Source organism: Paraburkholderia sp. Tr-20389 (assembly GCF_017104565.1).
GTDB lineage: Bacteria > Pseudomonadota > Gammaproteobacteria > Burkholderiales > Burkholderiaceae > Paraburkholderia.
This window is the reverse complement of the sequence record NZ_JAAGPD010000048.1, coordinates 1-56729: the sequence shown is the minus strand read 5'-3', so window position 1 is coordinate 56729 and position 56729 is coordinate 1. Positions and strand designations below refer to the sequence as shown.

General features: G+C 64.0%; 53 protein-coding genes, 1 tRNA gene and 1 pseudogene (1 of these 55 running past the window's edge). 32 read left to right on the top strand and 23 right to left on the bottom strand.

Annotation, left to right across the window (positions count from 1 at the left end):
• Nucleotides 1–881: the 3' end of an EAL domain-containing protein gene (locus G3N95_RS33290; RefSeq protein ID WP_205974344.1), read on the top strand. It extends 1495 nt beyond the left edge of the window; 881 of the gene's 2376 nt are visible here — the last part of the coding sequence; its start codon lies beyond the left edge, outside the window; it ends in the stop codon at nt 879–881.
• Nucleotides 882–1065: 184 nt separating this feature from the next.
• Nucleotides 1066–2283, top strand: a complete 1218-nt coding sequence (locus G3N95_RS33285; protein WP_205974374.1) for a chromate transporter — start codon at nt 1066–1068, stop codon at nt 2281–2283.
• An 87-nt stretch (nt 2284–2370) separates the two neighbouring features.
• Here G3N95_RS33285 and G3N95_RS33280 read toward each other — a convergent pair whose 3' ends face one another.
• The 3 genes from G3N95_RS33280 to G3N95_RS33270 all read right to left on the bottom strand — a co-directional run bounded on the left by G3N95_RS33280 (nt 2371) and on the right by G3N95_RS33270 (nt 7371).
• Nucleotides 2371–2829, bottom strand: coding sequence for a CopD family protein (locus G3N95_RS33280; protein ID WP_205974343.1), 459 nt, complete (start codon nt 2827–2829; stop codon nt 2371–2373).
• Between the two features lie 180 nt (nt 2830–3009).
• Nucleotides 3010–5331: a DNA topoisomerase IV subunit A gene (gene parC / locus G3N95_RS33275; RefSeq protein WP_205974342.1), complete on the bottom strand. Its 2322-nt coding sequence runs from the start codon at nt 5329–5331 to the stop codon at nt 3010–3012.
• Nucleotides 5332–5385: 54 nt separating this feature from the next.
• Nucleotides 5386–7371, bottom strand: a complete 1986-nt coding sequence (locus G3N95_RS33270; RefSeq protein WP_205974341.1) for a DNA topoisomerase IV subunit B — start codon at nt 7369–7371, stop codon at nt 5386–5388.
• Between the two features lie 359 nt (nt 7372–7730).
• Here G3N95_RS33270 and G3N95_RS33265 point away from each other — a divergent pair, with 359 nt between their 5' ends.
• Nucleotides 7731–8021: a nucleotidyltransferase family protein gene (locus G3N95_RS33265; protein ID WP_205974340.1), complete on the top strand. Its 291-nt coding sequence runs from the start codon at nt 7731–7733 to the stop codon at nt 8019–8021.
• Nucleotides 8018–8377 carry a DUF86 domain-containing protein gene (locus tag G3N95_RS33260; RefSeq protein WP_346778433.1) on the top strand — a complete coding sequence of 120 codons (360 nt, stop codon included), beginning with the start codon at nt 8018–8020 and terminating at the stop codon, nt 8375–8377. The genes G3N95_RS33265 and G3N95_RS33260 overlap by 4 nt, the downstream gene beginning before the upstream one ends.
• A gap of 20 nt (nt 8378–8397) precedes the next feature.
• On the opposite strand, the gene G3N95_RS33255 is transcribed toward G3N95_RS33260, so the two are convergent.
• Nucleotides 8398–10323 (bottom strand): ATP-binding cassette domain-containing protein, encoded by a 1926-nt coding sequence (locus G3N95_RS33255; RefSeq protein WP_205974339.1) that lies wholly within the window; start codon nt 10321–10323, stop codon nt 8398–8400.
• Between the two features lie 230 nt (nt 10324–10553).
• Nucleotides 10554–10955, bottom strand: coding sequence for a DUF4399 domain-containing protein (locus tag G3N95_RS33250; protein ID WP_205974338.1), 402 nt, complete (start codon nt 10953–10955; stop codon nt 10554–10556).
• Nucleotides 10956–11226: 271 nt separating this feature from the next.
• Between G3N95_RS33250 and G3N95_RS33245 the strand changes: the two genes are divergently transcribed.
• Nucleotides 11227–11412 (top strand): rubredoxin, encoded by a 186-nt coding sequence (locus G3N95_RS33245; protein WP_109478478.1) that lies wholly within the window; start codon nt 11227–11229, stop codon nt 11410–11412.
• Nucleotides 11413–11507: 95 nt separating this feature from the next.
• Here the strand turns inward: G3N95_RS33245 and G3N95_RS33240 are convergent, their stop codons facing one another.
• The gene (locus G3N95_RS33240; RefSeq protein WP_205974337.1) at nt 11508–12248 is read right to left on the bottom strand and encodes a class I SAM-dependent methyltransferase; all 741 of its coding nucleotides are present in this window, start codon (nt 12246–12248) and stop codon (nt 11508–11510) included.
• A 124-nt stretch (nt 12249–12372) separates the two neighbouring features.
• Between G3N95_RS33240 and G3N95_RS33235 the strand changes: the two genes are divergently transcribed.
• The 9 genes from G3N95_RS33235 to G3N95_RS33195 all read left to right on the top strand — a co-directional run bounded on the left by G3N95_RS33235 (nt 12373) and on the right by G3N95_RS33195 (nt 19023).
• Nucleotides 12373–12447, top strand: a tRNA-Arg gene (locus tag G3N95_RS33235).
• Between the two features lie 22 nt (nt 12448–12469).
• Nucleotides 12470–12742, top strand: coding sequence for a hypothetical protein (locus G3N95_RS33230; RefSeq protein ID WP_205974336.1), 273 nt, complete (start codon nt 12470–12472; stop codon nt 12740–12742).
• Between the two features lie 204 nt (nt 12743–12946).
• Nucleotides 12947–13216 carry a hypothetical protein gene (locus G3N95_RS33225; RefSeq protein WP_205974335.1) on the top strand — a complete coding sequence of 90 codons (270 nt, stop codon included), beginning with the start codon at nt 12947–12949 and terminating at the stop codon, nt 13214–13216.
• Between the two features lie 426 nt (nt 13217–13642).
• Complete coding sequence (locus G3N95_RS33220) at nt 13643–13966, top strand: hypothetical protein (protein WP_205974334.1); 324 nt, start codon at nt 13643–13645, stop codon at nt 13964–13966.
• A 305-nt stretch (nt 13967–14271) separates the two neighbouring features.
• Nucleotides 14272–15582 carry a DNA (cytosine-5-)-methyltransferase gene (dcm, locus tag G3N95_RS33215; protein ID WP_205974333.1) on the top strand — a complete coding sequence of 437 codons (1311 nt, stop codon included), beginning with the start codon at nt 14272–14274 and terminating at the stop codon, nt 15580–15582.
• Nucleotides 15582–16028, top strand: coding sequence for a very short patch repair endonuclease (locus tag G3N95_RS33210; RefSeq protein WP_205974332.1), 447 nt, complete (start codon nt 15582–15584; stop codon nt 16026–16028). Before dcm ends, G3N95_RS33210 begins: the two co-directional genes overlap by 1 nt.
• Nucleotides 16029–16201: 173 nt before the next feature.
• Nucleotides 16202–16711, top strand: coding sequence for a YbhB/YbcL family Raf kinase inhibitor-like protein (locus tag G3N95_RS33205; protein ID WP_205974331.1), 510 nt, complete (start codon nt 16202–16204; stop codon nt 16709–16711).
• Nucleotides 16712–16844: 133 nt separating this feature from the next.
• Nucleotides 16845–18287: an MFS transporter gene (locus tag G3N95_RS33200; protein ID WP_205974330.1), complete on the top strand. Its 1443-nt coding sequence runs from the start codon at nt 16845–16847 to the stop codon at nt 18285–18287.
• Nucleotides 18288–18432: 145 nt separating this feature from the next.
• Nucleotides 18433–19023 carry a hypothetical protein gene (locus G3N95_RS33195; protein WP_205974329.1) on the top strand — a complete coding sequence of 197 codons (591 nt, stop codon included), beginning with the start codon at nt 18433–18435 and terminating at the stop codon, nt 19021–19023.
• A gap of 87 nt (nt 19024–19110) precedes the next feature.
• On the opposite strand, the gene otsA is transcribed toward G3N95_RS33195, so the two are convergent.
• The 6 genes from otsA to G3N95_RS33165 form a co-directional block, all read right to left on the bottom strand.
• Nucleotides 19111–20532 (bottom strand): alpha,alpha-trehalose-phosphate synthase (UDP-forming), encoded by a 1422-nt coding sequence (gene otsA, locus G3N95_RS33190; protein ID WP_205974328.1) that lies wholly within the window; start codon nt 20530–20532, stop codon nt 19111–19113.
• 201 nt (nt 20533–20733) lie between these two features.
• Nucleotides 20734–20946, bottom strand: a complete 213-nt coding sequence (locus G3N95_RS33185; RefSeq protein WP_205974327.1) for a hypothetical protein — start codon at nt 20944–20946, stop codon at nt 20734–20736.
• 197 nt (nt 20947–21143) lie between these two features.
• The gene (locus G3N95_RS33180) at nt 21144–21371 is read right to left on the bottom strand and encodes a hypothetical protein (protein ID WP_205974326.1); all 228 of its coding nucleotides are present in this window, start codon (nt 21369–21371) and stop codon (nt 21144–21146) included.
• A 141-nt stretch (nt 21372–21512) separates the two neighbouring features.
• Complete coding sequence (locus tag G3N95_RS33175; protein ID WP_205974325.1) at nt 21513–22919, bottom strand: sigma-54 dependent transcriptional regulator; 1407 nt, start codon at nt 22917–22919, stop codon at nt 21513–21515.
• A gap of 301 nt (nt 22920–23220) precedes the next feature.
• Entirely contained in the window at nt 23221–23472 is a 252-nt protein-coding gene (locus G3N95_RS33170; RefSeq protein ID WP_205974324.1) for a hypothetical protein, read from the bottom strand.
• 68 nt (nt 23473–23540) lie between these two features.
• Nucleotides 23541–23858: a DUF883 family protein gene (locus G3N95_RS33165; RefSeq protein ID WP_205974323.1), complete on the bottom strand. Its 318-nt coding sequence runs from the start codon at nt 23856–23858 to the stop codon at nt 23541–23543.
• 461 nt (nt 23859–24319) lie between these two features.
• On the opposite strand from G3N95_RS33165, the gene G3N95_RS33160 reads away from it, so the two are divergent.
• The 3 genes from G3N95_RS33160 to G3N95_RS33150 all read left to right on the top strand — a co-directional run bounded on the left by G3N95_RS33160 (nt 24320) and on the right by G3N95_RS33150 (nt 26861).
• The gene (locus G3N95_RS33160; protein ID WP_205974322.1) at nt 24320–25375 is read left to right on the top strand and encodes a sigma-54 dependent transcriptional regulator; all 1056 of its coding nucleotides are present in this window, start codon (nt 24320–24322) and stop codon (nt 25373–25375) included.
• A 422-nt stretch (nt 25376–25797) separates the two neighbouring features.
• Nucleotides 25798–26310, top strand: a complete 513-nt coding sequence (locus G3N95_RS33155) for a hypothetical protein (RefSeq protein ID WP_241019092.1) — start codon at nt 25798–25800, stop codon at nt 26308–26310.
• On the top strand, nt 26307–26861 hold the full coding sequence (locus tag G3N95_RS33150) for a hypothetical protein (RefSeq protein ID WP_205974321.1): 555 nt from the start codon (nt 26307–26309) through the stop codon (nt 26859–26861). Before G3N95_RS33155 ends, G3N95_RS33150 begins: the two co-directional genes overlap by 4 nt.
• A gap of 97 nt (nt 26862–26958) precedes the next feature.
• On the opposite strand, the gene G3N95_RS33145 is transcribed toward G3N95_RS33150, so the two are convergent.
• Both G3N95_RS33145 and G3N95_RS33140 read right to left on the bottom strand, forming a co-directional pair.
• Nucleotides 26959–28305 carry a nitrate/sulfonate/bicarbonate ABC transporter ATP-binding protein gene (locus G3N95_RS33145; protein ID WP_201660866.1) on the bottom strand — a complete coding sequence of 449 codons (1347 nt, stop codon included), beginning with the start codon at nt 28303–28305 and terminating at the stop codon, nt 26959–26961.
• A 22-nt stretch (nt 28306–28327) separates the two neighbouring features.
• Nucleotides 28328–30082, bottom strand: a complete 1755-nt coding sequence (locus G3N95_RS33140) for an ABC transporter permease subunit (RefSeq protein ID WP_205974320.1) — start codon at nt 30080–30082, stop codon at nt 28328–28330.
• A gap of 719 nt (nt 30083–30801) precedes the next feature.
• Between G3N95_RS33140 and G3N95_RS33135 the strand changes: the two genes are divergently transcribed.
• Both G3N95_RS33135 and G3N95_RS33130 read left to right on the top strand, forming a co-directional pair.
• Nucleotides 30802–32481, top strand: coding sequence for a sensor domain-containing diguanylate cyclase (locus tag G3N95_RS33135; RefSeq protein WP_205974319.1), 1680 nt, complete (start codon nt 30802–30804; stop codon nt 32479–32481).
• Nucleotides 32482–32643: 162 nt separating this feature from the next.
• Nucleotides 32644–32910, top strand: coding sequence for a hypothetical protein (locus G3N95_RS33130; RefSeq protein ID WP_012401539.1), 267 nt, complete (start codon nt 32644–32646; stop codon nt 32908–32910).
• A 118-nt stretch (nt 32911–33028) separates the two neighbouring features.
• Here the strand turns inward: G3N95_RS33130 and G3N95_RS33125 are convergent, their stop codons facing one another.
• Together G3N95_RS33125 and G3N95_RS33120 are read right to left on the bottom strand one after the other, a co-directional pair.
• Complete coding sequence (locus G3N95_RS33125) at nt 33029–34369, bottom strand: ATP-binding protein (protein ID WP_205974318.1); 1341 nt, start codon at nt 34367–34369, stop codon at nt 33029–33031.
• Nucleotides 34353–35078, bottom strand: coding sequence for a response regulator (locus G3N95_RS33120; RefSeq protein ID WP_205974317.1), 726 nt, complete (start codon nt 35076–35078; stop codon nt 34353–34355). Before G3N95_RS33120 ends, G3N95_RS33125 begins: the two co-directional genes overlap by 17 nt.
• Before the next feature lie 223 nt (nt 35079–35301).
• Between G3N95_RS33120 and G3N95_RS33115 the strand changes: the two genes are divergently transcribed.
• Nucleotides 35302–35850 (top strand): periplasmic heavy metal sensor, encoded by a 549-nt coding sequence (locus G3N95_RS33115; RefSeq protein WP_205974316.1) that lies wholly within the window; start codon nt 35302–35304, stop codon nt 35848–35850.
• Nucleotides 35851–35947: 97 nt separating this feature from the next.
• On the opposite strand, the gene G3N95_RS33110 is transcribed toward G3N95_RS33115, so the two are convergent.
• Nucleotides 35948–36655, bottom strand: coding sequence for a pirin family protein (locus G3N95_RS33110; protein WP_205974315.1), 708 nt, complete (start codon nt 36653–36655; stop codon nt 35948–35950).
• 439 nt (nt 36656–37094) lie between these two features.
• Between G3N95_RS33110 and G3N95_RS33105 the strand changes: the two genes are divergently transcribed.
• The 5 genes from G3N95_RS33105 to G3N95_RS33085 all read left to right on the top strand — a co-directional run bounded on the left by G3N95_RS33105 (nt 37095) and on the right by G3N95_RS33085 (nt 42109).
• Entirely contained in the window at nt 37095–37871 is a 777-nt protein-coding gene (locus G3N95_RS33105) for an ABC transporter substrate-binding protein (RefSeq protein ID WP_205974314.1), read from the top strand.
• 327 nt (nt 37872–38198) lie between these two features.
• Nucleotides 38199–38888 carry a histidine ABC transporter permease HisQ gene (gene hisQ, locus G3N95_RS33100; protein WP_205974313.1) on the top strand — a complete coding sequence of 230 codons (690 nt, stop codon included), beginning with the start codon at nt 38199–38201 and terminating at the stop codon, nt 38886–38888.
• A complete protein-coding gene (locus tag G3N95_RS33095) occupies nt 38885–39598 on the top strand; it encodes an ABC transporter permease (protein WP_205974312.1) in 714 nt (237 codons plus the stop codon). The genes hisQ and G3N95_RS33095 overlap by 4 nt, the downstream gene beginning before the upstream one ends.
• Nucleotides 39599–39628: 30 nt before the next feature.
• The gene (locus G3N95_RS33090; protein WP_277398054.1) at nt 39629–40414 is read left to right on the top strand and encodes an ATP-binding cassette domain-containing protein; all 786 of its coding nucleotides are present in this window, start codon (nt 39629–39631) and stop codon (nt 40412–40414) included.
• Nucleotides 40415–40999: 585 nt separating this feature from the next.
• Entirely contained in the window at nt 41000–42109 is a 1110-nt protein-coding gene (locus G3N95_RS33085) for a porin (RefSeq protein ID WP_205974311.1), read from the top strand.
• Between the two features lie 234 nt (nt 42110–42343).
• On the opposite strand, the gene glnK is transcribed toward G3N95_RS33085, so the two are convergent.
• Together glnK and G3N95_RS33075 are read right to left on the bottom strand one after the other, a co-directional pair.
• Entirely contained in the window at nt 42344–42682 is a 339-nt protein-coding gene (gene glnK / locus G3N95_RS33080; protein WP_201660895.1) for a P-II family nitrogen regulator, read from the bottom strand.
• Between the two features lie 131 nt (nt 42683–42813).
• Nucleotides 42814–44871, bottom strand: coding sequence for an NAD(+) synthase (locus tag G3N95_RS33075; protein ID WP_205974310.1), 2058 nt, complete (start codon nt 44869–44871; stop codon nt 42814–42816).
• A gap of 313 nt (nt 44872–45184) precedes the next feature.
• Between G3N95_RS33075 and G3N95_RS33070 the strand changes: the two genes are divergently transcribed.
• The 4 genes from G3N95_RS33070 to G3N95_RS33055 all read left to right on the top strand — a co-directional run bounded on the left by G3N95_RS33070 (nt 45185) and on the right by G3N95_RS33055 (nt 47806).
• Nucleotides 45185–46357, top strand: coding sequence for a GNAT family N-acetyltransferase (locus tag G3N95_RS33070; RefSeq protein WP_205974371.1), 1173 nt, complete (start codon nt 45185–45187; stop codon nt 46355–46357).
• An 18-nt stretch (nt 46358–46375) separates the two neighbouring features.
• Nucleotides 46376–46684, top strand: a complete 309-nt coding sequence (locus tag G3N95_RS33065; protein WP_205974309.1) for a GIY-YIG nuclease family protein — start codon at nt 46376–46378, stop codon at nt 46682–46684.
• Nucleotides 46685–46838: 154 nt separating this feature from the next.
• Nucleotides 46839–47165, top strand: a complete 327-nt coding sequence (locus G3N95_RS33060; protein WP_205974308.1) for an H-NS family nucleoid-associated regulatory protein — start codon at nt 46839–46841, stop codon at nt 47163–47165.
• A 17-nt stretch (nt 47166–47182) separates the two neighbouring features.
• Nucleotides 47183–47806, top strand: coding sequence for a hypothetical protein (locus G3N95_RS33055; RefSeq protein ID WP_205974307.1), 624 nt, complete (start codon nt 47183–47185; stop codon nt 47804–47806).
• A gap of 61 nt (nt 47807–47867) precedes the next feature.
• Here the strand turns inward: G3N95_RS33055 and ppa are convergent, their stop codons facing one another.
• Nucleotides 47868–48395, bottom strand: coding sequence for an inorganic diphosphatase (gene ppa, locus G3N95_RS33050; protein WP_205974306.1), 528 nt, complete (start codon nt 48393–48395; stop codon nt 47868–47870).
• Between the two features lie 290 nt (nt 48396–48685).
• On the opposite strand from ppa, the gene G3N95_RS33045 reads away from it, so the two are divergent.
• From G3N95_RS33045 to G3N95_RS33035, 3 genes are all read left to right on the top strand, one after another.
• Nucleotides 48686–50125 (top strand): aldehyde dehydrogenase family protein, encoded by a 1440-nt coding sequence (locus tag G3N95_RS33045; protein ID WP_205974305.1) that lies wholly within the window; start codon nt 48686–48688, stop codon nt 50123–50125.
• 66 nt (nt 50126–50191) lie between these two features.
• Nucleotides 50192–50950 carry an SDR family oxidoreductase gene (locus tag G3N95_RS33040; protein WP_205974304.1) on the top strand — a complete coding sequence of 253 codons (759 nt, stop codon included), beginning with the start codon at nt 50192–50194 and terminating at the stop codon, nt 50948–50950.
• Between the two features lie 230 nt (nt 50951–51180).
• The gene (locus G3N95_RS33035; RefSeq protein ID WP_205974303.1) at nt 51181–52500 is read left to right on the top strand and encodes an MFS transporter; all 1320 of its coding nucleotides are present in this window, start codon (nt 51181–51183) and stop codon (nt 52498–52500) included.
• Between the two features lie 787 nt (nt 52501–53287).
• Here G3N95_RS33035 and G3N95_RS33030 read toward each other — a convergent pair.
• From G3N95_RS33030 to G3N95_RS33020, 3 genes and pseudogenes are all read right to left on the bottom strand, one after another.
• Entirely contained in the window at nt 53288–54478 is a 1191-nt protein-coding gene (locus G3N95_RS33030; protein ID WP_205974302.1) for a heme biosynthesis protein HemY, read from the bottom strand.
• A gap of 2 nt (nt 54479–54480) precedes the next feature.
• Nucleotides 54481–56541, bottom strand: coding sequence for a fused uroporphyrinogen-III synthase HemD/membrane protein HemX (gene hemDX / locus G3N95_RS33025; protein WP_241019093.1), 2061 nt, complete (start codon nt 56539–56541; stop codon nt 54481–54483).
• Nucleotides 56541–56729: pseudogene (locus G3N95_RS33020) on the bottom strand (hydroxymethylbilane synthase); the annotation flags it as partial. The gene hemDX and the pseudogene G3N95_RS33020, both read right to left, overlap by 1 nt.

The window sequence follows — 56729 nt, the reverse complement described above, 5'->3', positions numbered from 1 at the left end:
TGTCGCATCGCGCGGACCATCTGATGAAGTGGGAGCAGCAGTTGCGCGTCGCACTCGCCGACCAGCAGCTCTTCCTCGCCTATCAGCCGAAGATCGACCTCGCGCGCCGCTGCATCACCGGCTTCGAGGCGCTCGTGCGCTGGAATCATCCGCAGCACGGCCTGATTCCCGCGAACGAGTTCATCCCTGTGGCGGAATCGACGGGCCTGATCGTGCCCATCGGCGATTTCGTGATCCGCACCGCGTGCCGGCAGCTCGCGCAGTGGCAGCAACAGGGTTACGACACGCTGTCACTCGCCGTGAATATTTCGGCGGTACAGTTCTGGCGCGGCGACCTGTACGAAACGATCTCGCACGCGATCGAGGAAACGGGCATCTCCGCGCGCCGCCTCGAACTCGAAATCACCGAGACGGCGATGATGGAGTATCCCGATCTCGTCTCCGAAAAAATCTTCGCGCTGAAGCGGCTCGGCGTGCGTATCGCGCTCGACGACTTCGGCACCGGCTATTCGTCGCTGTCGTATCTGAACCGCTTCTCGGTCGATACACTGAAGGTCGACCGCTCGTTCGTGCAGGCCATTCCCGGCGACCGCAGCGTCTGCGTGATGGTCACGGCCATCGTCAATCTCGCGCGCTCGCTGGGACTGACGGTCGTGGTCGAAGGCACGGAGACGGAAGAACAGATCGCGTGGCTCGCCGCACTCGGCCATATCGAGGCGCAAGGTTTCCTGTTTTCGCGGCCCGTGCCCGCCGAGGGTATTCCGGCGCTGCTCGAACGCTTTGGCGTGTGCGGCACGCACGGCGCGCATCTCACGCACCGCGGCGACACCGTCAGCATCGGCGACGCCGCGAGCACCAGCACGAGCAACGAATCGGTCTGAGCGCAGCACGCGGGCATCATTCGACGCGGGCGACGCGTCGGCCAGAAGCATGAACGGTAGCAACGCAATTCGGGCGTATCCGCTCGAGCGCGCACGACCTCAGCGCGCGCCGTCGTGGCCATCGACGGCGCGCGCCGCATAAGAATCTAGCCCAACAGGTGTTCGCATGCGGCCAGCCCGGCATATGACGGCGCTTCACGCGCCGGCAGCAGACGAAGTCACGCGATGCAACGAGCGCGAGCCGCTCTGGACGCTGTTTCGCGTCGTATTTGGATTGTCCGCGCTCTCCTGGGGCGGACTGGCGCTGATGGCGCAACTCGAGAACCACTACGTCGAACGCGAGGAGCGCCTGACGCGCCTCGCCTTCTCCGACATCGTCGCACTGGCGTGGATGGTGCCGGGGCCCGTCGGCTGCAACGTCGCGGTGCAGCTCGGTCATGTGCTGCGCGGCCGCGCGGGCGCATGGATCGCGGGCCTCGCGAGCGTGCTCCCCTTCTTCATGCTGATGACGGCGTTCGCGGTCTTCTACCGCACGCCGCTCGTGCGCGAAGTTGCGTCGCAGACCTTGCTCAATCATTTCAGCGTCGTGCTCGCGACACTGATCGGCGTCACCTGGTACAAGCAGACGCGCTCGCTCGTGCGCGGCCGGCTCGAATGGGCGGCGGCCGTGCTCGGCAGCATTGCGCTGATCGGCGCGCATACACCCGCGGCCTATATCGGCATTCTCGGCGCGGCGTTCATGTCGGGCTGGGTGCGCAGCAACGCACGCGGCGCACGTCTGTCGACCACACTGAGTGCCGGCGACTGGCGGCTCCTGATCGGCCTGTGCGTGCTGCTGCTGATCTTTGCGCTGCCGTTGCCGCATCGCTATGAACTCGCGCTGTTGTGGCCGCGCCTCGCGGGCGCGGGACTGACGCTGTTCGGCGGCGGCTTCTCCGCGCTGCCTGTATTGAAGACGCTGTTCGTCGCGCCCGCTATCGGCGTGACCGACAACGAGTTCACGCTGGCGTTTTCGCTGTCGCCTCTGTCGCCGGGGCCGCTGCTGAACGTCGTGCCGTTCTTCGGCTATCTCGTCGACGGATGGCGCGGCGCGGTGATCGCGACGATCGCCCTCTTCGTGCCGTCGGGCTGCCTCGTCGTGCTTGCGCAGCGACACCTGCATCAGCTGAAGACGAATCCGCGTTTCGAGCACGGCATGCGCGTGCTGCGCGCGGTGACGACGGCATTTCTCGCCGTTGCCGTGCTGAGGATCGTGCGCAATGTGCCGTTCGAGCCGGCCTATCTCGTGACGGCGCTGTTTGCCGGCGTGTGTTTCGCGAAGCTGAAGCTGCCGGTGTACGCGGTGTATGGGACGGTCGCTGTCGCGTGCGGCGTGTGGTTGTACTTCGGGCACGTCGGGTGACGTGGCGTTGCCCACGAGACCACCAATAGGAAAGCGCCGCATTTGCGGCGCTTCTTGTTTGAAACTCGGTGTGCGTTGCGACGGCGCTCAGAATCCGCGCGACATCACCGCCACGCCTATCGTCACGATGCCCAGCACGAGATTGACGACGACAAGACGCCGCACCGTCGCCACGGCACGCGCGCCATCGGGCCACTTCTGCGCCTGCACCGCGCGACGGATGCGCGGGAAGACCGCGAAGCGGATGTGCCCGAAGATAAGCATCATGATGATGCCGATGCCCGCCATCGCGTGAAGCTGCCACGTTGCATGACCGCCGCCGAATTGCATCAGGAGGAAGCCGCCCGTCAGCAGAATGACGAGCACGGAGACGCCGACCCAGTTGAAGAAGCGGCCGAACACCGACTCCCACAGCGGCAGCCGCAATTGCGGCGAGAGGTCTTCGAGTGCCGGACGCAGACAGAAATGCGCGAATATCATGCCGCCGATCCACACGGCGACACCCAGCAGATGCAGAAAGAGCGCGACTTCAATCGCCTTGTTCATAGTTGTTTTCCATTCCCGATGTAGCGCGCTGTCGTGACGTCCTGTCGAAAAGCGCGGCACTGACATGTGCCAATGACCGCGTTCGACTCGCGACATTATGCGCAGTTCATTCGCTGCGCTGTTTTCTTTTATGGGGATGTGTTGCGCCGTGAGAGACCCCGCTCACGGCGCTTGACATTGTCAGCCCGGCAACACCGGACGCAGCGACGCCACCTCTTTCAGCTTCGTATCCGGCGTACGGCCCTTGCGCGCGCGCTTGCCGACATTCGGTTCGAGCGCCTTGCCGGACAGCTCTTCTTCCGTCGGCTTGTTGCGGTACACGCCCTGCAGCACGACACCCGCCTTGCTGATCGCCAGCGCCTGCGTGAGTGCTTCGTTCGGATCGAGCGCCATCAGGATCACGCCGCGCCCTCCGCCCGACAGGGTCTTCATCTCGTCGAGGCCGAACACCAGCAGACGTCCGCCACCCGACAGACACGCGACTTGCGTCGCATCGGGCAGCATCGGCATCGGCGCGAGCGGCGTCGCGCCCTCGTCGATCGTCATGAATGCCTTGCCGGCCTTCACGCGGCTCACCATGTCGCCGACCTTCGCGATAAAGCCGAAGCCGTTCGACGACGCCAGCAGCAGCGCCTGCTCCGCCGATGCCGCGAAGTAATGCATCAGATGCGTACCCGATTCGAGCTCGATCAACGACGTGACGGGAACGCCGTCGCCGCGTCCGCCCGGCAACTGCGACACCGCGACGGAATACACGCGGCCCTTGCTGCCCCAAGCGATCAGCATATCGGGGGTGCGGCACTGGAACGCCGCGTAGAGACCGTCGCCCGCCTTGAACGTGAAGCCTGCCGGATCGAGCCCGTGGCCCTTCAGCGCACGCACCCAGCCCTTCTGCGACACGACGACGGTCACGGGTTCGTCGACCACGCGCGCTTCGAACGTTGCGCGCTTTTCCTGCTGGATCAGCGTGCGGCGGTCGTCGCCGTATTGCTTCGCGTCGGCTTCGATTTCCTTGATGAGCAGCCGCTTCATCGCCGGCTCGCTGCCGAGCAGTTCTTCGAGCCTGGCCTTCTCGTCGCGCAGTTCGGACAGTTCCTTCTCGATCTTGATGGCTTCCAGACGCGCCAACTGACGCAGCCGGATTTCAAGAATGTCTTCGGCCTGACGATCGGACAGCTTGAACGCTTCGATCAGCGCGGCCTTCGGCTCGTCCGATTCGCGGATGATGCGGATGACTTCGTCGATATTCAAAAAGACGATCATCCGGCCTTCGAGGATGTGAATCCGGTCGTTGACCTTGTTCAGACGATGCTGTGTGCGGCGCGTGACCGTCGTGAAGCGGAAGCCGATCCACTCGTGCAGGATCTCGCCGATGCCTTTCTGACGCGGACGTCCATCCGCGCCGACCATCACGAGGTTCAGCGTCGCGTTCGATTCGAGGCTCGTATGCGCGAGCAGCGTGGTGACGAACTCGGTTTGATCGATACGGGTCGACTTCGGCTCGAACACCAGACGCACGGGCGCATCCTTGCCCGACTCGTCGCGCACGGCGTCGAGCAAACCGAGCAGCGTCTGTTTCGTCTGCAATTGTTCCGGCGTCAGCGACTTCTTGCCGAGCTTGATCTTCGGATTCGTCTGCTCCTCGATCTCTTCGAGCACCTTCTGACCGGAGGTATTCGGCGGCAATTCGGTAATGACGAGTTGCCACTGGCCGCGTGCGAGGTCTTCGATCTTCCAGCGCGCACGGACCTTCAGACTGCCGCGGCCCGTTTCATACGCCTGCGAGATTTCCGCTTCGCTCGAAATGATCTGGCCGCCGCCCGGGAAGTCCGGCCCCGGCACGAGCTGCATCAGTTCGGCGTGCGTGATCTTCGGATGGCGGATCATCGCGACGGCGGCCGCCGCGACTTCGCGCAGATTGTGCGACGGGATTTCCGTTGCAAGACCGACCGCGATGCCCGAGGCGCCGTTCAGCAGCACGAACGGCAGGCGCGCGGGCAACAGCTTCGGCTCTTCGAACGAGCCGTCGTAGTTCGGCATGAAATCGACCGTGCCCTGGTCGATTTCGTCGAGCAGCAGCTTCGCGATCGGTGTGAGGCGCGCTTCCGTGTAACGCATCGCCGCTGCGCCGTCGCCGTCGCGCGAGCCGAAGTTGCCCTGGCCGTCGATCAACGGGTAGCGCATCGAGAAGTCTTGCGCGAGACGCACGAGCGCGTCGTACGCCGACTGGTCGCCGTGCGGGTGATACTTGCCCAGCACGTCGCCGACCACGCGCGCCGACTTCACCGGCTTCGCGTTGTCGCCGAGACCCATCTCGTTCATCGCGTACAGGATGCGGCGCTGCACGGGCTTCTGGCCGTCGCAGACGTCGGGCAGCGCGCGGCCCTTCACCACGCTCACCGCGTAGTCGAGATATGCGCGTTCCGCGTAGTTGCCGAGCGTCAGCACATCGCCTTCGGGCGCTGCCGGCTCGGTAAACAGATCGGGAGTGTTGTCGTCCATCTAGATTCCGTGTCCTTGTTGGGCGCGCGTGCATCGCACGATGCACGCCCGCGCTCAGATATCCGCTTCGACCTGGTTGCCCTTCTCTTCGAGCCAACTGCGGCGCGACGCCGCTTCGCCCTTGCCCATCAGCATCGTCATCCGTGCGACGGTCGCGTCGAAGTCGAGTTCGCCGAGCGCAACGGGCGACAGGCGCCGCGTGTCCGGGTTCATCGTCGTGTCCCACAGCTGCTCGGCGCTCATTTCGCCGAGACCCTTGAAGCGGCTGATCGACCATTGCGATTCGCGCACGCCGTCCTTGCGCAGCTTGTCGAGAATCGCTTCGAGCTCGCCTTCGTCGAGCGCGTACAGTTTCTGCGCGGGCTTCTTGCCGCGCGCGGGCGCATCGACGCGGAACAGCGGCGGACGCGCGACATGCACGTGACCGCGCTCGATCAGTTGCGGGAAGTGCTTGAAGAACAGCGTCAGCAACAGCACCTGGATATGCGAACCATCGACGTCGGCATCGGACAAGATACAGATCTTGCCGTAGCGCAGATTGGACAGATCGACGGTGTCGTCGGGGTTGTGCGGATCGACGCCGATCGCCACGGAAATGTCGTGCACTTCGTTGTTGGCGAACAGACGATCACGCTCGGTTTCCCAGGTGTTCAGCACCTTGCCGCGCAGCGGCAGGATGGCCTGATATTCCTTGTCGCGGCCCATCTTCGCGGAACCGCCCGCCGAATCGCCCTCGACGAGGAACAGTTCGTTGCGGCCGATTTCCGTCGATTCGCAATCCGTCAGCTTGCCCGGCAGAACGGCAACGCCCGAGCTCTTGCGCTTCTCGACCTTCTGGCCGGCGCGCGTACGCGCCTGCGCCTGCTTGATGACGAGGTCGGCGAGTTTCTTGCCGTGCTCGACGTGCTGGTTGAGCCACAGTTCGAGCGCGGGCCGTGCGAACGACGACACCAGCTTCACGGCATCGCGGCTATTCAGACGCTCCTTGATTTGCCCCTGGAACTGCGGATCGAGCACCTTCGCGGAGAGCACAAACGAGACGCGCGCGAACACGTCTTCCGCGAGCAGCTTCACGCCCTTCGGCTGCAGGTTGTGCAATTCGACGAAGCTCTTCACGGCCTGAAAAAGGCCGTCGCGCAGACCTGCTTCATGCGTGCCGCCCGCGGGCGTCGGAATGAGGTTGACGTAGGATTCGCGCGTGAGCGGCCCTTCTTCGCTCCACGCGACGACCCACGCCGCGCCTTCGCCTTCTGCGAAGGTTTCTTCGTTCGAGCGCGAGCTTTCCGCGTAGCGTTCGCCTTCGAACAGCGGTATCAGCAGCTCGCTGCCCGCCATGCCTTCCATCAGATAGCCGCGCAGGCCGTCTTCGTATTTCCAGCTTTGACGCTCGCCCGTTTTTTCGTTCACGAGGACGACTTCGACGCCCGGCAGCAGCACGGCTTTCGAGCGCAGCAGGCGTTGCAATTCGCCGAGCGGCAGATTCGGCGAATCGAAATATTTCGGATCGGCCCACGCGGTGACGCGCGTACCCGACTTCTTGTCGGCCTTGGCCGCGGCGCGAACCTGCAGCGGCTTGATGACGTCGCCGTGCGAGAAGCTCAGCTCGGCGACCTTGCCGTCGCGCCAGACGGTCACGTCGAGGCGCGTGGACAGCGCGTTCGTCACCGACACGCCGACGCCATGCAGGCCGCCCGAGAACGTGTAGGCGCCGCCCGCGGCCTTGTCGAACTTGCCGCCGGCGTGCAGGCGCGTGAAAACGATTTCGACGACGGGGACGCCCTCTTCAGGGTGCATGCCGAACGGAATACCGCGGCCGTCGTCTTCGACTGAAACGGAATGATCGGCGTGCAGCGTGACGGTGATCTGACGGCCGTAGCCGCCGAGCGCTTCGTCGGATGCGTTGTCGATGACTTCCTGAATGATGTGCAGCGGATTTTCGGTGCGCGTATACATGCCGGGCCGCTGCTTGACCGGCTCCAGGCCCTTGAGCACCTTGATCGATGCTTCGCTATACGCGGCGTTTGGCTTTTTCGTTGACATGGCTTGCTCGGGTCCGTCGGTTCATCGTTGTCCACATGTCGTGTGGACAGGTGCGTGGACAATGCGTCGAGTTTTCAAAAAAAGCGAAACGAAACAACGGAGTGTGTAGGCTGCACGACTTGCGTGCAGCGGTTTTCGGTTTGCCCTGTCTGCTTTCCAAGGTTTCCGGCAGGCCCGTTTGCGGGCGGTGCGCTGGAACGACCGTGGGAAGCAGGTCCGCGGGTATTTTACTGATTTCGATGCGCGGGGCAATTTAGATGAGGGGTGTAGGACAATTGACGGGGAATCTGTGTCATTAGGCACACGGACACCATATTGGGTATATTCGTGCCAGCAAACCACCTTCACGGGATGTCGAAGTGAAACCTTCAGAAGCCATGCGCGAGCATCGCGCCGAGATTCGAAGCATCGTCGCGGACCATCACGCCCGCAATGCACGCGTGTTCGGCTCGGCTGCCACGGGCGAAGACAGCGAAGATAGCGACCTGGATCTGCTCGTCGATCCGACGCCTGAGACGACGCTGCTCGACATCGCTCAAATCCAGCTTCGACTCGAAGACCTACTGGGCGTCGCGGTCGATGTCCTCACGCCATTGGCGCTACCGGAATCATTTCGTGCGGACGTGATCAATGAGGCGGTACCTGTGTGAAAAAGAGCGAACTGCGAATTCAGGACTATCTGGATCACATGCTGGAAGCGATCACGTGGATCGAGCGTTATACGCAAGGCATGTCTGAAGAGCGCTTCCGCGACGATCGTCTGGTGTTGGACGCCGCGATCCGCAATCTAGAGGTTATCGGGGAATCCGCGCACAACATCGAATGCAATCACGCAGATTTCGCAGCCCGGCATGCAGGCATTCCGTGGCGAGCGATGTATGCGATGCGCAACCGCATTTCTCACGGATATTTCTCGGTCGATCCTGGCGTGATCTGGCAAACGATTACCCGTAGTCTTCCTGATCTGAAAAAGAAAATCGCGGAAATTCGCGAGCAGACGCCATAACGTCTGCTCACACGCCGCGCTTACTTCTTCTTGCTCTCCAACTCATCCCACCGCTCGATCGCCACGAGCAATTCATCGTCGATGGCCGCATAGCGCTCGGTCAGCCGGGCACCTTCCTGCGCGTCCTTGACGAAGATCGAGCCCTCCTCGATCTGCGCGCCGATCGCCTTCTGCTCCGCTTCGAGCGCCGCGATCCGCTCGGGCAGCGCCTCCAGTTCGCGCTGCTCCTTGAACGACAGCTTCACCGTGCGCTGCGCATTGCGACCCGCCGCGCTTTCCTTCGGAGCGGCTTCCTTCGTCGGCTCTTTCGGCGCGTCCTGTTGCGCGATCTGCTCCGAACGTTCGCGCTGGATCTGCCAGTCCGTAAAGCCGCCGACATATTCACGCCACTTGCCCGCGCCTTCCGACGCGATCACCGACGTCACCACGTTGTCCAGGAACGCGCGGTCGTGACTCACCAGCAGCACCGTGCCGTCGTAGTCCGTCAGCAGTTCTTCGAGCAGTTCGAGCGTCGGAATGTCGAGGTCGTTGGTCGGTTCGTCGAGCACCAGCACGTTGGCCGGCCGGGCAAAAAGACGCGCCAGCAACAAGCGGTTGCGCTCGCCGCCCGACAGCGACTTGACAGGCGAACGCGCGCGCTCGGGCGCGAACAGGAAGTCGCCGAGATAGCTCATCACGTGCTTCTTCTGGCCATTGATCTCGACCCAGTCGCTGCCGGGGCTGATCGTGTCGGCGAGGCTCTTTTCCAGATCGAGCTGCGCGCGCATCTGGTCGAAGTAAGCGACCTGGAGGTTAGTGCCGACGCGCACCTTGCCGTCGTCCGGCTGCAGTTCGCCGAGAATCAGCTTGAGCAGCGTCGTCTTGCCCGCGCCGTTCGGACCGACGAAACCGATCTTGTCTCCGCGCATGACCGTCGTCGAGAAACGGTCGACCACGGTGCGCTCGCCGTAGCGCTTCGTCACGTCCGTGAGTTCGGCGACGATCTTGCCGGACTTTTCGCCCTGCCCGACGTCGAGCTTCACGTTGCCCTGCACGTTGCGCCGTTCTTCGCGCTCGTGGCGCATCTGCACGAGCCGTGCGATGCGGCCGACGCTGCGCGTGCGGCGCGCCTCGACGCCCTTGCGGATCCACACTTCTTCCTGCGCGAGCAGCTTGTCGAACTTCTCGTTCTCGACGCGTTCCACTTCGAGCTGCTGCGCCTTGCGCGTCTGATACGCGGAGAAATTGCCCGGATACGACAGCAGACGCCCGCGATCCAGCTCGACGATGCGCGTCGCGACACGATCGAGAAACGCGCGGTCGTGGGTGATGAACAGCAGGCCGGCGCGCTGGGAGACCAGCAGCTCTTCCAGCCAGCGGATGCCGTCGAAGTCCAGATGGTTGGTCGGTTCGTCGAGCAGCAGCACGTCCGGCTGCACGACGAGCGCGCGCGCCAGCGCGACGCGCTTTTGCATGCCGCCCGACAGCGAGCCCACCAACGCGTCGCCGTCGAGACCGATCTGCGCGAGCGTCGTGGCAACACGGGTGCGCCAGTTCCAGGCATCCGTCGCGTCGAGCGACGATTGCAGCGTGTTCATGCGCGCGAGCAACGCGTCGTGCTGCGCGCCCTCCGGCGTTTCCGCCAGTTCGTGCGCGACCGTGTTGTATTCGTCGAGCAGCGCGCTCGCGCGCGTGAGACCTGCGGCGACCGTATCGAAGACGGTTACGTCGCCGTCGAATTCGGGTTCCTGCGGCACGTACACGGTGACGAGATCCTGCTGACGCGTGATCAGCCCGTCGTCCGGCCTGGCCAGCTCGGCGACGATTTTCAGCAGCGACGACTTGCCCGCGCCGTTACGGCCGATCAACCCGACGCGCTCGCCGGCTTCGAGTGAGAAATCCGCGTGATCGAGCAGCGCGACGTGGCCGAACGCCAGTTGCGCGCCCGTAATGGTGTAAAGCGACATGGGGAAAGTGAAGAAACCAGCGATGAGTCGGAAGCGCTCATTGTACCGGTCGGCAGCATGGACGCTGACGGGATGCGGGCCCGTAGGACGGCATAGGACGAATGACGCGGCACGCATGCCTTCGACTGCGAACCCTAACGGCGTCGAATGCGCCCGCCCATTCGCGACCGGGCGTGCGCGGCAGCAGCAGATAGCTGCCGCGCAGGCTTCGCGCCCGAACGCGCCTCAGATCATTTCACGTGAATCGTGATCGTCTTGCTCATTTCCGGACCATACGAGCGATGCGCGCCGTCGCCGAAATCGAGCGTCAGGGTGTGATCGCCCGGCGGCAGCGTGAGTTCGGTTTCCGTCTGCCCTTTGCCGAAATGCAGCGACTTGTCGTTGGCCGGGATCACCTCGCCCTTCGGCAGCGGCTGCCCGTCGATGATCAGATGATGATGCCCCGCGCCTTCCGTCATCGTGCCCGCGGGCGCGATCTTCATGCCTTCGACGGCAAATTTCACATGGATGGGATTGCTCACGGTCGCGCCGTCCTTCGGCTCGACGAAGGAGACGCCCGCAGCATGCGCCACGCCCGACACGACCAGCATGCCCGCGCACGCTGCACCGGCCCACCATTTCTTGTTCAGCATCGTTTTCTCCTTGGCTAAAGCGGCTCGACGGGCACGGCACGCGTCAGCGTTGCGCACGGCGACACCGGACTGAAAGGATACACGCTGGACCCGCGCCCGCCGGCAAGCGCATCGCCCGACTACACGCCGCTTCGCGCAGGCCTGGAACTGTTAACGGACCGAAAGGCGTCGGCCTTCCAGCGAATTCCGGTAATATTGCGGGTCGCCGCCGGATGCACAATAAAGGGGCAGATTGGCGGATTTTGCACTGAATCAATGAAGAGCGTGTGTCGTGAGTGAAGTGATCGTCGAATACAAGAGCTGGGTCTGCCTGATTTGCGGCTGGATCTACAACGAAGAGGAAGGTCTGCCCGAGGAAGGCATCGCGGCGGGTACGCGTTTCGCCGATATCCCGGAGGACTGGCGCTGCCCGCTGTGCGACGTGGGCAAGGCGGAATTTGCTGTCGTCGAGTTCTGATCGGCGCTTCGGTTCAGAAGCGCCTGCTGTTGTCGAGCGGTCCGTGGGTCGTCTGCCCACGGACCGCTTCGTTTTTGGCGGTGCGCCGAGCCGCATCAGCCGCGTGTGGCGACCACGATCAACTCGCGACTCGTCTCATCGACGGGCGAGCGGGACCAGTCGCCGAACCATTCCATTTCACTGAAACCCGCTTTGCGCAGTGCTTCGCTGAGTTCGGTCTGAGTGCGGAAGCGCAGTTCGCTGGTTGACACGACCGTGTCGTCACAAGCGGTGAACCGATAGACGGTGTCGAACCGGACGCGGCCCGCCTGCACGTCGACCAGTTGCTGCCAGATTTCGACGGCGCCATGCTGCGTGTCATCGATGACGCGGCGCGACTGTTGCGGCGTCCATGTAGTCCACGGTGAAACAACGGGATTGCGGCTCTCGAAAGCGAGCTTTCCACCGCGACGCAATGCTGCATGCGCGGCAACCAACGTGGCAACGAAGCCGGCGTCATCGAGAAAAACCTGCGCGACGTGCCCCGTCATCACGGCCAGATCGGCGTCCAGCGCGCCAAGTCGCGTGGCGTCGCCTTCGATCCATGCCACCTGTCCGGCGCCCGGTCTTCTGCGCGCGACGTCGAGCATCGCGCGCGACGGGTCCACTGCCGTCACGGCGTGGCCTTGCTGGGCCAGTTCGCATGCAAGCAGCCCCGTGCCGCAGCCGATATCGACGACATGCGCCGCTTGCGTGCTGGCGGCAAGATCCAGATAGAAGCGGGTATCGGCGGCGAAGGGGTTGAGCGCGTCGTAGAGTGCGACGAGGCGGGGGGCGGTGTAATGGGGATCGGTCATGCCGCCGATGGTAGCCGCGCCACGCGTGACGCGCCACGCGGCGCGCCTGCCGCGATGCAGACGCACGCCGAAAGCCGCTTTGGCAAGCGGGCGATTTGCTATACTCTGCGCTCGTCGGCGGCCCCTCCCCGTAGTTCAATGGATAGAACGAGTGCCTCCTAAGCGCTAGATACAGGTTCGATTCCTGTCGGGGGGACCACATCGGCAACGGACGACGCCAAATGAAAAACCCGCAACAGCTCGCGCTTTGCGGGTTTTTTGTTTGCTACAGAGCTTGCTATTGCGGCAGCGTCACGGACAAACCACCTCACGTCTCGGCATCTCCAGCAAAAACAGCGAAAAGCCGATCATCGACGGCGCACTACCTGAACCTTGGCGAATTGCTGGTCGCGCTGATCGAAGAATCGGGCGAGCGCAAACAGCGACGCGGCGGCAAACGGCCAGAGCACAAAGAAGGTAGCGAGCATGATCGACTCCAGAGCGGAAACATTTGAATCGAGTGTACCGGGTCGCTCTGCAAAGAAAACTAGCGGAATCGCCAAAACACCGTTCACTTTTTTGATAGTCAAAGGCGAACGGGCCCGTGTGGTGCGGTTGGACGGCGGGTTCGCACGCCGTCCGTGTCGCATCGATGCCGCACGGCCGTGACAAAATTACGCATTTCGCGCACCACCAGTCTGAACAACGAAGGACATCCCATGGACATCAACAAGCAACTCGCCGCCCTCACCACTTCCGAGCTGCAAACGGCGGGCGCCAGCCAGGCGACGGCCATCGCCGTCAGCGTACTGCTGCGCCACATCAACTCGCCGGAACTGTCGAAGCTGCTCAACACCGCGTTCGAAAACCATCAAGCCGTCATGCTTCAAACACCATGGCCGGATCAGATGCTGCAATCCTTCGAGGCGACGCGCCGCTTTCTCGAAGGCGCTGCGCAGCCGGGCGCGAATCCCGACAAGCCGGCCTGAGCGGCGCAACAGAAGCCTGCGGTGGCGCGGCAGCGGCGCCGCGCCACGACGCGAAAAAGCCACACGACCAGGCGCCCGGCATGCGCCCAAAGCCCGCCCCACAAGGCTTCCGCTCGTTCGCCGCGACCCAGTGTGCGCTCTCCCACCTAGTACGACATTTGTCTGAGGACGGGCACGCGGCATCCTCCTATCATTGCGTCACTCCCTGGATACGTCAGGTTGGACCGATGCCCTACCCCTACAATCTCGCAGTCGCCGCCGGTCTGATGATCGTCGTGCTGACCTGCAGCCTCGCCCTCGCGCTGACATGAGTTGACCACTTACGGCCGCCCGTTGCCGTGCAATTCCTCCGGACCAGGCGCAAACGGCGCAAAAATATTTTCGGACTGACCCTAAAGTTTTTCCAAGACCCGCCGTAGTGCGGGCATGGACCTTTACCTCACTTCGTCGGCGGGATCGTTCAAATCGACTCTGATCGATCAGGACATCGCGCACATAGCCCGCGTCATGCGGCCTTCGATGCATGGCGACCTGGGTGGGGCGATTCTCCCCGCCGACTACTGGCGCCGGCGCCTCTTCGAGTTGCTCGAAGCCGAACATCTGACCAACTCCCAGCTTTGCGCGATCGACGACCTGCTGCTGCAACTCGACGATCTGTGCACGAAGGAGCTGGCGCCGCTGCCCGTGCCGACCGCGCGTCCCGCGGCCTCGCGCGACGCGAATCGCCATCGCGTGCGTCGACAACGCTGAGCCGGCAGAGACTGAACTGCAGCGGCACCACGCTCTGCCGCCGTCCCGGCGCGCCACGCGCATTTAACATTCGTTGACCCGCCGCGCGTCCTTCCACGATGCTGCTGCCAGCAGCGCGAACACCCGGCGACATAGCGACAGCCTCAGCTGGCGCGTCGCCGGGGCTGCCTTCTCTCTTTCCTCTTCCTGACGCGTTCTCCCGAGCCCACCCTCACGGGAAAATTTGCCCCCATAACACCAGACGGTCGCAAATTGGGGACATTCATAGGTCATAATGTCCGCAAAAATACCCAGCAAGGACTCCTGTGACTCAGGCTTCACCGCTTGAACTGCTGAAGCAGGCGCGCACCCGCTTCACACAAAAAGAAATCGCCGCGCATGTCGGCAAGGACATCAAGACGGTGCGCCGCTGGGAAAAGGGCGACACGCCGTGTCCCGCGATGCTCGAACCAGCGCTGCACGCGCTGCTGCACGCGGCGACGGCGCGCAGCGCCGGCCGGCAAGCAGACGACGGATCGCGCGTGCACTTCATCGACCTGTTCGCCGGCATCGGCGGCATCCGCATGGGCTTCGAGGCCCACGGCGGCCAATGCGTGTTCACCAGCGAGTGGAACGATTTCTCGCAGAAGACCTATCGGGAAAACTTCGGCGAAAACTCCGGCGACGCCGCGCCCCAGCACACGCTGATCGGCGACATCGTCACGTTTCCCGCCGAGGCCGTCCCCGAGCATGACATCCTGCTCGGCGGCTTTCCGTGTCAACCGTTTTCGATCGCGGGCGTCAGCAAGAAAAATGCGCTCGGCCGGCCGCACGGGTTCGAATGCGCGACGCAAGGCACGCTCTTCTTCGATGTCGCGCGCATCATCGCCACGCGTCGTCCTGCTGCGTTTCTGCTAGAGAACGTAAAAAACCTGCTGTCGCACGATAAAGGCCGCACCTTCGACGTGATCCTGCAGACGCTTCGCGACGAACTCGGCTATGAGGTGCACTACCGCGTGATCGACGGCGCGCATTTCACGCCGCAGCATCGGGAGCGGATCATCATCGTTGGCTTTCGCGGCAAGACGTCCTTTACGTGGGACGACCTGCGCCTGCCCGAAGAAGGTCCGCGGCTCGCGTCGATCCTGCATCGGACGGACGGCACGGAACCCGCGCTGCCGTGGGACGGCGACCGCTTCTTCGATCACGCCGCACGCCACGTGCAGCCGAAATACACGCTGACGCCCAAGCTGTGGACCTATCTGCAGAACTACGCCGACAAGCATCGCGCGGCGGGCAACGGCTTCGGCTACGGAATGGCATATCCGCAAAGCGTGACGCGCACGCTCTCGGCGCGTTATCACAAGGACGGCAGCGAGATTCTCGTGTATCAGGGCGAGAAGCTGCGCCCGCGCCGCCTGACGCCGCGCGAGTGTGCGCGGCTGATGGGCTTTCCCGACACGTATCGCATCCCCGTCAGCGACACCCAGGCGTACCGCCAGTTCGGCAACAGTGTGGTGGTGCCCGTGATGCGCGAAGTCGCGCGCATCATGCTGCCGCATGTGCTCGCGCTGACGCGCGCCGGGCGCGACGCGAAGACGGCGAAGACGGCGAAGACGGCAGAGCTGGCGGCCTGATGGTCGACGTCGTCGACGCAGCCACGCGCAGCCGGATGATGTCCGGCATTCGCGGACGCAATACCAAGCCCGAAATCCTGATCCGCAGCCTGCTGCACAGGCGCGGCTTCCGTTTCCGGCTTGATGCACGCGATCTGCCCGGCCGCCCCGACATCGTGTTGCCGCGCTATCGCGCCGTCATCTTCGTACACGGCTGTTTCTGGCACGGTCACGACTGTCATCTCTTCAAATGGCCGCAGACGCGGCCGGAATTCTGGCGCGACAAGATCGGCCGCAATCGCGCGAACGACGCGAAAGCGCAGGCCGCGCTGCTCGATAGCGGCTGGCGCGTCGCGACGGTGTGGGAATGCGCCTTGCGCGGAGCGAACCGGGACATCGACGGCGTGCTGCGACGGCTGGTCGACTGGCTGCACGGCGACGCGCCGCTGCACGAAGAACGCGCCTGACATTGCGCCACGCGACCGTGAACGGAAAGCCCGTCAGCGCTTTCCGCGCGGCGAACATTGCACGGCGCCGGTGCTACACTCGATTGGCTCACTGGAGCTTCGAACGCAGTCTCTTATGCGGTCTCACAGCGGCTCCCGTCCATCCTGGAACCACCCACTGAAGGAGGCGCACGATGGCTGATTTCCGGATCTGGTCCGACGACTTTCCTGCCAACGGCTTTATGTCGAAGGCGCAGGAGATGAACGACAAATCGTTCGGCGTCGCGGGCGACGGCGAGAACGTTTCACCCGCGCTCCAATGGGACGCGCCGCCAGCCGATACGCAAAGTCTCGCGCTCACCGTCTACGATCCCGACGCGCCCACGGGCAGCGGTTTCTGGCACTGGGTCGTCGTCAACCTCCCTGCCGACGCGCGCTCGCTGCCGCGCAACGCGGGCAAGGCGGACGGCAGCCTGTTGCCGTCCGGCGCGCTGCAGTTTCGCAATGACTACGGCTCGGTCGGCTTCGGCGGCGCAGCGCCGACGCGCGGCGACAAGCCTCATCGCTTCATCTTCCGCATTCATGCGCTGAAGGTGACGAACCTGCCCCTCGCCGCCGACACGACGAACGCCGTCGCCCGCTATATGACGCATCTGAACGAAATCGATTCGGCCACGTACACAGGCCTGTACGAACTCAAGTAGCGGCACCTTATCGCCAGGATCCGCACTGCCGGGCATGCGCCGCGCGCTGCACGCCCGGCCGACGCGATCGGCCTGCGTCACAGCGCGACGACCGCCCGGACCCGATCGCCCCGCCGCTCATCACAACAACACAATGCAAGCATCTTCGTCGACGGACAACCGCGCTGCATCGGGCGCCTCGCAATTTGCGGGCACCTCCGCCGCGGCCGCGCCGGAAGCCGAACCGGGGCTCCCTCTCCCCCAGCGTTACTGGGCGATTCTCGTCGTCGCGCTCGGCATCACACTTGCCGTCCTCGATAGCGCGATTGCCAACGTCGCGCTGCCGACCATCGCGCGCAACCTGAACGCGAGCGCCGCAAGCTCGATCTGGGTCGTCAACGCGTACCAACTGTCGGTGACGATCTCGCTGCTGCCGCTGTCGTCGCTGGGCGACCGTATCGGCTACCGACGCGTCTATCTGAGCGGCCTGGTGCTGTTCACAGTCGCGTCGCTCGGCTGCGCGCTCGCCACGTCGCTGCCGACACTCGCGCTCGCTCGCGTGATTCAGGGCTTCGGCGCGGCGGGCATCATGAGCGTCAATACGGCGCTGGTGCGCATGATCTATCCGAAGTCGCGGCTTGGGCGCGGCATCGCGATCAACGCGATGGTCGTGGCGATTTCGTCGGCCGTCGGACCGACGGTCGCGTCGGGTGTCCTCGCCGTCGCGACCTGGCCGTGGCTGTTCGCGATCAACGTGCCGATCGGCGTCGCGGCCGTCGCGGTGGGCCTGCGCGCGCTGCCGCGCAACGAACCGCATCCGTCGCCATACGACTATCCCAGCGCGGTGATGAACGCGTTCGTGTTCGGCCTCCTGATCTTCGCCGTCGACGGTCTCGGGCACGGCGAGCGTTACGGCTATGTCGCCGTCGAACTGATCGGCGCAGTCGTGATCGGCTATTTCTTCGTGCGGCGGCAGGTGACGCAGTCCGCGCCGCTGTTGCCCGTCGATCTGTTGCGCATTCCCATCTTCGCGCTGTCCGTGGGCACCTCCGTGTGCTCGTTCTGCGCGCAGATGCTCGCGTTCGTATCGCTGCCGTTCCTGCTGCAGAACAATCTCAGCATGTCTCAGGTCGAAACGGGCCTGCTGATGACGCCGTGGCCGCTGGTGATCGTCGGCGCGGCGCCGCTGTCGGGTGTGCTGTCCGACCGGCTCTCGGCGGGCTGGCTGGGCGGCCTCGGGCTCGCCGCGCTCGCGGCCGGCCTGCTGCTGCTCGCGACGCTCGGCGCGCATCCGTCGCCGTTCGACATCGTGTGGCGCATGGCGCTGTGCGGCCTCGGGTTCGGCATCTTCCAGTCGCCGAACAACCGCACGATGCTGTCCGCCGCGCCGCGTCATCGCAGCGGCGGCGCGAGCGGCATGCTCGGCACTGCGCGCCTGACCGGGCAGACGCTCGGCTCGGCGCTGGTCGCGCTGATTTTCGGCATCGCGCCGCAGCATGGCCCCGTGATCGCGCTGTACGTGGCAGCCTGCTTTGCGGGCGCGGGCGCCTGCGTCAGCATGCTGCGCGTCGCGCATAGCACACCCGCGGGCGCGTGACGCGCAACTTCCGCCCGCGCACTTTCCGCCTATCCTTGTAGACGAAGCCTTCGACGGCCGCCGTCCATCGCGGTATCCGGCGAAGGTTTCGCTCTGTCTTCGAACATCCGTTTTTTGCACCGCTTGTTGCACGATAGGGGGCGCCATGTCACTCATCGTCGCTGGACGATTCACCACCTTCCCCGCCGCCGAGGACGCCGCGCAAGCGCTCTTCGACAAGGGCTTCCTCGGGGAAGACGTCACGCTGTTTTTCGTCAATCCGCGCGGCCAGCACGCGCGCCATTCGCTCGACGAACACGCAGCCGCACCCACCACGATCTCATCCGCGCCGCCGCCTGCGCTGCATCGCCATCACCACGCGATGACGATCGGCGCCGTCGCGGGCGCCGTGATCGGCGTCGCGGTGTTCGCGGCGTTTGCAGCATCGACGCCAGTCGTCGTGATCGCTGCGGGCGTCGGTGCGTATCTGGGCCTGCTCGTGGGCAAGATGGCCTCCGCGCGCAACCAGCCGCACGAACATCACGACGTCGTGCATCACGAGTTGCGCAACTCGGGGGTACTGGTCGCCGTGCATGTGAGCCCGGAGAATCAGATGGACGCGGCGCGCATCCTTCGCGAAGCGGGCGGCGCCGACATCGAACGCGCGACGGGCCGCTGGCAGCGCGGCAAGTGGGCGGATTTCGATCCGCGTCAGACGCCCGTGCCGCTCGCCGAGTTGAGCCAGCAGCAGGCCTGAAGCCTTCGCCTGGGCGGACTGGAAACGAAAACGGCAGCCTCGATGGGCTGCCGTCGGGAAATACGCGCGCTTTTCAGACGCGCTACGTCACGCTGTCACGTCCGCGCGCTTGACGGCCTTCTCGGTCACCGATGAAGCCGTCGCGACATGGCGCAAGTCGGCGAGGAACGTATCGCGCCACACCGACAGATTGTTCACGCGCAGCGGCGCCATCATGTCCGCGTGCCGCGCCTGGCGCTCGGCGAGCGGCATCGACAGCGCGCGCTCCAGCGCCTCGGCCATCTGCGACAGATCGAACGGATTCACGACCAGCGCGCCGGGCAACTGCTCGGCGGCGCCCGCGAACTGCGAGAGCACCAGCACGCCGGGATCCGCGGGATCCTGCGACGCGACGTATTCCTTCGCGACGAGGTTCATCCCGTCACGCAGCGGCGTTACATAGCCGACCTGCGAGTGACGGAACAGCGCCATCAGCAGATTGCGCTCGTATTTGCGGTTCAGATACTGGATCGGCGTCCAGTCGAGCTGCGCGAAGCGGCCGTTGATCCGCCCCGCTTCGCCTTCGAGGTTCTGACGGATGCGCTGGTACGTCTGCACGTCGGCGCGCGTCGGTGGAGCAATCTGCACGAGCGACACGCGGCCATGCCAGCCTGGTGCGTTCTGCAGCAGGCGCTCGAACGCCTGGAAACGCTCGACGAGACCCTTCGAATAGTCGAGCCGATCGACGCTCATGATCAGCTTGCGGCCGCGCATCGCGTCGCGCATGCTGCGCACCTGCTTGCGGTCGGTGAACTGCTCGGCGGCTTTCGCGATCGCATCGGGATAGATGCCGATCGGATACGCGGCAACCTTCAAAAAGCGGCCGTACGCGTGAATCATGTTCTCGTCGCTCGACGTGCCGTGGTGGCCGCGCTCGATGTAGTCGACGAACGACTGCCGGTCCGCGTCTGTCTGGAAGCCGACCACGTCATAGCTGCACATGCACTTCACGAGTTCTTCGTGCGGCGGCACCGTGCGCATCACTTCCGGCACGGGAAACGGGATATGCAGGAAAAAGCCGATCGGATTCTTCACGCCGAGATCGCGCAGGCAGCGCGCGAACGGCAGCAAGTGATAGTCGTGCACCCAGATGATGTCGTCGGGCTTGATCAGTTCCTTGAGCTGCTTCGCGAGCGTCACGTTCACCCGCAGATAACCCGCGTATTCCTGCCGGTCGTAGCGCGACAGGTCGTTGCGATAGTGGAAGGTCGGCCACAGCGTCGCATTCGAAAAGCCGCGGTAGTACTGGTCGTAGTCGCGCTTGGTGAGTCCCACGGTGGCGTAGGTCACGTTGCCCTGCTTCTCGATGACGGGCGTCGACGGCTCGGCGGCGATCTCGCCACTCCATCCAAACCACACACCTCCCGTTTCCTTCAGGGCATCCAGCACTCCGATCGCGAGACCGCCCGCTGCGGGGCGTCCTTCCTGAGTCGGCGCGACGCGGTTTGATACGACGATCAATCTGCTCATTGCGGCTCCACCTCATTTCAGTTGACTGTACATGCGGTGATACTTTGCTTACGGCACGCAAGACCTATGCCGTTTTGTCGAAAGTCGCAGAATAAAAATGTATGCAAATGTGACAGACGAGCAAAAACACGCTGTCAACAAGCATGCGCGCAGCAGATTTTTCGCTCGACGAACCGGTCCGAACGGGCCGGAAAAATGACTTCAGGCGTCCTGTTCGGAGCCCAGGTCGCGCTGGTAATCCAGCCCTTCCTGGCGGGTGCCGCCCTGGTTGTGATCCCCGTCTGGCGGGGCGTCGGGCGCGGCGCGGTTCTCGTGCGCCGGATCCGGGGCGCTCGGCGGATTGCCCGTGCCGCTGGCTGGGCGCTGGTCGCGCTTCGAATGGCGCGCGGAGCGCCGCAATGCGGGATGTCTCATGATGGACGCCTCCAGGGGAAGGCCTGTGCCCGGACGGGGGGTCGCCCGGGCCGCATCACCTAAGTCTAGGCCGACGATCGTAATTTGCCGGTAAAAAGTTCGGCGGTTTTGTAACGGGTACAGGTTTCAGGCGCGCGATTTGCGCCGGCGTCGCCCTGAATGTGGCCCGCGCGACCGCCCTTCGAAAGAACGGCGCGTCACAGGTCGGGAAGCAGCGTCATGCCGCCATTCGTATGCGGTGTTTGCGACGGTTGCGGCGGCGGATCGCCGATGGCCGGCGTATCGGGGTCGACGGGTTCGCGCGTCGGATCGGGCACCGTGTCGGGCTGACCCGGCTGCTCCGGCCCCGGCTCGGGCGGCGACTCAGGAATGGTGGGCTCGGGGCGGTGCGCGTAGATATCGAAGACGGCGTCGTGATCCGGCATGATGGGCTCCCTGTTTTCGTTCGCTGTCGTCGTCGCCTGGGCGCTTTCGACTGCTCGAACTCAAATCAGCAAGGCATGTGCCGTTTTGACGCCGTCCGTCGGGACGGGCGGCGCCAATACCACGCGATTCGTTCCACGCGCTCAGGCGTCGGCTTTGCCGAGCGCTTGCGGCTCGTCGCTGACGTCGTCGCCTTCGGCGCGGCCCGCATCGTTGCCGTACTCGACGAGCCGGTTGTAGAGCGTCTTCAGGCTGATGCCGAGAATCTCCGCGGCGCGCGTCTTGACGCCGCCACATTGCTCGAGCGTCGCCAGAATCAGCTGACGGTCGGCTTCGGCGAGCGAGGTGCCGAACGGAATCGTGATCGCCGTACCCGCCGTCGGCTTCGACAGCGAAATCTGCAGCGGCACCGTGGCCGTGCTGTCCGAATCCGTGCCGGACATGATGTGCGCGCGCTGCACGTAGTTCTTCAGCTCGCGCACGTTACCCGGCCACGGGTAGGACAGCAGCATCTCCCGCACGGCGGGCGGAAAGTGCTTCTTCGTACCGTGCTGCTCGTTCAGTTCGTCGAGGAACGACTGCGCGAGCAGTTCGACATCCTTGCCCCGTTCGCGCAGCGGCGGCAGGCTAATCGGGAACACGTTCAGGCGGTGATACAGGTCGAGACGCAGCTTGCCTTCCAGCACGGCCTGCTCGGGATCGCGGTTGGTCGCGGCGATCAGGCGCACGTCCGTCTCGATCTCCTTCGTCGTGCCGACGCGCATGAACATGCCCGTCTCCAGCACGCGCAGCAGTTTCACCTGCAGCTCGATCGGCATTTCGGTGATTTCGTCGAGGAACAGCGTGCCGCCGTTCGCGCGCTCGAAATAGCCCTTGTGCTGACGGTCCGCGCCCGTGAACGCGCCACGCTCGTGGCCGAACATTTCCGATTCGATCAGGTTCGGCGAGATTGCCCCGCAGTTAACGGCGAGGAACGCGTGCTTGCGGCGCAGGCTCAACTGATGCAGCGTCTGCGCAGCGACTTCCTTGCCCGTGCCCGATTCGCCGACCAGCATCACCGACGCGGCCGTGGGCGCAACGCGGCTGATCTGGTCGTACACCTGCTGCATCACGGCCGAGTTGCCGAGCATCAGCCCGAAGCGGCCCATGCGCCGAAGCTCGCCGCGCAGCGTGCCGATTTCGGCCTTCAGGTCGCCCGCACGCGGCAGACGCGCGAGGATCGCCTTCACGCGCTGCATGTTGATCGGCTTCACGAGGTAGTCGGCGGCGCCCATCTTGAGCGCGCTCACGGCGGATTCCACCGTGGCGTGTCCTGTGATCACGACGAACTCGACGCCCGAACGCGGATCGAGATCTTCGAACAGGTCGACGCCCGTGCCGTCGGGCAGCTTCAGATCGGTAAACACGACGTCCGGCATCTGCCGCACGAGCTGGATGCGTGCTTCGCGCAGGTCGCCTGCCGTCGCCGTCGTCAGCCCGTCTTCCGCGATGATCGCCGCAAGCGCTTCGCGGGTGCTCGAATCGTCATCGACAATCAATACATGTGGCATCGCGTATGGAAAGCTCGTAAGTGCTGAAAGTAAACACGCGCGGCGTGCGTTCCGCCGGCAAGTCGCAACGGCAAAAGCGTCCGCGCGCCGCGAATCCAAGCATACGCCTGCCTCGCGTCGGCGGACGCCTCACCGGAAAGACTTTCCGAATTAACGCATCCACGCAACAATTGACGTAATTTTTTCTAGTGGTGGCACGTATTGTTGTGGTTTTTGCTCATTATACGGCCTCATATCGAAAAAACATCAACTTCGCATAGAGCGCGGCGCACGAACGTCCGCCGCGCCGCGGACGGGAGGCTCAGCTTCGCGGAAACGGCCAGGCATCGCCGTGATCGGCCCCGTTGCCGTTACGCAGATGCGTCGCCGGCGCCATCTCGGAGCCCGGCGCCGGTTGCGCGGGATCCGTCACCGAGCCGCCCTCGCCTTCCCAACGTGTCAGATCGCGCGCGAGCGGCTGCTGCCCAGCGCGCTGTTTTTGCACCCAGCGCCATGCCAATACGCCGCCCACGGCGAACAGAGCGCCGAATACGCCGATTTTGGGTCGTGCCATCTTGAACTCCTGGTTGTCGTGAATGGGATAGGCGCTGCGCACCGAACCGCACCGCGCGTCGGCGCAGTTCAGCGCGCAGCGAGCATGCCGAGCAAGAAGCCGATTCCAGCCGCAACGCCCAGCGATTGCCACGGGTTCTGGCGCACGTAGCGCTCCGTCTGGACGGTCGCGCTGCGGTAGCGCCGCTGCGCGGAGGTCTGCGCATCGGCGAGCGCGTGCTGCACGGAATCGACATGCGTGCGAAGCCGCCCGCGCAATGCCTCGATACCTTCACCCGGCACGGCCGCCGCAAGCCGCAGCATTTCTTCCGAATCGGTCAACAGCACGCTGAGATCCTGGACAATTTTTTGTCGGCCCAAGGCGAGCTGTTCAGTGGTTTCCGTCATCGCAATCTCCTTTTTGGCGCGGGGACCGGATTTGTCCTGTTTCGACGGGGGTCGGTTCCGGCGTCATGTGGCAGCCCTCGTACCCTGAAGGCAGCCTTCGTGCCTTGAACGTACTTCGCAACGGTCGTTCCCGGCGCCCTGATGCGATCCATGCGCGCCGGCCGAGTTCCGCGCCACAGCGGCGCCGATCCACAGTGCAAAGGACTTTGAAAGGCGGACAAACTTGCCGATGCTTTTCGCATCGATGCAAGTTTTGCCGGCATCGCGTGTCGATCGTACGCCAACGTTTGCGAATTGCCAGCGAACGCCCAAACTTGCATGCGCCTTGCCGGAAATGGCGCGCCAGTGGTTAAATTGCCTTTTATGAGATAGTGGACCACTCTACAAGGCAATCCACGCACTCGATACTGGCCTGCGCCATTCACGACACCTATCCGAAATTGCACAGGACACCCTTCGCTATGTCGTCAACCGATCTGGACTCGCCCGCCACCGAAGCCGAAGGCGGCGGTGCATCGCAGGCGAGGCAACGCGCGGTCGACAACGTCCCGGGACTGAAGTCTTACGGCACGCTGTTCGGCTCGTCGCCCGTCATGCTGGATCTCTACGAACAGATCGACCGCGTGGCCGCGACAGACGCGACCGCGCTCATCATCGGCGAATCGGGCACGGGCAAGGAGTTGATCGCCCGCACGATTCACGAGCACAGCGCACGCAAGGGCGGCGCATTCGTCGCCGTCAATTGCGGCGCGATTCCCGACGAACTGATCGAGGCCGAACTGTTCGGCCATGAAAAAGGCAGTTTCACGGGCGCGGTCCAAGGCCGCATCGGCTATTTCGAGCACGCAAACGGCGGCACGCTGTTTCTCGACGAAATCACCGAAATGGCGCCCGTGCGCCAGGTGAAACTGCTGCGCGCGCTGGAAACGGGCACCTTCTATCGCGTCGGCGGCACCGAGCTGATTCGCGGCGACGTGCGCGTGATCGCCGCGACCAATCGCGACCCGGCAATCGCCGTCAAGGAAAACGGACTGCGCGAAGACCTGATGTACCGGCTCGCCGTGTTTCCGCTGCGCGCGCCGCCGTTGCGCGAACGCGAAGGCGACCGCGAACTGCTTGCGCTGCATTTTCTCGACGAGCTGAATCGCCAGGAAGGCACGAACAAGGTCTTCAGCAAGCGCTCGATGGAAACGCTGCGCACCTGGTCCTGGCCGGGCAACGTACGCGAGCTGAAGAACGCGGTGTATCGCGCGTTCATTCTGGCTGAGAAGGCAGTGGAATTGCCGCATCCGCATCTGATGTCGCGCGTGAAGAAGCCCGTCACCGTCGGCGACTCGATGAGCGTGTGGATCGGCACGCCGCTGGCCGATGCGCAGAAGCAGATCATCCTCGGCACGCTCAAGTACTGCGGCGGCGACAAGCGGCGCGCCGCCAAAGCGCTCGGCGTCAGTCTCAAGACGCTGTACAACCGGCTCAGCACGTACGGCGACGAAGAGTCGAATCCCGACGACAATTGATCTTGCACCGGCGCGCACATCGCACCGATGTGCGCGCTCGTAGCGCGTTTCCTGCGCCGCGCCGCTCTTCGCCGCCTCCGTGAGCGGCTTCGATTCAAGTTGCCTCCCTCCTCCGTCTGAACGCCGCGCGCACGACCTCGCGCGCCTCGTTCAGGCATGCGAACTGCTCGCTGCCCAACCAGAAAGACCACGGCCTCGCAGCATCTTTTGCAATTGCTTGCATTTTCCCTATGCCAATTACAAAACGCATCCTGCACAATGCCGCAGCGAAAAATCAGATGTAGCCCTGCCTTCGCGCCGGCGCGCTCCTGGCGCCCGAAGGCACGAGCAGGAGCAATGACGAACACATGCAAAAAGCAACGCATCGCGACAAACACTCCACACAGCCCGTAACCCGTCGGCCTTCTCACCTGCCGGGCGTCATGCCGTTCGCAGTACTGGCTGTCGCCCTCGCCTCGGCACTGAGCGGCTGCAGTTCGCTCTACACGGAAGGCGCCACGGCGGGCGCCGGTATCGCCGGCGCGGCCATTGCCGCGAAGGTCACCAACAATGCCGCTGTCGCGACGGGTATCGGCCTTGGTGCAGTCGCAGCAGCGCGCGCGGGCGTGCAGTACTCGGAACGCGTGATCCATCGCAACACTCAGGACAGCATCGCCGTGGCAGCCGGCCCGCTCGCGGTCGGCGCGATCGCGCCGTGGAGCATCACGCATTCGGTGCCGCTCGAAGACGACGAGCATGGCCGCGTGACCGTCAGCCGCACGATCAGCGCGGGCGAACTCGACTGCAAGGAGATCGTGTTCTCCGTCGACAAGACCGCGACGAAGAACGTGCCCGCATCGAGCGCGTTCTATGTCGCGTCGATCTGCCGTGACGGCAGCGCGTGGAAGTGGGCGTCGGCCGAACCCGCGACCGAGCGCTGGGGCTCGCTGCAATGAGCGCACGCGAAATACTCGGACGCGTAAGCGCTGCGACGGCCGCGCGGCTCGCGCTGGTCAGCGCGCTGTGCATCGGCGCGGGCGCCATCGTCAGCGGCTGCAGTTCGGCGTCGATCGGCGCAGCGGCGGGCGCGGGCGCCGGTGCGGCGACGGGTATCGTCACGGCCAACCCGGCGGTGGGCATCGGCGTCGGCATCGTCGTGCAGGCCGCCACCGACGAAGCCGTCGTGCACTATCTGCGCGTGATGCACAGCGATCAGCAGAACGTGATCGCCGCGCTCGCGGGCGCGATGCCCGTCGGCGAAACGCGCGACTGGAGCGTCAAGCACCAGCTGCCCATCGAAAATGGCCACGGCCAGGTGCGCGTGACGCGCGCATTCGCATCGTCGCTCGCGATCTGCAAGGAGTTCCTGTTCTCGGTCGTCGACGGCGACAAGCCCGACTCGAAGGTCTACTGGTACACGGCAAGCGCCTGCCAGCAGGACAACAAGGGCTACTGGAAATGGGCATCGGCGGAACCGGCCGTTGATCGCTGGGGCAATCTGCAATAACGCCGCGCGTCGTTCGGCGCGAGAAGAACAAAGGGGAGCCGCGGCTCCCCTTTTTCATTGCTCGCAAGCGCGAACGCACGGGCCACTCAGTCCTGCGTCATGACTCGACGTCCTCCAGACTGAAGATTTCCGTCTGGTCGTTGTACGAGAAGATTTCCGCATAACGGCCCCAGTTGATGACGGCGTCGAGCGTTTCTTCAGCGGCGCTGTCCGACAGGAAGTCTTCCAGCTCCTGCTCGAAACGCACGCGAGGTGCACGGTGTCCAGGGCGCTCGTTCAGCACCTTCTTGATCCGCGCCGCGAGCGGCACGTGCTTGAGCAGGTGGTCGGCGAACATCAGCTTGCGTTCCTGCGTGCCGAACTCGGCGAACACGCGCGCCGGCGGCGTCAGGAAGATGTCGCCTTCGCGAACGTCGGCGAAGCCCAGGTGCTGCAGCACTTCGGCGATCGGGAACAGATCGTCCACTTCGAGGTGCAGCGAGCGCGCGATTTCCGGCATGTCCGCGCGGCCGTGATACGGCGCGGCGGCGAGCGTTTCGATCAGACCCGCCATCAGGTTGGTCGACACATGCGGCAGCCAGCTGTGCAGCTCCAGCCCCTTCTTGGTCTTTTCGTCGGTCTGACGCGCCGTCATCTTCGCGTAGATGTCGTCGACGAGACGGCGGAACGCCGGGTCCAGACGGTTACGCGGATGTTTGAACGGCACCTTGATCTCGGCGATCACGCGACCCGGATTCGACGACAGCACGAGAATCCGGTCGCACATGAACACGGCTTCCTCGATGTTGTGCGTGACGATCAGCACCGACTTGATCGGCATGCGGCCCTGCGTCCAGAGGTCCAGCAAATCGGTACGCAGCGTTTCGGCCGTCAGCACGTCGAGCGCCGAGAACGGCTCGTCCATCAGCAGCAGCGTCGGGTCGACCACGAGCGCGCGCGCGAAGCCGACACGCTGGCGCATACCGCCCGACAGCTCGCGCGGATACGCGTTCTCGAAGCCGTCGAGACCGATCAGGTCGATCGCGGCGAGCGCACGCTCGCGGCGTTCGCGCGCGCCGACGCCGAGCGCCTCGAGCCCCGCTTCCACATTCTGCAGCACGGTCAGCCATGGGAACAGCGCGAAGGTCTGGAACACCATCGCGACACCTTCGGCGGGGCCTTTGAGCGGCTTGCCCATGTAGGTCACTTCGCCGTCGGTCGGCTCGATCAGCCCGGCGATGATGCGCAACAGCGTCGACTTGCCCGAGCCCGAGCGGCCCAGCAGGCCGACGATCTCACCCTCGCGCAGCGACAGATTGGCGTCGTCCAGAACGAGCAGCTCGCCCTGCGTCTTGTTGAAGCCGCGGCACACGTCCTTGACGCGCAGAATTTCTTCGCCGAGGCGCGGGGGCATCGGCGGCGTCTGGACGGGCGTGGCGGCCGTTACGGTTTTCGGATTTTGCATCGCGTTATGCCTTCAATGAATCTCAATCGAGCCGCAGACGGCTTTCGGCGTAGGCGTACAGCGGACGCCACAACACGCGATTGAAGAGGGACACGAACAGGGACATCACCGCGATGCCCAGAATGATCTTTGGATAGTCGCCCGCCGCCGTGTACTGCGCGATGTACGCGCCGAGTCCATGCGCAGCGACCTTGGTATCGCCCCACTGCACGGCCTCGGCGACGATGCTCGCATTCCATGCGCCGCCCGAGGCCGTGATCGCGCCCGTCACGTAGTACGGGAACACGCCCGGCAGCATCGCCTGACGCCACCATTGCCAGCCGCGAATGCGGAAATTCTTCGCGGCTTCCTTGTAGTCGTTCGGATAGGCGCTTGCGCCCGCAATCACGTTGAACAGGATATACCACTGCGTGCCGAGCACGATCAGCGGCGAGAGCCAGATGTCCGGGTTCAGATCGAACTTGACGATCACGATCACGAACGCCGGGAACAGCAGGTTCGCGGGAAACGCCGCCAGGAACTGCGCGAGCGGCTGGATCTTCTCGGCGAGCGCCGGGCGCAGGCCGATCAGCACGCCGACGGGCAGCCACACCACGGAAGCCAGCGCGATCAGCAACGTCACGCGCAGCAGCGTGAGCAGGCCCAGCACGAACACATGGCCGACTTCATCGAGCGTGACGCCCGTGCGCACATACGCGACCACGCGATACACGACGAACGCCGTCACCAGCACGACGATCACGGCCCACACGATATCGCCCGTCTTCGACGGCCTGAGCGCAGCCGGCTTCGCAAACTTGACGGGCCCGACTCGCGGCCAGCGGATCGGCACGCGCGCCGCCTTCGCGAACATCCAGCCGATCGGCACGAGCAGGCGGTGAATCAGGCGCGTGCGGCGGATCAGGTCGAGCAGCCACGACTCAGGCGCGTCGCCGGAACTCGTGTTCTCCATGCGGAACTTGTCGCTCCACGCGACGAGCGGACGGAACAGGAACTGGTCGTACGCGAGGATCACGACCGTCATCGTCAGGATCACCCACCCGATCGCATGCATGTTCTTCTCGGTGATCGCCTGCGCCAGATACGAGCCCATGCCCGGCAGCGTGATCGTGTGATTGCCCACCGTGATCGCTTCCGACGCCACCACGAAGAACCAGCCGCCCGACATCGACATCATCATGTTCCAGATGAGGCCGGGCATCGAGAACGGCACTTCCAGCTTCCAGAAGCGCTGCCACGACGTCAGATGGAAGCCCTTCGACACTTCGTCCAGATCGCGCGGCACCGTGCGCAGCGACTGATAGAAGCTGAAGGTCATGTTCCATGCCTGGCTGGTGAAGATCGCAAAGATCGCGGCCAGTTCGGCGCCCAGCACGCGCGACGGAAAGAGCGCCAGAAAGAACGTCACCGTGAACGAGATGTAGCCGAGCACGGGCACCGACTGCAGGATGTCGAGAATCGGCACGAGCACCTGGCCCGCGCGGCGGCTCTTGGCCGCGAGCGTGCCGTAGACGAGCGTGAAGACCAGCGACGCCACCATCGCGGCGAGCATGCGCAGCGTGGTGCGCAGCGCGTACTCGGGGAGATTGGACGGATCGAGCGAAATGGGCGCGCTCTGCAGCGTCGAGATGGGCGCCATCGTCTCGTGGAAGCCGACGACGGCCATCGCGATCAGGCAGATGATCAGCGGGAACGCAATGAAGTCCCAGCGATTGGGCAGCACCCGCCAGGCCGACGCGTTGGCGGTGCGGTTCAGGGTAAAGCTGAACAGATCCATCAGACGGCCCTCCCTTCGCGGCGGCACGCGGCCATGCAGCAAGCCGTGTTGGCTACGCCCGCGCCGTCATGGGTCGCGGCGGCGCGACGGTCCGAGGTTCGATCCGGAAAGCGGAATTCAGGCATGGCAAAACGCAAATGCGCGGTAAATCGTTGGCGTTGAATACGCATTGGCCGGCGACGAATACGTTGCGCGGCGCCCCGTGCGGGCCTGCACTCACGGCTCGCGCGATCGTGTTGCGCGAGCCGCCGCCAGCAGGCCGGCGAGCTTTCCTCATTTTGGACGGCACGACACTACTACAACCTGTGTGACAGAAACAACCGTTGACATTCAAATGTCACTTTGAATGGTTCCCGGAACCGATCTGTAAGCAGCAGGCCACATGCCGCAAGCGCCGGGCTTGCGCCCCGCTCTCGCCAGACCGTCGCGCCCGAGCCACATCCGATTGGCTTTGTTGCTATTCAGAAAGTGCCGCCAGAGGCCGTTAATACCCCACACGGGACTTTCGCACGCGCAAATCCTGACTGGCGTCGGGCCGCGCGGCGGTTAAAATCGGAAAGCGGCGGAAATCTGCTGGCCGCCGGCGACGAGGACGGCGGCGCGGCGCATCATCCTGGCTCCGTGCGGCGCACGGCCAGAATCGACAGGAGCGGCCCAGCGCCGGCGCGTTGCAACGAGAGACGTTGTTGCATGAATCAGTCAGACGGATCAGAGGGTCGATGAAAAGGACAACCTTGCGCCAGGCATTGGGACCGGCCAGTTTCGTACTGGTCGTGCTCGCATGCTGGTTCGCATCCGGCCTGGTCGCGGACCGGATGGTACAGCAAGAACTGGACACTGCACTGCGCCAGCAGCGGCAAATGTCCGCCTCGATCGTCTACAACATGGCCGAAGTGATCGCGAGCGACCTGGCAATGTCCCGGGCCATACCCGCGACGATGGCCGAACTCGGCGTGATTCAGCAGGCGCTGACGCATTCGCAGAATTATGCCGCTTCAGGCATCGACCTGGAACCCGCGCACCGCGAGGACCTGTTGAAATCCCCGGAACTGGCGGGCATCGACGGCTTTTTGCGGGACGCCCAGGGCTTCTCGGGCCTCGACATCATCTGGCTGGTCAACGCCAACGGCCTGTGCGTCGCCGCGAGCAACGCGCAGAACGCGCATTCGTTCGTCGGCCTCGACATGCGCTCGCGCAGCTATCTGACCAACGCCCTGCTCGGCGCCTTCGGCGAAGCCTACGGCGTCGGCCGCATGAGCGGCGAGCCGGGCATCTTCATCTCCGCGCCCGTGTACGACGACGGGCTGCTGGTCGGCGCGATCGTCGCCAAGGTCGGCATCGCGCGGCTGCGCCACTGGGTCGCGCACTCGGGCACCTTCGTCACCGACGACAACGGCGTGATCATCATGGCGCACAACGCCGCGCTCGAAGGCCAGGCAATGCCCAACTCGCGCGTCACGCAGATGAAGCCGGCCGAACGCATGAGCACCTATCACCGCGAGCAGTTTCCGGCCGTTCAGATTCAGCCCGTGAAGAGCCAGGTGCGCGGCGATGCGCCGTGGGTGCCCACCGAGATCGCCGACCAGCTGTACGACATGCCCGGCCAGCCGATCCCGACGCTCTATCAGTCGCGCAGCGGACTGAACTCCGGTCTGTCGGCGCATCTCGTCGATCCGCTCGTCGCATGGCCCGAGCTGATGCGCAATCACAAGCGCGATCATCTGCTCGTGTTCCTGACGCTCGCGGGCACGGTGGCGCTCGCGTGGGTGATCACCGTGTCGTATCTGCGCGAGCGGCGCCATCACCGCGCGACCCGTGTGCTCGCCGAGCAACTGCAGTCGGCGAACACGCTGCTGTCGGCGGAAGCCCGTCACGATGCGCTGACGGGTGCGCTGTCGCGGCGCTACTTCCTCGACCTGCTGCGTCATGAGATCGAGCGGGCCCGCGCGACGGGCGAACCGCTGTGCATGGCGATCGCCGACCTCGATCACTTCAAGCAGATCAACGACCGCTTCGGGCACGCGGCCGGCGACCGGGCGCTCGAACATTTCGTCGACACCTGCCGCACCGAACTGCGCGGCAGCGACGCGATCGGACGGCTGGGCGGCGAAGAATTCGGCATCCTGCTGCCCACCACGGCGCTCGGCACCGGCCTCGAAGTGGTCGAACGCCTGCGCGTGCGGCTGAAAACAATGCCGTCGACGAAGCTGCCGCAGTCGGTGGGCTTGAGCGTGAGCATCGGCATCACGGAACTGTCGGCGGAAGATCTGCCCGAGCGCATCATCAGCCGCGCCGACCAGGCGCTCTACGCCGCGAAACAGGGTGGCCGCGACCGCAGCGAAGCGGTGCCGCCCGACGACACCGCACCGCCCACACGCGCGCCCGCCAGCGCGTGGTGACCGGCAGCTTCAGTCGAACCCGATTGCAAAAAGGAAACGATGCGCAGCGATGCGCGTGGCATCGCGCGTGTCGACGCCGCCGGGCAAGCGAAGCACAAGCAGGTATCATCGGCTTTCGTACGAAAGTTGTGATCACCGCTTTTCGCTCCCCCGGAGGTTCGCATGAAGGGAAATCTGGTCATCGTCTGCCGCGATCAGGACGCTGACGCCTTCGATCATCTGCTCGCAGAGTACGGCGCGTTTCAGACGCGCCTGTCGTCGACCGCGTGGTATCTGAAACTGGACGTGGCGCCCGAAGTGATACAGGAGGAAATCCTCGCGCGTCTTGGCAAGTACACGACGCACTACATCTTCGAGGCCGACACGGTGACGTGGAACACGGTGGACAGCGAAGCCGCCGCCGCGCTCAACACGCTCTTCACCGAGTAGAGCGCATTGCTGTTCCGAGCGGGGTCTCACGCGAGATCTCGCGTGATGTCCGCCCCGCTTCTTCTCTTTCTTCTTCTTTCTTGCAACGCCGCGCAGATGGACTGCGCGGCACATGCACTCACCAGACGCTTTCCGACGCCGCCGCTGTACGCGACACCGATTCCAGCGGGAACGTCATCAGCACGCGCAAGCCGCGCCCGCCGTTCGCCGCGCCGCTCGCCGTATCGTTGTTGCCGATCTGCCATTCGCCGCCCGCACGCCGCACGAGCCGCTCGACGATCGCCAGGCCGAGACCGCTATGCCCATTGCCGCCGCGCGCCGGATCGAGCCGCACGAACGGACGGCTCGCGTTGATCAGATCCTGTGCGGCAATGCCGCTGCCGTTGTCGGTGACCGTCAGCGTGAAGCCTTGCGGCGTGCGCGCCGTCGCGACGACGACGGGCGGCGCGCCGTACGCATGCGCGTTGTCGAGCAGATTGGACAGGATGCGGTCGAGCGTTGCGGCCGGCAGCCTGAACCCGTCGCCGGCGCGCAGATCGGTCTGCACGGTCGGCGCGCCGCCCGAAACGGCCCGATAGCTGCGCACCACGCGCTCGCACTGGCCGTCCACTTCGACGGGTTCGCTGCGATCCGCGCCGTCGTGCGCGAACACCAGAAACTGCTCGACGATGTGCGTCATCGAATCCACGTCGCGCACGACGCCGTCGCGCATCTTCGCTTCTTCCATCATCTCGGCGCGCAACCGCAGACGCGCAAGCGGCGTCTTCAGATCGTGCGCGACGCCCGCCAGCATCACCGCGCGGTCATGCTCGGTGCGCGCGACTTCCTGCACCATCTGGTTGAAGCCGTGCGTCAGTTGCCGCAACTCCCGCGGACCGCGCTCGCGCACGGGCGGCACGGGCAAACCGCGCCCGAAACGGCTGACCGCCTGCGCCAGCGAGCGCAACGGCTGCTGTAGCTGCCACGCGGCGAACAGCGCCGCCATCACGCCCGCCGAGAAAATGATGCCGAGCCACAGCACCATCCGGTCGAGCGAGCGCGGCGGACGCAGCGGCTGCACGGGCACGACGATCCAGCTGGCGTCGCTCGCCGCGCGCACCCACAGCGTGGGCGGCTTGCCGGGCGTGCCGACGCGCACCTGCGTCGAGGTGGGCAGACGATCGCGCACGTCGTCGACGAAACGATTGAGCGGCGCGGGCAGGTTGGGCACTTCGGGCGGGACGTCGGTGCTGGCGGGATCGACGAGGCGCACGCGCGACGGCAGCGGCTGATCCGGCTCGCGTCTTACGTGATCGCGCACCGCGTCGACGAGGAACACGGCCTCTTCGACGGCATAGCGCGTCTGCGACTGATTCCGTTCGAAGCGGACCAGCAGGTACCACGCGAAATGCGACACCAGCAACACGCACACCACGAGCAGCGCGAGCCGCCCGAACAACGAATCAATTGGACGACGCATGTTGCTCGCCATCCGGGACGAACACATACCCGCGTCCGCGCACTGTCTGGATGAAGCGCGGCACCGACGGATCGGTTTCGAGAATGCGGCGCAGGCGCCATACCTGCACGTCGATGCCGCGGTCGGTACCGTCGTACTCGGGGCCGTGCAGCAGTTCGAGCAGACGTTCGCGGGTGAGCGTGCGCATCGGGTTGTTGACGAAAATCTTGAGCAGCGCGAATTCGCTGCCCGACAGCGTGAGCGGCTTGCCCTCCTGATGCAGCGTGCGCGACTGGAAGTCCAGCGTGAAGCGGCCAAACGCAAACGGCTCGCGCTGCTCGGGCGCCGCCGCCGACGGCAGCGTCTTGCGGCGGCGCAACACCGCCTGCACCCGCGCCAGCAGTTCACGCGGGTTGAACGGCTTGCCGAGGTAATCGTCCGCACCGAGTTCCAATCCGACGATGCGGTCCACGTCGTCGGCGCGCGCGGTGAGCATGATGACGGGAATATCGTCGCCCGACGCACGCAGCTTGCGCAGCGCCGTGAGGCCGTCGACACCCGGCATCATCAGATCGAGCACGATCAGATCCGGCCGTTCGCGCTCGATACGGCGTTCCAGGGAACTGGCGTCATGCAGCACCGAAACCTCGATGCCTTGGCGAGCCAGATAGTCGCGCAGCAGGTCGCGCAGTTCGACGTCGTCGTCGACGACAAGAATTTGAGTAGCCATGTCTCGAAGTGTAACGCGCGCCCCGAGGCGTTTCCGCTCCACCCGGCCCCGAAAGGGTTACCGGGTGTTACCGCGAAAGGCGCACGTAATGTCGCGTAACTTCCGCGAGGATACGCGTAACACGGCCTTCGTTCGATGCCTCTACGCTGTGCCTTACCGAATGCACGCCGGTTCACCTTCGAGACGGGCGGCATCGTCGGCTAGTTGATCAAGGAGCACAGTAATGTCCAAAAAAACATCACGCTTTCTCGCCGTTGCCGCTGCATCGCTTGCATTGAGTCTCGGGTCTGCCTTCGCCGCGCAGCCGTCGGACGGCCCCGGCGGTCCTGGCATGGGCCACGGCGGTCCGGGCTGGCATCATGGCGGCTTCATGAAGGAACTGAACCAGTTGCACGGGCAACTGAAGCTGAACGCGGACCAGGAAAAGTCATGGCAGGCCGCGCTCGACACGATGAAGCAGAGCCATGAGGCCGAACGCGCAAATCACGAGCAGATGCGCCAGCAGTTCAAGCAGTTGCAGCAGCAGCCGATCCTCGACCTGAACGCGATGCACGCCTCGCATCAGCAAATCGAGCAGAAGGATGCGCAACTGCGCGAACAGACGGCAACGGCATGGCTCAACTTCTACAACGGTCTGAACGACCAGCAGAAGACCACCGTCAGCACCGCGCTCAAGCAGCACTTCGCGAAGATGGAGCAGCGTCATGACAAGATGCGCGAGCGTTGGGAAAAGCATCGCGGCGACGCGGCGGCTTCCGCTGTGAAGCCGTGATAAGTCGGATCGGCCGTAAAAAGGAAAACGCCACGGAAGACAACTTCCGTGGCGTTTTTCATGCTACGTCCCTATGGATCAAGGCAAGGCTTTCCGGTTACCGCAACTGTCCCAGATCGAAGAGCAGCACTTCCGCGCCTTCGCCGTTTTCGACGGTGACGCGGGTGGCATCGGTGACCATCGCGGCATCGCCTGCTTTCAGCGCCTCGCCGTTGACGGTGACGGCGCCGCGCGCGACGTGCACATACGCCTGGCGCCCCGCATCGAGCGCATACTCGGCGCGTTCCGCACCATCGAACAGACCCGCATGGATCGACGCATCGGCGTGAATCGTCACCGAACCGTCGCGACCTTCCGGCGACGCCACAACCCGCAGCCGGCCGCGCTTGTCGGCGTCTTCGAAGCGCTTTTCCTCGTAGCCGGGTGCATCGCCCGTGCGCTTCGGAATGATCCAGATCTGCAGCAGATGCAGCGGGTCGTCCTGAGAGCCATTGAACTCGCTGTGCATCACACCCGTTCCCGCGCTCATCCGCTGCACGTCGCCCGGACGGATCGTCGAGCCGTTGCCGAGGCTGTCGCGGTGCGACAATGCGCCGTCGAGTACATAAGTGACGATTTCCATGTCGCGATGGCCGTGCGTGCCGAAGCCCTGCCCCGCGGCGATCCGATCCTCGTTGATCACGCGCAGCGGACCGAAATGCATGTGCTCGGGATCGTAGTAGTCGGCGAACGAAAAGCTGTGCTTCGCGTTCAGCCAGCCGTGGTTGGCGTGGCCACGCTCGTCGGAACGACGGATCCTGATCATCTGACTCTCCCGTGAAAATTGGCGATGGAGGGAATGTATGGGCTGCGCACGGTCAGAACAACCCGCGCCACCGCACCGGATCGTTTCAGAAATGACGGCAATGGCATAAGACCGTACGATGCACCCCGCATCGGCCGTCTCACCGCCGCAGACGCGGCGGCGGCGTGCCGCAGCGCCTCGGCGCACGCGCATGTCTCTGGCGGCAAAGGGCTTTTTCCGCATTGAGACTACTGGCACCGCCCGCCGGTTCGGGTAAAATACCGCGCTTTTTGGAATGGGTCGGCGCGCAGGTCGCGTCCGGACGGGCCGCAGCAGCACCGAAACGATCCGCCGCCAGTTCAGGCAACGCATTTTTGTCCGCCTAGAATGGCGACGGCCGGGCGCAAGCGACTGTCGTCACCGCGAGCAGGCACCGCGGCGACCGGAAGTCAGGAGAAACATGAAGAAGTACGCACTGTGCGTGGCGCTCGCCGTCATGGCTTCGGGAGCCATGGCGAAAGAATGGAAAACCGTACGCATCGGGGTCGACGCCAGTTATCCGCCGTTCGAATCGATCGCGCCAAGCGGCCAGATGGTCGGTTTCGACGTCGATCTGACCAAAGCGCTGTGCGCGAAGATGAACGTGAAGTGCGTGTGGATTGCGCAGGATCTCGACGGCATCATCCCGGCGCTCAAGGCCAGGAAGTACGACATCATCGTGTCGTCGCTGACCGTCACCGACAAGCGCCGCGAGCAGATCGACTTTTCCGACAGGCTGTTCGACGCGCCCGCGCGCATGATCGCGAAGAAGGGCTCGCCGCTGCTGCCGACGGCGGAATCGCTGAAGGGCAAGCACGTCGGCGTCGAGCAGGGTTCGACGCAGGAAGCGTACGCGAAGGCGTACTGGGAGCCCAGGGGCGTGACGATCGTGCCGTATCAGAACCAGGACCAGGTATACGCGGATCTGGCGACGGGGCGTCTCGACGCCGCGTTGCAGGACGAGTTGCAGGCCGATTCCGGCTTCCTGAAGACGCCGCGCGGCAACGACTTCGCGTGGGCGGGCCCGGAAGTGAAGGACGCCAAGACGATCGGCGACGGCACGGCCATCGGCGTGCGCAAGGAAGACGGCGATCTGAAGGCGATGCTGAACAAGGCGCTCGCCGACATCCACAAGGACGGCACCTTCGCGAAGCTCGAGAAGCAGTATTTCGACGTCGATATTTATCAGAGCCGCTGATGCAATTGCCAATTGCCGGCGGCGGTGGCAAAAGCTCGGGGCAGGCCCGGATGGGCCAGCCCGCGAGCTTCGTAATACAGTCGGACCCAGCAGCAACGCAGTCGCAGTTCAGGCAATAAACCGAAGCAACAAGCTGAAGCAACACCAGGAAGCAAACAAACGCGCTGCCGGCCGCCATGCAGGATTGGCCCGGCAGTCATGATTCGCACAGCGGCATGCTGTGCGCCGCACGGGAGACATCGAAGGCCACCGGCCTTTGCGCGAACCGCCGCAGCGTACGGTTGCCGCGTCTTTCGCGGCGCGCGGGAGCGTCGTCAAGGACTCACTATGCTCTTTCAAGGCTACGGCCCGATCATCTTTGCCGGCACGGTGCAGACCGTGAAGCTGGCTATCCTGTCGCTCGCACTCGCATTCCTGCTCGGTCTGCTCGGCGCGGCGGCGAAGCTGTCGAAGAACCGGGTGACGTACAGCGTCGGCACGATCTATACGACGCTGGTCCGCGGCGTCCCCGATCTCGTGCTGATGCTGCTGCTCTTCTACAGCATCCAGATCTGGCTGAACAACCTGACCGACATGCTCGGCTGGGATCAGATCGACATCGATCCGTTCGTCGCCGGCGTCGCCGTGCTCGGCTTCATTTACGGCGCGTACTTCACGGAAACGTTCCGCGGCGCGTTCCTCGCCGTGCCGCGCGGCCAGCTCGAAGCGGGCGCCGCGTACGGCATGACGGGCTGGCAGGTGTTCTCGCGGATCATGTTCCCGCAGATGATGCGCTTCGCGCTGCCCGGCATCGGCAACAACTGGCAGGTGATGGTCAAGGCAACGGCGCTCGTGTCGATCATCGGTCTCGCGGATGTCGTCAAGGCTTCGCAGGATGCCGGTAAAGGCACGCTGCGGTTCTTCTTCTTCACGCTGATGGCGGGCGCCATCTATCTGCTCATCACGACGGCTTCGAACTTCGTGCTGATGTACCTCGAAAAACGCTACTCGACTGGCGTGCGCAAGGCGGAACTATGATCGAGCTGATCCAGGAATACTGGCGCAACTATCTGTATACGGACGGCTACCGCTTCACGGGCGTCGCCATCACGCTGTGGCTGCTGGTGATCTCCATCGGCCTCGGCTTCTGTCTCTCGATACCGCTCGCCGTGGCGCGTGTATCGAAGAAGAAGTGGCTCGCCGCTTCGGTGTGGCTGTATACGTATATCTTCCGCGGCACACCGTTGTACGTGCAACTGCTGCTCTGCTACACGGGTCTGTACAGCCTCGAGATCATCCGTTCGAACGCGTTGACCAACGCGTTCTTCCGCGACGGCATGCATTGCACGCTGCTCGCGTTCACGCTGAACACCTGTGCGTACACGACGGAAATCTTCGCCGGTGCGATCAAGGCGACGCCGTACGGCGAGATCGAAGCGGCGCGCGCGTACGGCATGTCGCAGTTCACGCTGTATCGCCGTGTGATCCTGCCGTCGGCGCTGCGCCGCGCGTTGCCGTACTACAGCAACGAAGTGATCCTCATGCTGCACGCCACCACGGTCGCGTTCACCGCGACGGTGCCTGACATTCTGAAGATCGCCCGCGACGTCAATTCGGCCACCTACCGTTCGTTCGACGCGTTCGGCATCGCCGCCCTGCTCTATCTGATCATCTCTTTTGCGCTCGTCTGGCTGTTCCGCCGCGCCGAGCGCCGCTGGCTCGCTTATCTGCGCCCGCAAGGCAAGTAACGACGGCGTACAAGCAAGTCAAGGAACCCGATGAACACTCCCGCTACACCGCAAATGCTTTTCGTCGACAACCTGCACAAGCAGTACGGCGACAACGAAGTTCTCAAGGGCGTCACGCTGCGCGCGAATCGCGGCGACGTGATCAGCGTGATCGGCTCGTCCGGCTCGGGCAAGAGCACGATGCTTCGCTGCATCAACTTTCTCGAACAGCCGAACGCCGGGCGCATCTTCGTCGAAGGCCAGGAGATCCGCACGCAGAAGGACAAGCACGGCGCGCTGCGCGTGTCGGACGCGAAGCAGTTGCAGAAGATGCGCACGAAACTCTCGATGGTGTTCCAGCACTTCAATCTGTGGACACACATGACGGTACTCGAGAACATCATCGAAGCGCCGCTGCACGTGCTCGGCATTCCGCGCAAGGAAGCCGAGGAACGGGCCCGCACCTATCTCGAGAAAGTGGGTCTCGCGCCGCGCGTCGAGAAACAGTATCCGTCGCATCTGTCGGGCGGCCAGCAGCAACGCGTGGCCATCGCCCGCGCGTTGACGATGAACCCCGATGTGATGCTGTTCGACGAACCCACTTCCGCACTCGACCCCGAACTCGTCGGCGAAGTGCTGAAGGTGATGCAGACGCTCGCGGAAGAAGGCCGCACGATGATCGTCGTCACGCACGAAATGGCCTTCGCGCGCAACGTGTCGAACCACGTGATGTTCCTGCATCAGGGGCGTGTCGAAGAAGAAGGCCACCCGGACGAAGTGTTCAGGAACACGAAGAGTGAGCGTCTCAAGCAGTTCCTCTCGGGCAGCCTGAAATAAACGCTGAAATGTAGTTTATGTAGTTTTACAGGGCGCTTACCGGCGCCCTTTTTCATGTCTGCGCGGCACGCCTCTTTACCTTCCTGCGCGCCCCAAAGCTTCGGCGTCCCAACATCTGCGCGAACGACAGTTCGAAACGCATCTACTCCCGACGATTTGCCTCGTCAATAGTGGCAATCCTTGACACAAGTCATTAACAACAGTGTGTCCTTTGCCTGACAAGGCCAGAAGCCCCTTTTCCTGCCCTCCGCACGACACTTGTCTCACATTGGTATTGCAATTTAGAGACATCTTTACCGAGCATCGCTAATTTATTCGCCAACCGAAGGGTATTTTGCTAAATTAGTAACGAAAGTAGCAAAACAAAGTTCAAGAAAAGTAGTTTCACTTCAAAACGAACGAACAGGAGATACCGGTCGCGAGGGATCGGCAAGACGATCAGACAGCCAGCAAGGCTGCACGTCGACTACACAGCCGATCACCGCACCACTCTCCCTGTTGAAAGATTCCTGCTCGGCGCTGCTGGCGTCCGGGCACCACTCGCAGTACCGGCTTTACTTTTTTTGACAGGGTATGGAGGAGAAGATGAAGAAAGCTTTGGCTGCCGCAGCGCTGCTGACGTTCGGCGTTGCAGCACATGCACAGAGCAGCGTGACGCTGTACGGGCGTCTCGACGCTGGTCTGGAGTACATGACGGGTGTGCCGACGAGCGCAACGGGTACGGGTACTGCGACGAGCAGCACGCACCGCTTCCGCGCAGAAAGCGGCGACTGGGGTACCAGCCTGTGGGGCTTGAAGGGCTCTGAAGATCTGGGCGCCGGCACGAAGGCCGTGTTCCAGTTGGAAGGCTCGTTCAACACGATGACGGGCGCAGGCCCTGGCGGCGGCGGTCTCTTCAATCGCTGGGCAACGGTCGGTTTCGCGAATGACCAATACGGTACGTTCACGATGGGCCGTATGCTGTTCATCTCGAACGGCGTGTGGGACTTCGATCCGTTCGGTCAGTCGAACTGGTCGTCGGCATCGCTGGTGCGTGGCCGCAACTGGCCGCAATCGAGCAACAACGTTGCTTACCAGTCGCCGAAGGTCGCAGGCTTTGACTTCTACGGTCAGTACGCTCTGTCGAACGCGACGAACTGGAACGGTAACGGCACGACGGCTCAAGGTCGCGAAGCAGGCGCACAGGTCACGTACACGTCGTCGATCTTCCAGGTTCGCGGTATCTATGATGAAATCCGCAACCCGGCAAATGGCGGCCTGAACGACTCGTACAACTTCTCGCGCGAGTACACGGCTGCATTCAACGTGTTCCTCGGCCAGTTCAAGATCCAGGGCGCTTACCAGGCAATCCGCACGTCGGGCATCACGGCTGCAACGCCGGGCACGCCGACGACGCTCGACCACGAATGGGGCGGCGTGACGTGGCAAGCAACGCCGGCAGCAGCACTGATCGGCGCGGTCTACCACGTGAACGGCAACAACGGTGCGGGCAACGCGACGATCTACACGCTGGGCGGCTCGTACAACCTGTCGAAGCGCACGCTGTTCGACCTGCAGGTCGCAACGGTGCAGAACAGCAAGACGGCTAACTACGGTCTGAACGCCAATGCGGCGGGCAACACCGTGGCGTCGGATAACCCGCTGATCGGCCACAGCCAGACGGGCGTGTACGCAGGTATCCAGCACTCGTTCTAATCGAACGGTGCCAACAGAACAGCTTTAACAGAAACGGTTTTCACGCTGCTGCGAGAGGCGCGTATCGGTGCGATGTCCGAAAGGGTATCGCACCTTTTTTTATTTCCAGGAGCGCTGAAGCGCACGACGCCGCTTCAAGCGTGTCACGACGCACCGGCGCGGTGCAACGCCGGCGCGACGAATTCATTTCAGACCGCCACAACGTAACGCCAGTACGGACGTCAGCGGCACATCTCACACAGCCGCTTCGTTCTCCTCACCCGTGCGGATACGGATCACACGCTCCACTTCCGCGACGAAAATCTTGCCGTCGCCGATCTTGCCCGTGCGCGCCGCGCCGATGATGGCATCGATCACCTGATCGCACTGATCGTTCGACACGACGACTTCGATCTTCACTTTCGGCAGAAAATCGACGACGTACTCGGCGCCGCGATACAGCTCCGTGTGCCCCTTCTGACGGCCAAAGCCTTTGACCTCGGTGACGGTCAGCCCCGTCAGGCCGACTTCGGCGAGCGCTTCGCGCACTTCGTCGAGCTTGAACGGTTTGATGATGGCGGTGATGCGTTTCATGGCAGGCCTCGTCTCGGTTCTAAAAAGGAAAGTACAGATGCGTTGATTCTACGCCGCACCGCACACGTTGCCAGCCTCGGGCATGACTATGCGTGCGGCGACGCGTGCGCAACGGCAGATAAAGACTGGATTCAGGCGGCTTTGTCCGGAACCGTTGCGAGATCATCGGTCCACACTGTCGCTTCCGAATCGCTCGGTGCACGCCAGTCGCCGCGCGGCGACAGCGAGCCGCCCGAGCCGACCTTCGGTGCGTTCGGCACGCAGGTCCGCTTGAACTGGCTGGTCTTGAAGAAGCGCCACAAAAAGATGCCGAGATTGCGCTTGATGGCGGCGAGATCGTACTCGTTGCGCGCAACGTGTGTGCCTTCCGGCCAGCCGCCCCGCTCCTTGTCGCGCCATGCGTGCAGCGCGAGGAACGCGACTTTCGACGGCGCGAAGCCGTAACGCAGGATGTAGAACAGATTGAAGTCCTGCAACTCGTACGGGCCGATGAACGACTCCGTCTTCTGCTCGATCGCCCCCGTCGATTTGGCCGGCACCAGTTCGGGGCTGATCTCCGTCGCAAGAACGTTGAGCAGCGTATCGGAGCCGCTCTTGCCGACGGCGCCAGTCTCCGCGACCCAGCGCACCAGATGCGTGATCAGCGTCTTCGGCACGCTCGCGTTCACGCTGTAATGCGACATGTGATCGCCGACACCATACGTGCACCAGCCGAGTGCGAGTTCGCTCAGATCGCCCGTGCCGATCACAATGCCGTTATGGAAATTGGCGAGACGGAACAGATGGTTCGTACGCTCGCCCGCCTGCACGTTTTCGAACGTGATGTCGTACTTCGCCTCGCCTGCCGAATACGGATGGCCGAGATCCTTCAGCATCTGTTCGCAGCTTGGCCGGATATCGATTTCCATCGATGTGCAGCCGACCACGTGCATCAACTCGCGCGCCTGCTTGAGCGTACGGTCGCTGGTCGCGAAGCCCGGCATCGTCACGCCGATGATGTTCGTGCGCGGCAGCCCGAGCCGGTCCATCGCCTTCGCGCAAACGAGCAGCGCATGGGTCGAGTCGAGCCCGCCCGACACGCCGATCACGACCTTCTGGATATTCGACGCCGACAGCCGCTGCACGAGCGCCTGCACCTGAATGTTGTAGACCTCGTTGCAACGCTCGTCGCGGCGGCGCGCGTCGGCGGGCACATACGGGAAGCGCTCGACCTTGCGCGCTAGCGGCAACGCCTGCGAAGCGTCATGCCCGATCGCGAAGCGCACGACCTGGAACTTCGCGGCCTCGTCCTTGTGACGCTGCACCGACATGCCGAACGTGGTCTGCCGCATGCGTTCGTGCGACAGGCGCTCAAGATCGATGTCGGCGAAGATCATGTGCGAGTCGTCGAGAAAACGCTCGGATTCGGCGAGCATCTCGCCGTTTTCATAGATCAGCGCCTGGCCGTCCCAGGCCATGTCCGTCGACGACTCGCCGCGTCCCGCCGACGTGTACAGATACGCCGCCAGACAGCGTGCCGACTGCTGCCCTACCAGTTGATGCCGGTAGCCCGACTTGCCGACCACCACGTTCGATGCCGACAGATTCACGAGCACCGTCGCGCCCGCGAGCGCCGCGAACGACGACGGCGGAATGGGCACCCACACGTCCTCGCAGATCTCGACGTGAAAGCGGAAATCGGGCACGTCGTTCAGTTCGAACAGCAGCGAGGCACCGAACGGCACGCGCTGGCCGAGCAGGTCGATGTCGCGCGCGACGGCGCAATCGGCGGGCGCGTACTGCCGTGCCTCGTAGAACTCGCCGTAGTTCGGCAGATAGGTCTTCGGCACGGCACCCAGCACGGCGCCGCGCGCGACGACGATCGCGCAGTTGTAGAGGCTGTGATCCACCTGCAGCGGCATGCCGACGATCAGCGCGACGGGCAGCTTCTTCGACGCGTCGACGATCTTTGCCAGCGCTGTCTTGCATGCATCGAGCAGCGCGCGCTGATGAAAGAGATCGTCGCAGGTATAGGCCGGCAAGCCGAGTTCGGGAAACGCGACGAGCGCCGCGCCTTGCGCGGCCGCCTCGTTTGCGAGCTTGAGCGTTTCATCGGCGTTGTAGGCCGGGTCTGCGACGCGGCAGCGCGGCACGCCCACCGCGACGCGCGCGAAACGATGCGAATACAGATTGAAGAAGTTGCCTTTCATGTCAGAGATTCCTAATGCGCGCACACCGGGCGACGGTCGCGCGCGAAACGGCTGCTATCGAACAGCGTAAATGATAAGCCGTAAGCGCATTCAAGGTCTCGATCATGTGCGCGCGCACGCCATGCCGCGCACTTCGCGCGCGCATTTGCTTTAACATGGCCGTTCGCCACGGTTCGCTTGACGCCCGGTTGCTCCGCATCCGGGCGCGAGCCGGCCGCAACGCGCGCAATACGCCGCTCCGCGTCACCCGATCCAGCCACGCCGCGAACAATCGCGAGCGCACGGCATGAAGAATCGCCAACGGTCGAACAGATTGAACCAGGAACGTTTTGATTACCGCGCGGGCATCCTCGCTTCGCCGCTCGAAGTCGATGCCGCCGAATGGAACGCGTTGCTGAGCCGTCAGGCGCAGCCCACGCCGTTCCTGCGCCATGAATTCCTGAGCGCGCTGCACGCGACGCAATGCGCCGTCGCCGATACAGGCTGGGCGCCGCAATTCGTCACCCTGACCGACCCGCGCACGGGCAAGCTGGCGGCGGCCGCACCCGTCTACGCGAAGGGGCACTCGTACGGTGAGTACGTGTTCGACTGGGCGTGGTCCGACGCGTACAAGCGCAATGGCCTGCCCTACTATCCGAAGCTGCTGTGCGCCGTGCCTTTCACGCCCGTTCAGGGCACGCGCCTGCTGGCCTCCGGCGAACACGCGCTGCGCCATCTCGCCGCCACGCTCGTCGCCTTTGCCGAACAGGCCGACGTGTCGTCGCTGCACGTGCTGTTTCCCACCGAGAGCGAAGCGCAAGCGCTGACCGATCTCGGCATGATGCTGCGCGAGGGCGTGCAGTTTCACTGGATCAACGACGGCTATCGCGACTTTGACGACTTCCTGTCGACGCTCGAACAGAAGAAGCGCAAGAACATCCGCGCCGAACGCCGCAAGGTGCGCGAGGCAGGTGTCACGTTCCGCCGCATGCTCGGCGAGGACATCAGCGACGCCGACTGGCGCTTCTTCAGCAAGTGTTATCGGCAAACGTATCGCGAGCACTTTTCGAGTCCGTATCTGAATCTCGACTTCTTCCGGATGATCGGCGAGTCGATGCCCGAGAATCTGATGATGGTGATCGCCGAATACGAGGGCAAACCCATTGCAAGCTCGCTCGTCGTCTATCAGCGCGACGGTGCGAACGCGGGCGGCACGCTTTACGGCCGTTACTGGGGCGCACTCGAACACGTGCCCTGCCTGCACTTCGAGACCGCGTACTATCAGCCGCTGGAGTTCTGCATCGAGCAGAAGCTCGGCGTCTTCGAAGGCGGCGCACAGGGCGAGCACAAGATGGCACGCGGCTTCATGCCCACTGTGACGCGCTCGACGCACTGGCTCGCGCATCCCGCCTTTTCGGACGCCGTTGCGAACTTCCTCGACAACGAGAAAAATCATATACACGCGTACGTCGACGAACTGCGCGAACACAATCCGTTCAGGGAATAACCGGGGAAAGCGCGCGCCATGCCGTGGTTTCTGTATCTGATCGAATGCTCGGACGGCAGCGTCTACACGGGCATCGCCACCGACGTACAAGCCCGCTACGACAAGCACGCGAGCGGCACGGGCGCGCGCTACACGCGCTCGCGCAAACCGGTGCGCCTGCTGGCGTCGTTCGAACTGGCCGACCGTTCGAGCGCGTCGCGTGCCGAATATCGTGTGAAGCAGCTGACGCCGGCGCACAAGTGGGAACTGGCGTCAGGCGCGCGGACGCTGGAATCCGTGCTGCCTGCTCCGGAACCAGCGGCAGAAGAAGCCGCCGACGACGCCTGACGCGCTGCACTGCGTCATCTGCCTTCTCGTACGCCGGCAGCAACAGTGTTTTCACGAATCGCCTCTCGACGCGCATACGGCGCGATCGGATACTTCCCTCACACCAACGCAATACCCGCAACTTTCACCGGCAAGCGTCTCAAGGGGAAGCAAAATGGACGAACGAAAGCGCGACAGCATGATTGCGTATCTGCGCCGCCGCATGGCACAAGTCGGTATCAAGGCAGCCGATCTGGCCTCGGCACTCGCGGAAGAGCGCCGCGCCAAAAAGGCCGTGCGTTTCCGTAGCGCATTCGGCGAAACGTGGGACGGCAAGGGCGCGATGCCGCAATGGCTCAGCAACGCCGTCAGTGCGGGACAATCGGCGGAACACTTCGCGACCGGCAAGCCGGCGAAAGCGCCCAAAGAAGAACGCCGTGGCGTCGACTGGCGCAACGACCCGTTCGCCGGCACGCGGCTGGCAACGATGCCGGCGCAGTAACACGGTTTGACGAGCGGATGCCGCTGCCGAACGGTGTCGATCCTGCCGGCGTGATTCATCCCGTGTGTGCATCGGCGGGCTGGATGGGCAATCGCGGCCTGCTTCACGACCAGGACGCGCAAATCGTTCGTGCATGGCGGCTCAAGGCCTGGATTACTTGCCGCCTGTCGTACAAAGGCTGGAGCCGCAAGCCGCTGATGAAACCCGGCCGGTACACAGAGCTTTTCTTCCTCGACGAAGCAACGGCATTGAGCGCGGGACACCGCCCATGCGCAATGTGCCGCCGCGCCGACTATCTCGCGTTCAAGGCGCAATGGCTCATGGCCAACGCTTTCGAAACGGATATGCTCGCCGAAGAACTCGACGGCAGACTGCATGAAGAGCGAACCCATCGAGGCTCGTCAGAGGGATGGCGCCAACCGTTGGGCATGCTGCCTTCGGGCGTGATGGTCGTGTCACACGACGTTGCATGCCTGTGGAACGGCGAGTCCCTGCGCGCGTGGTCAAGCACGGGCTATGGCGTACGTTGCATTCCCGACGACCTTCGAACGAAGGTGAACCTGCTCACGCCGCCCTCGATCGTCGACACGATCCGGCTGGGCTACCCGGTGCAAGTGCATTCGAGCGCACGCAATCCGTAGTCCAAAAACAAAGACGCTCCCGAAGGAGCGTCCTGTCAGCAACGAAGCGTGAGCGAACCGATTACTTCTTGTAGTTCGCGACGCCGTCCGTGATTTCCTTGTGCGCGGCGTCGATGCCCGCCCAGCCTTCAACCTTCACCCATTTGCCCTTTTCGAGCGCCTTGTATTGCTCGAAGAAGTGCTTGATCTGATCCTTCAGGTATTGCGGCACGTCGTCGACCGACTTCAGATCCGCCGTCATCGGGCAGATCTTGTCGTGCGGCACGGCGATCAGCTTCGCGTCGACGCCCGACTCGTCCGTCATCTGCAGCATGCCCAGCGCGCGTGCGCGCACCACCGAGCCGGCCAGCAGCGGGAACGGCGTGATCACGAGCACGTCGACGGGGTCGCCGTCGCCCGACAGCGTCTGCGGAATGAAGCCGTAGTTGGCGGGATAGCGCATGCCCGTGCCGATGAAGCGATCGACGACGAGCAGGCCCAGATCCTTGTCGGCCTCGTACTTCACCGGGTCGCTTTGCGCCGGAATCTCGATGATGACGTTGAAGTCTTGCGGAAGGTCTTTACCAGCGGGAACGTGATTGAAGCTCATGGCGCTCTCTGATCAGGATGAAATGGGAACATGGCGCGCGGCGCGCGCTGCGCCACCGATACGGGACGCGGCGCCGCAGACCGGACACTGCGCGGATACTGCGTGCACTGCGGAATGCGCCATTATAGCCAATCGGCCGATGACACCCGCGTGGCGAACGGCGCGATAATCTTTTCACACGGCTGGCCGCCGCGCTGCGACGAAGCGAGCGCAACGTACACGCCGTCACCTGTCCTTTTCGTTGTCCGGTTCGATGTCCGATTTGTCGCCCAACAAGGCAAGGAGCATGTGTGGAAGAAGCGAAACATTTCATCGGCGGTGAATGGACCCCGTCGTCGGGCGGGGAAACCATCCCCGTAATCGATCCTTCCGACGGCCAGCCGTTCGCCGCACTCGCACGCGGCACGGCCGCCGACATCGATCACGCCGTTCAGTGCGCGCGCCGCGCCTATGAAGGCGCATGGGGCGCCGTGAGCGCCGCCGAACGCGGGCGCCTGTTGTACCGGCTGTCGATGCTCGTCGCAGCGTGCCACGAAGAACTGGCGCAGCTCGAAGCACGCGACACCGGCAAGCCGCTCAAGCAGGCACGCGGCGACGCCGCCGCCCTCGCCCGCTATTTCGAGTTCTACGCAGGCGCCGCCGACAAACTCCACGGCGAAACGTTGCCCTATCAGAACGGCTACACCGTCTTCACGATCCGCGAGCCGCATGGCGTCACGGGGCACATCGTGCCGTGGAACTACCCGATGCAGATTTTCGGGCGCAGCGTCGGCGCGGCGCTCGCGACGGGCAACGCGTGCGTCGTGAAGCCCGCCGAAGACGCCTGCCTGTCGGTACTGCGCGTCGCGGAACTCGCCGCCGAAGCGGGCCTGCCCGCCGGCGCGCTCAACGTCGTCACGGGCTACGGACACGAAGCAGGCGCCGCGCTCGCGCGCCATGCGGGCATCGATCACATCTCGTTCACCGGCTCGCCCGACACGGGCAAGCTCGTCACGCAGATGGCCGCCGAGAACCACGTGCCCGTCACGCTCGAACTGGGCGGCAAATCGCCGCAAATCGTCTTCGCGGATGCCGACCTCGACGCCGCGCTGCCCACGCTTGTCAACGCGATCGTGCAAAACGCCGGGCAGACCTGCTCGGCGGGCAGTCGCGTGCTGATCGAGCGCGGCATCTACGAACCGCTGCTCGAACGCCTCACCACCGCGTTCAATGCGCTGCGCGTCGGGCCGGCTCATGCCGATCTCGACTGCGGACCGCTGATCAGCGCGAAGCAGCAGCGCCGCGTGTGGGATTTTCTCTCCGACGCGCAGCATGACGGCATTGCGATGGCGGCCCACGGCGAAGTGATCGCGGAAGCGCCCGAAGCCGGCTTCTATCAGGCACCCACCTTGCTGCGCGACGTGCCGCCCACCCACCGCCTCGCGCTGGAAGAAGTATTCGGCCCCGTGCTCGCCGCGCTGCCTTTCGCCGACGAAGACGAGGCACTCGCGCTCGCCAACGGCACCGCATATGGACTCGTTGCGGGCATCTGGACACGCGATGGCGCCCGGCAGATGCGCATTGCGCGCCGCGTGCGCTCCGGCCAGGTGTTCATCAACAACTATGGCGCGGGCGGCGGTGTCGAATTGCCGTTCGGCGGCGTCAAGCATTCCGGCCACGGGCGCGAGAAAGGCTTCGAAGCGCTATACGGTTTCACGGTGCTGAAGACCGTCGCGATCCGGCACGGCTGACGCACTACGATCTCGAACGGCTCCGGCGCCTGCCGGAACGCACAACGCTAAAGACAAGGAGACATCATGCGGTTGACGGGCAAAACGGCCATCGTCACGGGCGGCGGCTCGGGCTTCGGCGAAGGCATCGCGAAGACTTATGCGCGCGAAGGCGCGAACGTCGTCGTCAACGATCTGAACGGGGCGGCGGCCGAACGCGTCGCGAGCGAGATCGCGCTGGCGGGCGGCAAGGCCATCGCGGTCGCGGGCGACGTGACGCGTGCGGACGACTGGCACGCGCTGCGTATCGCCGCGATCGAAGACTTCGGCAGCGTGCAGATCGTGGTGAACAACGCTGGCACCACGCATCGCAACAAGCCGGTGCTCGACGTCACGGAGGCCGAATTCGACCGCGTGTATGCCGTCAACGTGAAGAGCATCTACTGGAGCGTGCACGAATTCGTGCCGTACTTCCGCGAGCAAGGCGGCGGCGTGTTCGTCAATATCGCGTCGACGGCGGGCGTGCGGCCGCGGCCCGGCCTCGTCTGGTACAACGGCAGCAAGGGCGCGGTGATCGTCGCGAGCAAGGCGCTCGCCGTCGAACTCGGGCCGGACCGCATCCGCGTGAATTGCGTCAATCCCGTAATCGGCGAGACCGGGCTGTTGACCGAGTTCATGGGCGTCGAAGACACGCCCGAGAACCGCCAGAAGTTTCTGGCGGGCATTCCGCTGGGCCGTTTCTCGACACCGCAGGACATCGCGAATGCCGCGCTGTATCTCGCGTCCGACGAAGCGGAGTTCATCACGGGCGTGTGTCTCGAAGTGGACGGCGGACGTTGCGTATAACCGGGCAAGCAGCCGAGCATGCGGCGCGCCGTGATATTTGGCGCGCGCCGCCTGTCAAAACACGCGTTAATCGTTGAAATCTCGGTGTTTTCACTGACGCCGGGCGGCTTTTCAGCGTGCGTTGAAAGTTTAGAATCGCGAACGGCGGTACGACATTTCCACAAAAATGAGCTTCACATAGGATCAGCCTGAAGCGCTCGCGCGCCGACGCTGGTCGATAGGAGACAAGCGTGTCCAGTCCTGCGAATCCGCTCCACCATCCCGGCGCAGGGGCGCCGCCTTCCACCTTCGAAGAGGCGACATACAGAAAGGTCGCCTGGCGTCTGACGCCACTTCTGATGCTCAGCTATGTCGTCGCGTATCTGGACCGCGTGAATGTCGGCTTCGCGAAGCTCGGCATGAGCACTGACTTGGGGCTATCCGATGCCGTCTATGGCTTTGGCGCGGGGATTTTCTTCATCGGCTATTTCATCTTCGAGGTGCCGAGCAACATCATTCTGCATCGTGTCGGCGCGCGGGTCTGGATTGCGCGGATCATGGTGACGTGGGGGATCGTCTCGATGCTGACGATGTTCGTCACCACGCCGACCATGTTCTACGTGATGCGCTTTCTGCTCGGCCTGGCCGAAGCGGGCTTCTTTCCCGGCATCATTCTCTATCTGACGTACTGGTATCCGGCGCAGCGGCGCGGCCGCATGACGACGTGGTTCATGACGGCAATCGCGATTTCCGGCGTGGTGGGAGGACCGATCTCGGGCTATATCCTGAAGTCGTTCGACGGCGCGAACGGCTGGCATGGCTGGCAGTGGCTGTTCCTGCTCGAAGGCGTGCCTTCCGTGATCGTCGGCATTCTGGTGTTCATCGTGCTCGACGACCGCATCTCGAAGGCGAAGTGGCTCACGAAGGAAGAGCGCGAACTGCTCGAACGCAACATCGCCGCTGAAGATGCGACGAAGGAAGATCACGCGATTGGCAAGGTGATGCTGAGCCCGCGCGTGCTGATGATGAGCCTGATTTACTTTTCGTTCGTGATGGGACTGTACGGCGTGAGCTTCTGGCTGCCGACGATCATCAAGTCGACGGGCGTCACCGATGCGTTCATGATCGGCCTGCTGTCCGCGATTCCATTCGCGGCCGCGGTGATCGCGATGGTGCTCGTCGCGCGCAGCGCGGACCGCACTCGGGAGCGGCGCTGGCACGTTGCGGTGCCGGGCTTCGTGGGAGCGCTGGGTCTTGTGCTTTCCGTTATCTGGGCGAAGGATACGACGCTGGCGATGGCAGGCCTCACGCTTGCGACGATGGGGATTCTCACGACGTTGCCGCTTTTTTGGAGTTTGCCTACGTCGTTTCTGGCCGGCACGGGTGCGGCCGCCGGGATTGCCTTGATCAACTCGATCGGGAATCTGGCGGGGTTTCTTAGCCCGTATGCCGTGGGCTGGCTGAAGCAGGCAACCTCCGCCAATGCCGCCGGTATGTATATGCTGGCCGGGTTTATGATCCTCGGCGGATTGCTGGCTGTTTGTGTGCCTGCTCGGCTAGTGAATCGGTAGGTGCGCCTGCGCGGCGCGGGTGGTTTTTGGGGTTTTAGTGCTGCTTCGCGGTTTGCCTTTTTGTTTGTTCGCTGGCATCCGCGTTGTGTCTCTGGTTCGCTGGTGTTGCCCCTGTGCGGGGCGGCACTTACTTTCTTTGCCGCCGCAAAGAAAGTAAGCAAAGAAAGCGGGCTAACACCGCCAGTCCTTGTTTTTGCCTGCGGGCCCCCGACGGTTCTTACGCTTCACGCGGCAACCCACTTGTTTGCGCCCGTTGCCAGCGGCTATCTGCACGCATCACCCGCTTCACACTCCCGCGTCGCCGACTGCGTTACCAGACGTCTACCGCCGCCCAGGTGGCAAACGGTGTGTAGGCCATCGCGACGGAAGGGCACCACTCCGGACTGAAAAGCGGGATCGGTGTCGTAGTATCGCCAACGCATACGGCGCGACAACCTACACACAGTTTGCCACCTGGGCGGCGCGGACGGGTCGCTGCCGCTGGCTGGCTGCGGGTGATTGGAGTGGGTGATGCGCCTGTTCGAGGCGCTGGCAACGTGCACAAAACAAAGTGTTGCCGTGTGGAGTGCGGGACCGGTTGGGGGCCCGCAGGCAAGTACAAAAGCTAGCGGTGTGAGCGGCTTTCTTTTGCCTACTTTTCTTTGCCGCGGCAAAGAAAAGTAGGTGCCGCCCCGCACAGGGGCAACGCATGAACTACCACCACCAAAGCGCGGACGCCACCAACACAAAGACGCTCACCAGCAAAAAAACCAGAATAGCGACTGCGTCGCAGACGAATAAAACCCACTTAGACGATATTCATCGCCAAAGCACTCTCGCGATAATGCGCGCTAGCCTTACCCCCATCCCCGAGCTGCTCATGCAGCCGCGCCAACGCCCTATGCGACCGAATCTTCAGCGTCTCGTTATCGGCAAGCTTGAGCGCCTGCTCAAGGAACGACTGAGCCTTCCCCCACAACTGCTGATGCAAACACAACCGCCCTAACGCGAACAACAAATCAGCGTCCTCGGGACGCTCCTTCCGCCATGCTTCCGCCTTCTGGATCAACGGCAACGCATCGCCGCCCGTCGTATCCGGATAACGCCGCAACAGCCGCGCGTCCCAGTTCTGCGCAAGCGCTTCCTCGACGATCTTGCGCGCCTCCTGCGGTCGATTCAGCGCAACCAGCAGTTCCGCCGCCAGATCTGCGAGACGCGGCGAATGCCGCTCGGTCGGCGTCAACGAGTGCCACAGTTCGAGCAGCGCGTCGGCATTGTGACGGCGGTCGCGCAGCAGGTTTTCGGCCGCCAGCTGACGCAGCCGCACAGCCACAGCCGGATGAATCGCCTCGCGCTTTTCCAGCGTCTTCACGAGCTTCAGCACCTCGCCCCAGTTCTTCAACTGCTGCTGCGCACGCAGCGCGATCTGCTGCGCGTGAATGCGCCGGCCGCCCTGCGATTGCATTTCCGTCAGTGCGAGCAGCGCGCCGTCGGCATCGCGACCATCGGCACGCATGTCGGCGGTCGCCATCAGACGTGCGTCCTGCCAGTCGGCCGCATCGATCTGCGCGAGATATTCGTCGCGACGTGTGTACTCGTGCATCCGGTGCGCGGCGTTCGCAGCAATCAGCCCCGCTGCACCCTTGTTATCGGGATTGACAAGCGAATCGCGCGCGGCCTTCTCGGCGCGCGAGAAACGGCCCGCGTACAGATTGCCGATCGCGTCGCGCAAGGCAGCATGCGCCTTCGCGACTCGCTGGCGCGCACGGTACGCGGCAACGCGCTGCGGCATGCGCCAGATGTTGCGCACGATGCGCAGCACCGCGTACATCACGATAAACACGACGATGATGCCGACGATGAACAGGTTCAGCGAAATATCCACGCGATACGGCGGATAGACAAGCAGCACCTGCCCCGTGTCGAAGCGCCCGACGATCGCGAGCACGACGGCGATCGCGAACAGGAATGCGAGCCAGAGAAGTCCACGCAGCGCCATGATTAACCCCGGTTCCGGTATTGATGCACGGCCTGCAGACTCGTATTCAGGTTCGGCACGTCGACGGCGCCCGAGCCTTCGTCGATCTGCTTGACGAGGTCGCGCTCGGTCTGCACGCTCTTCGACGACGCGTCGAAGTACCGCTCAAGCGCGTTGTCCGCAGCGTGCAGATCGGACTTGAGCGTCGTCTGGTTGCGCGCGAGCAGCGCAAGACGCGCGGACAGCAGACGCAGCTTCAGATTCTCACGCACGAAATAACCCTGATCGGGCGCGACGAGCATCGCATCGGCGTGATCGATGCGGCGCACCTGCACGAGGCTCGTCAACTGCTCGCCGACACCCGCGACGAACTGGTTCCACCACACTTTCCACTTCGGCTCGCCTGTCGCTGCCGCGACGCGGTCGACGTCCTTCGGCGTGGATGCATGCGGCGTAGCGTGCGCAATCGGCGCCTCGCCGGAGAGCGGCAACTGGTCGATCTGTTCGATGGCGTTATCGAGCTTGATCGCGAGACCCGTCAGGTCGGTGGACGGCGCGGACTTCAGCTTGTCGATGTCCTGCGCGATCGCCTTGCGCACGGCCAGCACCTGCGCGCCGTCCGACGCGGCGAGCCGCGTGTCGGCGCTTTGCAGCGCGAACAGCGCGAGCTGCGTATTGCCCGTCAATTGCAGTTGCTCGCTCGCAGCAGACAGCATCTGGCCGACTTCGGCCATCGTCCAGTCGTCGCGGTTGCGCGCGAGGTCCGCGTACTGTTGCTGGAGCGCCTGCTGCGCGTTCTGCGCATCGGCGAGCTTGCCTTCGAGCTGCGCGATCTGCGCGTCGGCCTGGCGCACGGTCGAGACGGCCTGATCCGTCTTCACGCGCAACTCCGCCGTCTGGGCATCGTTGGTCTGCTGCCGGTGCGACAACTGCTGGTCGAGCTTGATGATTCTGCGGTTCAGCGCAAGGCCGCCCGCGACCGCCACGACGAGCACCAGCGCGATGACCACCCAGACGAGCCCGTTGCCTTTGCGTTTGGGCTGCTGCATTTCGTAGGGCGTAAAGGGTTGATTCGGCGGCAGCGTGCTGGCGGGCCGCGGTGCGGGATTAGGCGTGGGGGTCGTGGATGCGTTGGTATCAGACATGCGTTCTTGTGCCGGGTTGGACTGGACCGGTTGAACTTCGGACGGTGTCGCGAGAGACAACAACGTGCGGGCAATGCGCTCATCGCCCGCACCGGACACCGTAATGCTATCAAAACCCAATGCCCGCGCGGTTTCCGCGATGCGCGGATGGGGCGCGACGAACCTCGCGCGCTTCAGATGCGTCTGCTCGCTGGCCGTCAGATGGTCATGCGAGAGTTCGGCGAGATTGCGCACGCCTTCGGAACTCGTGACGAGCCAGGCGTGCGGCGCGGTCGATTCGTCCGACAACAGCGAGTGAATGCGCGACCACGCGCCGATTGACGGCTCGGGCACGAGACGCCGGTAGGCCGCGACCGTCTCGACCTCGGCGCCCGCTTCGCGCAGACGCTCGGCGAGCCATTCGCGCCCGCCGTCGCCGCGCACGATCAGCACGCGCTTGCCTTCGAACGCGTTGTCGCCGAGCGACGCTTCCAGCGCGGAATACAAAGCCTCGGAGTCGAAGCGTGCGCCGTCGCCGTTGTCGTCGGCGTCAGCGCCGGGGCTGATCACCTGATACGCGGGCGCCTCGACGCCGTGCTTCGCGAGCGCCGCGACGCTGCCCGGACCGACCACGCCGACTGGCAGCGCATGCGGCCAGATCGCGTCGTGGTTCGCGAATGCGTAGTCGACGGCGTTCGGCGACACGAACACGACGAGCGCGTACTTCTCGAGCGACGCGAGCGCCGCGCGCAGCGGAGCGGCGTCGTCGGTTGCGGCGATCTCGATGAGCGGGAATTCGACGGTTGCGACACCGGCCTCGTGCAGTGTCCTGGCGAGCGCCTCGGACTGCCCCGCCGGGCGCGTCAGCACCACCGTCAGGCGCGAGCCTGACGGATGCGACGAGCCTGCGCCGTCCTGGGACGGAAATGCACCGGGTGTCGGGTTCGAGCCGGCCGCCATCACGCGGAAGCGGCCGGGCCGCTCGCGGTGGAGAGCGCGCGCACGATCTCGAGTGCGCCTTGCGCTTCGAGTTGGTTCGCCACTTCGCGGCCCAGTTCGAGCGCGGCGCCCGTCGTGGGCGCAGGCGCCGACGCTTGCGCGCTCAGCACGCGCTGGCCGTCCGGCGTCGCGACGATGCCGCGCAGGTA

Bases quoted from the DNA above. Each gene is read 5' to 3' on its own strand.
- G3N95_RS33285 (WP_205974374.1), top strand. From the start codon at position 1,066: ATGACGGCGCTTCACGCGCCGGCAGCAGACGAAGTCACGCGATGCAAC.
- G3N95_RS33280 (WP_205974343.1), bottom strand. From the start codon at position 2,829: ATGAACAAGGCGATTGAAGTCGCGCTCTTTCTGCATCTGCTGGGTGTC.
- parC (WP_205974342.1), bottom strand. From the start codon at position 5,331: ATGGACGACAACACTCCCGATCTGTTTACCGAGCCGGCAGCGCCCGAA.
- G3N95_RS33270 (WP_205974341.1), bottom strand. From the start codon at position 7,371: ATGTCAACGAAAAAGCCAAACGCCGCGTATAGCGAAGCATCGATCAAG.
- G3N95_RS33255 (WP_205974339.1), bottom strand. From the start codon at position 10,323: ATGTCGCTTTACACCATTACGGGCGCGCAACTGGCGTTCGGCCACGTC.
- G3N95_RS33250 (WP_205974338.1), bottom strand. From the start codon at position 10,955: ATGCTGAACAAGAAATGGTGGGCCGGTGCAGCGTGCGCGGGCATGCTG.
- G3N95_RS33240 (WP_205974337.1), bottom strand. From the start codon at position 12,248: ATGACCGATCCCCATTACACCGCCCCCCGCCTCGTCGCACTCTACGAC.
- G3N95_RS33230 (WP_205974336.1), top strand. From the start codon at position 12,470: ATGAAAAACCCGCAACAGCTCGCGCTTTGCGGGTTTTTTGTTTGCTAC.
- G3N95_RS33225 (WP_205974335.1), top strand. From the start codon at position 12,947: ATGGACATCAACAAGCAACTCGCCGCCCTCACCACTTCCGAGCTGCAA.
- G3N95_RS33220 (WP_205974334.1), top strand. From the start codon at position 13,643: ATGGACCTTTACCTCACTTCGTCGGCGGGATCGTTCAAATCGACTCTG.
- G3N95_RS33210 (WP_205974332.1), top strand. From the start codon at position 15,582: ATGGTCGACGTCGTCGACGCAGCCACGCGCAGCCGGATGATGTCCGGC.
- G3N95_RS33205 (WP_205974331.1), top strand. From the start codon at position 16,202: ATGGCTGATTTCCGGATCTGGTCCGACGACTTTCCTGCCAACGGCTTT.
- G3N95_RS33200 (WP_205974330.1), top strand. From the start codon at position 16,845: ATGCAAGCATCTTCGTCGACGGACAACCGCGCTGCATCGGGCGCCTCG.
- G3N95_RS33195 (WP_205974329.1), top strand. From the start codon at position 18,433: ATGTCACTCATCGTCGCTGGACGATTCACCACCTTCCCCGCCGCCGAG.
- otsA (WP_205974328.1), bottom strand. From the start codon at position 20,532: ATGAGCAGATTGATCGTCGTATCAAACCGCGTCGCGCCGACTCAGGAA.
- G3N95_RS33185 (WP_205974327.1), bottom strand. From the start codon at position 20,946: ATGAGACATCCCGCATTGCGGCGCTCCGCGCGCCATTCGAAGCGCGAC.
- G3N95_RS33180 (WP_205974326.1), bottom strand. From the start codon at position 21,371: ATGCCGGATCACGACGCCGTCTTCGATATCTACGCGCACCGCCCCGAG.
- G3N95_RS33175 (WP_205974325.1), bottom strand. From the start codon at position 22,919: ATGCCACATGTATTGATTGTCGATGACGATTCGAGCACCCGCGAAGCG.
- G3N95_RS33170 (WP_205974324.1), bottom strand. From the start codon at position 23,472: ATGGCACGACCCAAAATCGGCGTATTCGGCGCTCTGTTCGCCGTGGGC.
- G3N95_RS33165 (WP_205974323.1), bottom strand. From the start codon at position 23,858: ATGACGGAAACCACTGAACAGCTCGCCTTGGGCCGACAAAAAATTGTC.
- G3N95_RS33160 (WP_205974322.1), top strand. From the start codon at position 24,320: ATGTCGTCAACCGATCTGGACTCGCCCGCCACCGAAGCCGAAGGCGGC.
- G3N95_RS33155 (WP_241019092.1), top strand. From the start codon at position 25,798: ATGCCGTTCGCAGTACTGGCTGTCGCCCTCGCCTCGGCACTGAGCGGC.
- G3N95_RS33150 (WP_205974321.1), top strand. From the start codon at position 26,307: ATGAGCGCACGCGAAATACTCGGACGCGTAAGCGCTGCGACGGCCGCG.
- G3N95_RS33145 (WP_201660866.1), bottom strand. From the start codon at position 28,305: ATGCAAAATCCGAAAACCGTAACGGCCGCCACGCCCGTCCAGACGCCG.
- G3N95_RS33140 (WP_205974320.1), bottom strand. From the start codon at position 30,082: ATGGATCTGTTCAGCTTTACCCTGAACCGCACCGCCAACGCGTCGGCC.
- G3N95_RS33135 (WP_205974319.1), top strand. From the start codon at position 30,802: ATGAAAAGGACAACCTTGCGCCAGGCATTGGGACCGGCCAGTTTCGTA.
- G3N95_RS33130 (WP_012401539.1), top strand. From the start codon at position 32,644: ATGAAGGGAAATCTGGTCATCGTCTGCCGCGATCAGGACGCTGACGCC.
- G3N95_RS33125 (WP_205974318.1), bottom strand. From the start codon at position 34,369: ATGCGTCGTCCAATTGATTCGTTGTTCGGGCGGCTCGCGCTGCTCGTG.
- G3N95_RS33120 (WP_205974317.1), bottom strand. From the start codon at position 35,078: ATGGCTACTCAAATTCTTGTCGTCGACGACGACGTCGAACTGCGCGAC.
- G3N95_RS33115 (WP_205974316.1), top strand. From the start codon at position 35,302: ATGTCCAAAAAAACATCACGCTTTCTCGCCGTTGCCGCTGCATCGCTT.
- G3N95_RS33110 (WP_205974315.1), bottom strand. From the start codon at position 36,655: ATGATCAGGATCCGTCGTTCCGACGAGCGTGGCCACGCCAACCACGGC.
- G3N95_RS33105 (WP_205974314.1), top strand. From the start codon at position 37,095: ATGAAGAAGTACGCACTGTGCGTGGCGCTCGCCGTCATGGCTTCGGGA.
- hisQ (WP_205974313.1), top strand. From the start codon at position 38,199: ATGCTCTTTCAAGGCTACGGCCCGATCATCTTTGCCGGCACGGTGCAG.
- G3N95_RS33095 (WP_205974312.1), top strand. From the start codon at position 38,885: ATGATCGAGCTGATCCAGGAATACTGGCGCAACTATCTGTATACGGAC.
- G3N95_RS33090 (WP_277398054.1), top strand. From the start codon at position 39,629: ATGAACACTCCCGCTACACCGCAAATGCTTTTCGTCGACAACCTGCAC.
- G3N95_RS33085 (WP_205974311.1), top strand. From the start codon at position 41,000: ATGAAGAAAGCTTTGGCTGCCGCAGCGCTGCTGACGTTCGGCGTTGCA.
- glnK (WP_201660895.1), bottom strand. From the start codon at position 42,682: ATGAAACGCATCACCGCCATCATCAAACCGTTCAAGCTCGACGAAGTG.
- G3N95_RS33075 (WP_205974310.1), bottom strand. From the start codon at position 44,871: ATGAAAGGCAACTTCTTCAATCTGTATTCGCATCGTTTCGCGCGCGTC.
- G3N95_RS33065 (WP_205974309.1), top strand. From the start codon at position 46,376: ATGCCGTGGTTTCTGTATCTGATCGAATGCTCGGACGGCAGCGTCTAC.
- G3N95_RS33060 (WP_205974308.1), top strand. From the start codon at position 46,839: ATGGACGAACGAAAGCGCGACAGCATGATTGCGTATCTGCGCCGCCGC.
- G3N95_RS33055 (WP_205974307.1), top strand. From the start codon at position 47,183: ATGCCGCTGCCGAACGGTGTCGATCCTGCCGGCGTGATTCATCCCGTG.
- ppa (WP_205974306.1), bottom strand. From the start codon at position 48,395: ATGAGCTTCAATCACGTTCCCGCTGGTAAAGACCTTCCGCAAGACTTC.
- G3N95_RS33040 (WP_205974304.1), top strand. From the start codon at position 50,192: ATGCGGTTGACGGGCAAAACGGCCATCGTCACGGGCGGCGGCTCGGGC.
- G3N95_RS33030 (WP_205974302.1), bottom strand. From the start codon at position 54,478: ATGGCGCTGCGTGGACTTCTCTGGCTCGCATTCCTGTTCGCGATCGCC.
- hemDX (WP_241019093.1), bottom strand. From the start codon at position 56,541: ATGGCGGCCGGCTCGAACCCGACACCCGGTGCATTTCCGTCCCAGGAC.